The sequence below is a fragment of the Desulfitobacterium elongatum genome (assembly GCF_055378975.1).
Window position 1 is genome coordinate 2,190,951 of record NZ_AP038772.1, and the last position, 57,671, is coordinate 2,248,621.

A 57,671-nucleotide genomic window follows, 5' to 3' on the forward strand; every position below is an offset into this window, starting at 1 on the left:
ACGGCAACCATGGTCTTTATGATTGGAACAGCCTTAATGGGGCCGACGAGTTCGAGTTTAGTCACGCAGCAAAATACACATGGGCAGGGGGCATCGCTTGGATTCTTTCAATCCTTTGGTAGCCTAGGGCGTATGTTTGGTCCTATCGCTGGAGGTGTACTGTATGGATTGAATGTCGGATTGCCCTATATTACAGGGGCTGTATTTTTAATTGTTATGGTTCTAATTACTGGTCGGAAAATCAGTGGATATGGGCAAGCGGTTCCCGCTACTCAGGAGTAGAAATAAAAACCCCTTACTCATATTTGGACAGTGACTCTGTTCAAATAACGAGAAGGGGCTTTTGTGCAAATATATATTATATGTTTTCGTTGGCGTAGAGCTCAACAATCTTCAGAATAACCTCAACTGATTTCTCCATCGCGAAAGTAGGAATGAATTCGTACCTACCATGGAAATTATGTCCGCCTGTAAAGAGGTTTGGGGTCGGGAGTCCCATATAGGAGAGACGAGCTCCGTCTGTACCACCGCGAATTGGACGAATCTGGGGAGTGACACCAACGGCTTCCATTGCAGCACAGGCCTTATCGACAATGTGAAGGACGGGTTCGATTTTTTCTTTCATGTTTTGATATTGATCTGTGATTTCGATACTAAAGCTGTCATTGCCAAATTCTTTGTTGAGTTCCTCGGCTAATATGAGCATGTTCTCTTTACGTTTCTCAAAGGAAGCTAGATCAAAGTCCCGGATAATATAATAAAGAGTTGTTAGTTCAACATCCCCACGGATATCATTAAGATGATAAAATCCTTCATATCCTTCTGTGTGGGTCGGAGTTTCATGAGGCGGAAGATGTGAGATGTATTCATTTGCTAATAGAATGGAGTTAACCATTTTATTTTTGGCATTACCGGGGTGGATATTGCGACCACGGACTTTGATAATGGCTTTTGCAGCGTTGAAGTTTTCATATTCTAGTTCACCAATGGCTCCACCATCTACCGTATAAGCGAAATCTGCCCCAAATCCTGAAACGTCAAAGTGATCGGCACCTCGACCGACTTCTTCGTCAGGAGTAAAACCAACACAAATCTTTCCATGCTCGATTTCTGGGTGCGTGGTAAGATATTCAAGTGCTGTCATGATTTCTGCAATGCCCGCTTTGTCATCCGCTCCGAGCAAAGTTGTTCCATCCGTTGTGATTAAAGTTTTTCCTATGTAATCTTTGACTTCGGGGAAGTCATTAGGAGAAAGAGTAATGTTTTGCTGCTCATTGAGTAAGATATCTCCACCGTCATAGTTCTCTACTAATTTCGGTTTTACATTCTCTCCCGAGAGGTCTGGACTCGTGTCCATATGAGCAATAAAGCCGATAGCAGGGGCGCTTTTAGCAGTATTCGATGGAAGTGTAGCATAAACATATCCATGCTCGGAAAGCCTAACGTCGCGTAGACCAAAGTTTTTGAGTTCCTCGGACAGTGCAGTGGCTAATTTGATTTGCTTTTTAGTACTGGGAACGGATGTGGAATCCTCATTCGATTGAGTATCAACTTGGACATACTTAAGAAAGCGTTCGATAACATTAGACAATGTAGTGTGCCTCCTATCATTCCTGAGAAATCGGAATCCTTTAGAATTCTAATACTCAAATATATTTCCAATTTATAATATAGTTTATTTTTGCCCATCCGGCAAATCTTCTTTAAACATAGGGGCTTGCATGGGGTTGATATAATAGTGTTTAGAGTTAAATTAATTATGATTAGAAGTGTCAGCACTGAGTCATCTGTGATGCTTAGATCAAAGGGGAAATATTTATGAATATACTTACTGCTGAAGGCCTTACAAAAAGTTATGGCGTTAAGGTGCTGTTTAAGGATATCACGTTTGGAATTGATGAGGGAGAGAAAATCGGGATCATCGGGGTAAATGGAACAGGGAAGTCGACTTTGTTGAAAATCCTAGCGGGAGCGGAACCAGCAGAGGCGGGTCAGGTCATCACAAACAATAACATACATTTGGAATATCTCCCCCAAGATCCATACTTCGAAGACATGGCCACTGTTTTACAGCAAGTCTTCAAAGGAACTTCACCAATCATGCAGCTCTTAAGAGAGTATGAAACGGCACTCGATAAGCTGAATCGAGATCCTAACAATGCAGTTTATCAGAATTCCCTCATGTCACTCGGACAGAAGATGGATTCTTTAAATGCCTGGCAACTTGAAAGCGAAGCCAAAACAATTCTTACGAAACTTGGAATAACACAGTTCGATACTTTAGTCGGTACCCTATCGGGCGGACAAAGAAAACGTGTTGCACTTGCTAGTGCACTTATTAACCCTGCAGACTTACTTATTCTTGATGAGCCAACAAACCATATTGATAATGAGACTGTAGATTGGCTAGAGCAGTATTTGAATAAGCGAAAAGGTGCTCTTTTAATGATCACACATGATCGGTATTTCCTTGATCGAGTTGTGAACCGAATCATTGAATTAGATCAAGGAAAACTATATCCCTATCCAGGTAATTATAGTAGGTACTTAGAACTTAAAGCCGAGCGTGAAGAACAAGAAGAGTCCTCGGAGCGTAAAAGACAAAACCTCCTACGTAATGAATTGGCCTGGATAAGACGGGGCGCACAGGCTCGCTCAACAAAGCAAAAGGCACGGATTGATCGTTTTGAACAACTACAGGGAGATAAACCGTCAGAAAAGATAGGTAAAGTAGAAATTACAGCCGGTGCTACACGACTGGGTAAGAAAGTGGTTGAGTGTTCTCATCTCCATAAGGAATACCCTGGGCGAGGTGTAGTGGTTGAAGATTTTAGTGTGATTCTTTCCCGACATGATCGAATGGGGATTATCGGTCCCAATGGAAGTGGCAAATCCACACTATTGAATTTATTGGCCGGGCGAATTGAACCGGATCAAGGAAAATTGGAATGGGGCCCCACGGTTAAGATCGGGTACTTCACCCAAGAAAATGTAGAGTTAAATCCAAACATCAGGGTCATTGATACGATAAAAGAGGTCGCTGAAGTCATTCCCACTCCTGATGGAGGAACAATTACAGCGTCCCAAATGCTTGAGCGTTTTCTCTTTACGCCAGCTCAACAATGGACTCAAGTTGATAAGCTTTCCGGAGGAGAGAAGCGCCGTCTTTTCCTATTACAAGTGCTTATGAGTGCTCCTAATGTATTGTTTTTAGACGAGCCAACGAATGATTTGGATGTCCAGACATTAAGTATTTTAGAAGAGTACTTAGAAGATTTCCCAGGTGTAGTTATCGTTGTATCCCATGATCGGTACTTCTTAGATCGAGTAACTGAAAGGATACTCTCCTTTGAGGGGAATGGAATAATTCGCTCAACCGTCGGAAATTATTCTGAGTACAGGGAACAGATGCAACGAATTTCACTGGAATCGCAAAACCTAGTAAAGGTTAATGATCATAAACCAAATGCCATCATCGTTCCGGAAAATCCCGGAAAAACGAAAGATCGTCCACTGAAAATGAGCTACAAAGAGCAACGTGAATACGAACAAATCGAAGAGCTTATTACACAGTGCGAGAGCGAGCTGCAAAAAGTTGCTCAAGAAATGAATGAAGTAGGTAGTGAGTATGGCAAGCTAAATGAACTACTGAAGACTCAAGAAGCCCTCGAAAGAAAACTCGAGGAACACTTTGAACGTTGGACCTATCTTAATGAACTTGCAGAAAGAATCGCTCAAAATAAATAGATTAACTAATGGGGGAAATTAGTATGGACAAGAATATAGAGTTAATGAAAAAAATCATTGAAGAGAAAAAGAAGAAGAGTGCACAACAAGGCGGTCCGATCAAAGCCTCTCAAAAAATCGGAGAAGCAAGGGGCGGGATAAAGAAATACAAAAAAGGTGGGATGTTTGATAAGTAGGGAATTGCTCTGAAAGGATATTTGGGGGTATAATGTTTTGATAGATTTTTTCAGGGAGTGTTCTGAATGCTTATCGTTCTAGCTTATTTAGCCGCTAATATTTTAGCCAATTTATCGGTGGCTTATTTCGGACCCGTTTCTACTCCGATCAATGCTTTTCTGTTAATTGCCTTTGATTTAGTGGCTCGAGATAAACTCCATGAGCAGTGGAATAATAAGAACTTATGGCCAAAAATGCTTTTACTCGTGGGTACAGGCGCGATTTTCTCTTGGCTCCTTAACCGTGGAGCAGGCCAGATTGCTACAGCATCTTTTATCGCTTTCTTACTCACTGGAATTACCGATACAATCGTTTATCAGGTTTTAAAAAATCATACACGCTTCTTAAAAGTCAATGGCTCGAACATTGCATCTGCTGCGGTTGATTCCATCGCCTTTCCTACGATTGCTTTTGGAAGCTTCATTCCCTGGGTTGTTCTTGGGCAGTTCTGCGCGAAAGTTCTTGGAGGATACATTTGGTCTTTGATTCTTTATCGTGGAGACAAAACGAATTTTAAGGACACGCTGAAGACTACTTAAAACGATACAGACTTTTCTATACAAGGAGAAATAGAACTCATGAAAAAAGCTGTTATTTTATTATCCGGGGGACTTGACAGTACCACCTGTATGAGTATAGCAGATAAGGAAGGGTACGAACTCTATCCTATCTCATTTGACTATGGACAGAGGCATACCCGGGAATTAGAAGCTGCTAAATCCGTAGCAAAGTTCTATCAGGTCAATGAGCATCGAATCTTTCACATTGATAATGTCGGCGGGAGTGCTCTAACCGATCCTTCGATCCAAGTCCCAGAGTTTAAAGAAGACGGGGAGATTCCAGTTACCTATGTACCTGCAAGGAATATCCTGTTTTTGAGTTATGCCTTAGGGTATGCCGAAGTGGTTGGCGCCGAAGCGATTTACATTGGGATAAGTTCTGTTGATTACAGCGGATATCCTGATTGCCGACCAGAATTCTTAGAAGCCTTCCAGAAGGTTGCCATGGTCGGGACCAAAATGGGGGTTCAAGGGCAACCAATTCAAATTAAAGCACCCCTCATACAACTCTCCAAAGCAGATACGATTAGACTCGCTATCCAAAATGGCGCTCCTTTGCATTTATCAACGAGCTGCTATAGAGGGGGAGAAAAGGCATGCGGAACCTGTGATAGCTGCACTTTGAGACTCAGAGGATTTGCTGAAGCGGGTATCAATGATTTAATTGATTATTACTAATAATAAATCAACCTCCAGTCGGAGGTTTTTTCATATCTAAATAAATTCTTAGGTAAGGAGAGGTCTCAAAATGATTAGCGAAAGAATGCAAAAACAGATTGATTTCATAGTTGCGATTGACAAGCTTAAGCACATTACTCGGCAAAATGTCGTCATTGGCACTACTCGGAATGAAAATGATGCCGAACACTCTTGGCATCTTGCGGTGATGGCAATGCTTTTATCTGAATATGCCGCTGAGAAGAATATAGATATTTTACGCGTTATTAAAATGGTGCTTATCCATGACCTTGTTGAAATTCATGCTGGGGATACCTTCTGCTATGATGAAAAGGGATATGAAGATAAAGCTGAACGCGAGCAAAATGCGGCCGATCGGTTATTCAATATCCTCCCCCATGATCAGGCTCAAGAAATCATGGAGCTCTGGCGGGAGTTTGAAGACATGAGAACTCCTGAGGCCACTTTCGCCTCGAGTCTTGATCGCTTTCAGCCTTTGCTTCTAAATTACAATACGGATGGACATACTTGGAAAAGGCCAGGTATCACAAGTGACAAAGTATTAAGGCGGAATGATGTTACGGAGAAAAATGCCCCCATCATCTATGATTACGTGAAAGAGCTGATTGAAAGTTCGATCGAAAAGGGAATCCTTAAGAGGTAGTATACCGTGTGAATTACGTGAGTGTACGAGGGCTGTAGAACATGTGAGTTGAGAGGGTTAAGAATTTGAAGATATTAATTGATGCGGATGCCTGTCCAAAAAACGCTTTACAGATTTGCATAAAGTTAGGAAAAAAGTTTGCTATACCTGTTTGGACTGTAGCGAGCTTTAATCATGAAATCATTTCTGATCATCATGTCGTCGTAGGTAACAGTTCCCAAGAAGCGGATCTAAAGGTTATGAATCTCACTGAAACTGGGGACATTATCATTACACAGGACTTCGGTTTAGCAGCAATGGTCTTAGGGAAAAACGCAAAATCATTGGGTCCTTCTGGTAAGGAATATAGACCGGAAACGATAGATGTCTTGCTAGAGGAAAGGGAACTGAAAGCAAAGTTTCGTCGCTCCGGTGGAAGAACCAAGGGTCCGAGCAAACGAACCAATGAAGATGATGAGCAGTTCGAAAAGACATTAGTACGACTTTTAGAGGAGTCACTGAAATAGTACGTAAGCCTTGAAGAGTTCCCAATAATTATTCTCTTGTTGCCCTAATTGTCGTTGGCTACAGGGAACAGGAGTCACCAAATCCGATTCCCCGACGTGAGTACCCGGTTTTTGAATGGATAAATATTGTATAATAAGAGGCCCCGAAAGATAAAAACCTTTTGTCTTTCGGGGCCTTTTTTCGTCTTCTGGGACTTTTTCTGTCTTGTAGTCTAGAACTCTCCTTTGGTTAAATACTTGCATTATTGATTTCTTATCTTTCTATATATCGAATCACTATCTATGCTTCTTGTCTCTTTTCAGGTTGGGGAATTAAACGATCTCTGAGTTCAAGCTCAATAGCGTAGAGTTTTTCAGTAAGCTCTTGGTTCTTAGTCAGGAGACGGTCATTTTTGTCTAGGAGTACGTCTAACTTTTGACCGTATTCGACTTTGACGGTTTGCTCCTTTTCTAAGACCTTTCGATCAGACTCAAGTCGTACCTTATCCAACTCTAACTTTTGAATTTCTTTCAGTTGTTTGAGTTCCTTTTCATAGGAATCTTTAAGCCTCTGAAGTTCTTTCTCTGATTCCGCACTTATCGAGTTAACACTGAGCTGCGCACTTTCTTCTAAATCTGTAAGTTGAAGTTCTAGATTTGAAATGATTTGATGAGTAGTCCCAAGTTCCGCCTGTAAGTTGCCGATTTCATGCTTTGATGTGAGGTTGTCTTCTTGAAGTAGAGAGACGGTTTCTTGAAGGCTGGAAGCTTCAAGAAGTTTAACTTCTATATCATTTACCTTATGGCCCAATAGATCGATTGTCATCCGGTTTGCACGGTTTGATTCTTCGAGCTCTTGATTACGCTGATGTATTTCTTTATACCTACTTTCCACATCGCCTTTTTCTTTAGCTAACTTATCGAGCTCTTTTGCAAGATTGCTTCTTTGCTTCTGGAGTTCTTCCAGTGCTTCTTTATGTTCTGTGTTTTGGACATCCAGACGACCCATATAATCCTTCTTCAGATCCTGAACTTTCTGTAAGGAACCAAGGAAGATGTTTTCGACCCGATTGAGGTGATAGCGGATATGTTGCATATCATCGCTTTGGTCGATTTCACTTCCTTGTTCTAATTCCGTATAAAATCGAGTGACCATAGCCGAAAACAAATCCTTATGACTCAATCCTGTCTTCTTGGTTAACTCCTGTATACGCTCAGTGATATCTGAGGTCGTCTTTACGGAATAAGAATCAGGTTTATTCGGTGTTTCTTCGCTCATAAATAATTTCTCCCTCTTGCTAGAATACACAAGGTATGTAGGTATACTAAAGTAATCTAATTATACTATACCTTCGATTAGTATACTAGTATACATTAAGTATACCGAATGAAAGACAATCTAAACTTTGAACGATTTGTGGTTCTTTTATCCTAAAATGAACCTATCGCGTTGCAAAATAGCGAATGTAACACAAGAGGAGTGTGTAACATTCGCTAAAATGTCTGTAGACCTTGCCAATAAAGGGTTTGCGGCGATTTTAATACGAATAAAAAATTTATCCAGTAGACCCAATGTTACAAAAAAATATGATACAATATTTGAGTCACATTGGATCTGAAGAGGAAAAGTGAACTTGTGTAAATGCCTATCAAAAGAGCAGAGAGCTCTATAGGATGGTATAAGGAAAGTAAAGTGGTTGGGGAAAATCGCAGAAAGGGGATAAGGGGAAATTTCATGGAATTTGTTGAACCAATCAGAGATCGAAGGAAAATAGAAGCGATAAAAAAACTTCTTCGGGGAAGTAATCTTCGAGACTACGTGCTTTTCACCTTTGGTATCAACTCAGGACTACGGGTCAGTGACTTACTCAAACTCCAAGTGGTTGATGTAAGGGATGAAAAGGGGAGAATAAAGGACCGTGTTACTCTCAGAGAAAAGAAAACGGGGAAGTCGAAGACCTTCCCGTTTAGTGAGACTGTAGTTAAGGCGTTAAAGGAGTATTTAGTTGACAAGGATTTAACAAATAGTTCTGCACTTTTCCCCTCCAGAAAGGGGGGGAGGCCAATCACACGACAGCAAGCCTATAGAATCCTCAATGATGCAGCAAAGGCAGTGGGTCTAAAAGATAAGATTGGTACTCACACTCTAAGGAAAACGTTTGGATATCATGCTTATTTAACTGGCGTTGATATTACTCGCATTCAGGCCCTTATGAATCATTCTTCTCCACGTGAGACTTTGAGGTACATTGGGATAACACAGGATGAACTTGATGATGTCTATTTGAATTTGAATCTGTGACACCACGCAAAGTACTTTGGTTATCATTACATTTATTTACAAAAGGAACTGCGGCTTGTCTATCGAAATATGTATTGGGCTTTTTTTAATTAAGGTTTCACTTTAATACTAATATTTTTGAAAGGTGATTGAATGACTGCAGTTCAATATCGGCTTAGAGAAATTACTCTTAGCCTCATACGTGTTAGAGATTATTTACCGGATCCTTTTTGGGTTGGCTCTTTTATTCTTGGACTCCTTAAAGTTCTATCCTTCATGGGTTTAACAACCTCCTGGAACAATAACTGGGCATTCTTTTTCTCTAAGTCTTTTAGTACTACAAACCTTATAGCAATATCCTTTACCTTAATGTATTATTCATTTGCTTTGCTCTTTAAAGGGCGAAGTCGTCTTTGGATTACTCTCGTCTTGAACGCAATTCTCACAACGTTCTTAATCATGGACTTAATGTACTTCCGCGGCTACGCGAACTTCCTTTCGGTATATCTGCTCAAGCAAGCGACTAATCTCGATAACTTGGGAAATACAGTAGTTTCCATGCTACGCCTCTACGATGTAATTTTTGTCTTCGACCTCCTGGTGAGCTTTATTGTGCTATTTAAAATTAAATCCTTAGGCAAAAGAATCACGCGACAAATCCCTCTGTTTGTGATTTTTGCTGCTCTCGCGACGGGATATATTTCCTATGCCCACTATCAATATGATGTCGTCGAAAAAGGGCAGAATCATATTGTGTTTCGAATTTGCTGGACTCCAACCGATACGATGCGAAATTTATCTCCGATAGGGTACCACATTTATGATAGCTATGTATATTTCAAAGAAAATCAATCGATCCAACTCACAGATAATCAGCAAAAGGAAATAAAGAACTGGTATGCAGAGAATCAGGAAAAATCCAGTGATAATGAACTCAAAGGGCTTCTGGCAGGAAAGAACCTGATCCTTCTCCAAGTTGAGTCCTTAGAAAATTTTGTTCTTAATCAATCCTATGAAAATCAGGAAATTACACCGACGCTGAATCGCATGCTACAGAGCAGTATCTACTTTCCTAACTTCTATGAACAAGTATGGAATGGTACAACTTCAGATGCGGAGCTGCTAGCGAACACCTCTGTCTACCCAGTAAGGCGAGGGAGCACCTTCTTCCGATTCCCACAAAACGAATATAACTCTTTACCTGTATTGCTGGAGCAAAAGGGGTATACTACTCAAGCAATCCATCCTGATAAGGGGTCATATTGGAACTGGAAGCAAGCATTAACATCGATTGGATTTGATCATACTATAGATGCATCAGCCTTCAACCAAGAAGAACAAATTGGGCTCGGCTTAAGTGATGGGAGCTTTCTTCGTCAGGTTGCCCCTATCCTGAAAGAGACCAAGCAACCGTTCTATAACTTTATGATTACTTTAACGAGCCATGGCCCGTTTGACCTACCAAAGGAGTACCGCGAATTAATGCTGGATTCTAATTTGGATCAAACAAAACTCGGAGGGTATTTCCAAAGCCTTCATTACACCGATAAGCAAATTGGTCTATTTCTAGAGAATCTAGAAAAGGAAGGACTCTTAGATAACACGACCGTTGTAATTTATGGAGATCATGGTGGGATTCATAAATATTACAATGACGAACTCCCTGGAATCCAACCCCAAGAAGAATGGTGGACAAATTATGACAAAAAGGTTCCATTCATTGTATATCAAAAGGGGATGAACCCCAGGGTTATTGAATCGACTGGGGGGCAGGTCGATATTCTTCCGACAATCGCCTATCTCATGGGAATTGATCAAGAAAAATATTCGCAAACTACCCTAGGTCGTAACCTCTTGACAACAAGCCGAGATTACGCCGTGCTAGCGGATGGAACCTTTGTTGGGGCGAATGCGGATATGCAGGAGCATGTAAGCAAGGGGATTGATATAGCGGACCTTTTGATTCAGAGCAATTACTTCGAGAATAGATCTTCGGTAAAACCTTAAACCTAAAATTCTGAGCAGTAAAGTAAGAAACAACACGTTCACAGTGGCTGAACGTGTTGTTTCTTTTTGTGCTCTAACCCAAAAGCTCGCTATTTTGATAAACATTTCCCCGAAGCTCTTTGGCTGAAACCTCTATAATCTCTCGGGTCAAGGAGTTTTTTGCATTCTGAAGTTTAAAACCTGCGGTTTCTCCATCCCAGATAACTCTGTATAGGCTAGATTCTATTTCGAACAAATCACCTTGAAAGACTTCTGCTCCATTCTTGTCTGTTAAACCTGTGTACTGAAGTATTTCATATTTGTGGATGGGTTCCCAGGACCGCCCAGGTACACTTACTGCGAAGGGAGCTGAACTCTGTGTATCAAAAGTTATGGCAAGGGGTCTAAACATCTGCTTCTTTACTTTATCCCAGGCTTTAAACTTTAGTATAAGCATAATTTTTATGTCCTCCAAGAAGTTAATAATTAGTGTCCACCATAGAACTTATGGTCTCAATTAATTATACGAAACGTTTTAGTAGCTTAAGTGCGGTACACTTCGATTAATAGGTTTATCCCTATTCCAATTTTTAGCTAATATGAGAGAGTGTGTGATTTATGCTTACTATCCACAACACAATAAAAAAGAAATAGCGCTACTGTGATGTAGAGCTATTTCTGTTATTGTTTCAGCTTGTGAGTTGTTCTGAATCAAAAATCACTTCATTCAACATTTCAACGGCCTTTTCTAACTCAATTCCTTTGACTTGCATTATCTCGCTCGTCAAAATCTGCCGAGCATTATTAAGCATATTATTGTCTTCTGTTCCCAGTTTATGTCGTTTACTTTTCCGCATCAAGTCACGGATGATCTCACTTGCCTTGTATATATCGCCGCTTTTTATCTTTTTACGATTGATATCTCTATAATAACGGGTGTTGCTTTCAAACATGATTGGATCAGTATCGCCCTGGTAGAGTGCATGTAAAACATCTTCAATAACCTCATTATCGACCACTTGGCGTATACCTAAGTCCTCTGTTTTTCCAAGAGGAATCATGATTTCCATATTTACATGAGGTATATTCAAGAGGTAATACTGCCTTTTTACTCCAAGGACTTCTTTTTCCTCGATGGAATCGATAACCCCTGCGCCATACATTGGATATAGAATCTTATCACCTACTTGAAACATCGAGCCACCTCCTGTTGCTTACTTAGATATTATAACACAAAAAAGTCAAATAAGGAAATTCTACATTTTAACACAGAGTTTTTACGGATGTCAAACCTTTTTTTATTTATAAAAGGAGTAACTTTTCGGAGAATTAGCTCACCGATTAGAAGCTGAAAAATCACGACCTCGCATCCTTTGGGGTGCGAGGTCATTTCTAGAAAAAGCTAAATTTCAACTTGCGTTTGTATATCTGGCTTTTTCCCTTTCCTTATATTGCTTGTTTTGAACTTTGGCTTTGTAATCGTACGACTTTTTGACTGCGTTTAGTTAAGGAGAGTATCACACCGAATATAACCAGGGTAAAGCCAATCCAATGGTAAGAGGCTAAGGACTCCTTTAGAATGATAATGCTTAAAGTTATGCTAAAGACATGTTGAAGATTATTAAAAATTGAAGCTTGCCCACTACCTATTTTATTAATCCCGTAAAGATTTAGGAGAAAAGCAATACCAGCGGAAAGAAAGCCCATATAGAAGACGATGAGCCATGCTGATATAGATAAGGGTCTCCAACCTACTGAAATAAGTTGCCACGTACCCATTGGAATTAATACAATGATTGCAAAAATTAGTGAATATACACTTGTAACGAGGGAAGAGAACTTCTCCATGACACTTTGGCCGATTAAGTTAAAAAGACCAATGGATAGAACATTAATAAAGAGAATCATCTCACCGTAACCAAGCTTAAACGACAAGATATGAGTCGGTGAACCCTGTGTAAATACAATGAGAAGACCAAGAAATGAGATAGACATACCTATGGTCTGAAATTTAGAAGGTAAAACTTTATGAAGTACAAATAGGAGTATATTAGTTACGACGGGCATCGTAGCAAAAACAATGGAAGCATTTGTACCAGTTGCATGCTTTAAGCCAATTAACAATGTAATATAGGGGATAGTGATGCCAAACATCCCCACAATCATGAGTTGCAATAACTCACGCTTATTGGGTTTTGGTGCACTTTTCATCTGTGACCAAGATAATGGCAGAAGAATAACCAACGCTAAAACTGCTCGTATCGCCGATAAGGTAAGTGGCGGAAGTTCAGCAGCAATCAGGCGCCCCGCGATAACATTCGCGCCATAAATGAGTGAGGAAATGAGTATGAAAAAATAAGCTTTGAGTATGGTACTTTTACCACTTGATGTTGTTTGGTGCATATTAGTTCCCTCAAATTCTAAATATAATCTTAGGAGCATTTAAACATTATACACCTTCAAAGCATGTACTGGAATATTGAGATCAAAGAAAATGCTTAAGCTACTGCAGGTGAATTTCAATTTTTGAAGAATATAATTTTATGCCCAAGATTAGCTGGAATTAGTTGAACTAGAAGGAGAGACTATGAATGGCACATCTACTTAGTCCTATGAAAGCAGGCCCATTGACTTTATCAAATCGCTTAATTATGCCACCGATGGCAACTTCAAAGGCTGAATCGGATGGAAAAGTAAGTAAAGCAATCTTGGATTATTATGCGGAAAAATCCCAAGGGGGTTATATTTCCTTAATCATTATCGAACATAGTTTCATTGCTCTTGAAGGAAAGGCTAGTCCTCAGCAGCTTTCTATTGCGGAGGATAGTGTCATCGCAAATCTACAAAAACTTGCTCAAGTGATACAAGGGAATGGATCTAAATGTATGATGCAATTAAACCATGCGGGAAGTGCAGCAAGTGAGGAATGGACGGGTCTGACTCCAGTTGGCCCTTCGGCCGTCGCAAACCCTCGCAGAGGTGGAATTCCTCACGAGCTTACCCACGATGAAATTAAAGAGGTAATCAAGGCTTTTAAAGCTGCTGCACGCCGCACGAAAGAAGCCGGTTTTGACGGAGTGGAAATCCATTCTGCGCACGGCTATCTTCTGAATCAGTTTTTCTCACCGCTCACAAACAAGCGAACTGATGAATACGGGGGTGATGTCCAACATCGTATTCGTATTCATCTTCAAGTTATAGAAGAGGTACGTTCAGTAGTGGGGGAGGATTTTCCCATACTTTTACGTTTGGGAGCTTCAGATTTTGCGGAGGGAGGTATCACGATCGAAGATAGCCTCATTGCTGCGAAAGAGTTCGAAAAAGCTGGAGTGAATATCCTGGATATTTCTGGAGGCTTTTCAGGCTATAGTGTTCCTGGCCTTACCGGTCAAGGGTATTTTGCCCCACTCACGGAAGCCATCAAACAGGTTGTGTCTATTCCAGTTATCCTCACAGGGGGAATTACGGACGCCCAGGCTGCTGAGAAATTGTTAGCAGAAGGTAAAGCCGACCTTATAGGAGTGGGACGTGCACTACTTAAGAACTCCCAATGGGCTGAACAGGCGACTAATAGCCTGAAGTAAAAGGGCACGCCACTTAATTTCAAGGGTTTATCGTTGGATAATGTTTAATGACCCATACGGTTAAACTATATGGAAGAAAACTTCCGAGAGTAAATAAAGCAATACTAATTGCTTTAGTACGAATTAGAAGGGGCATTTCCTGCTCATCGATGGACAAGAGAAACGGTCCTACCTCAAAAAGACCAATATAGTAGCCGAAGAATAAGAGTAAACCCCATCTATAGGGGAGGTCGAAGAGATACAAGGCGAAGGGTATTGTAACAAGTATACTTACTGGGTTAATGAGTATCCCGAGTAGATTGGATAAGAAGCCAAGAGTTATAAAAGCGATAAAGAGAATAATCCTCAAGCGAATCCCTCCCTCATTAGAGCCTATTCGAAATTACCTAATGCATGCAATAGCATAATTAAAGAAAGGTATTTTTTAGAGAGCACCAGTAAAGGTCATGGGCAATTCTGTCCATGACCTTTACTGTGGTATACTTAATTAATCAAGGTTAAAGTCAGAATGAAGGAAAATAGAAATGGGAGAGAATCGATGGGAAAAAGCTTAGTACTTACAGAAAAACCCTCCGTGGGTCGCGATATTGCGAAGCTATTAGGCTGCAATCAAAAAGGGAATGGCTGTCTAATTGGATCTAAATACATTGTAACCTGGGCTCTCGGCCACCTTGTAACGCTAGCCGATCCTGAAGCTTATGATGATCGCTATAAAACCTGGAGACTCGAAGATCTTCCTATGCTTCCTAAGCAAATGGAATTAGTCGTAATCAAAGAAACCTCGAAGCAATACGCCGCTGTGAAACAACTCTTAAGGCAGTCTGATGTAGAGGAACTCATCATTGCGACTGATGCAGGTCGTGAAGGAGAACTTGTGGCACGGTGGATTATCCAGAAAGCAGGATGGAGAAAACCCATCAAACGTTTATGGATTTCTTCTCAAACGGATAAAGCGATCAAAGAAGGCTTTAATAATTTGAAACCGGGGAAGGCTTATGAGACGCTATACGCTGCGGCAGAAAGCCGTGCACAAGCCGATTGGTATGTAGGATTGAATGTGACACGAGCGTTAACGTGTAAATATAATGCTCAGCTTTCCGCAGGAAGAGTCCAAACTCCGACACTTGCTTTGGTAGTAGACAGAGAAGATGAGATTAAGAAGTTTATTCCAAAAGATTACTGGACCATAAATGCTCTGACAAAGGGTTTTTCAATGCGCTGGCAGGATAGAATCAGTGGGCAAACCCGTATTTTCGACATTAAGAGAGTAGATCAGATACTTGCCAAGTTCAACGGTCAAGCAGGGCAGATCATTGACATTAAAAAAGAAGCGAAGAAAGAATTGCCTCCACTAGCCTATGATTTAACAGAACTTCAACGGGATGCAAATAGGAAATATGGCTATTCCGCAAAAAAGACCTCCTCTATCATGCAGCAACTCTATGAGCACCATAAAATTGTTACCTACCCGAGAACAGATTCTCGTTATCTCACCGAGGATATTGTTCCAACACTCCTTGAACGCTTAAAGACGATTGCAATAGGTCCTTTTGTGGACTTGGCCCGAAGTGTTATGCGAAATAAGATAAATCCTACGAAACGGCTCGTGGACAATTCTAAAGTGAGCGACCATCACGCTATCATTCCCACCGAACAACCTGTATTTTTGGCTAAACTCAGTCAGGAAGAGTACAGAATTTATGACCTCATTGTGAGGCGCTTTATCGCTGTCCTTTCGCCAGCCTTCGAGTATAGCAGACTACCGTTAAAATGGACCTTCAGGGAGAAACCTTCACTGCTAAAGGTAAAATCGTGAAGCAAAAGGGATGGCAAATCGTCTACGATGGAAGTGATTCTACGGACGAAGAACGAGACTACGAGGAACAAGAACAAACCTTACCTGACCTTAAGCTAAAAGAGCCAATGGAACTGCTCTCGGTCAAATCCATTCCAGGAAAAACAAAACCACCGAAGCGTTATACGGAAGCTACCCTACTCTCGGCCATGGAACACCCAGGTCAACGAATTGAAAATGAGAATCTGAGGGAGGCCTTAGAAAAAACGAGTGGACTCGGAACACCAGCAACCCGTGCCGATATCATCGAAAAACTATTTAACTCTTTTTATATGGAGCGAAATGGGAAAGAGATTATTCCCACTTCCAAAGGGATCCAACTTATCGGACTCGTTCCACCAGAGTTAAGATCTCCTGAATTAACGGCGAAGTGGGAACAACAACTGAGCGAAATCAGTAAAGGTCGGGTAAATCAAAATCATTTTATTCGTGGCATAACAGACTATGCGACTCAACTTGTCTCAGAGGTCATTGGTAGCAGCCAAACCTTTAGACATGATAATATGACAAGGGCAAAGTGCCCAGAATGTGGTAAGTTTCTCTTGCAAGTCAAGGGCAAGCGAGGGGAAATGCTCGTTTGCCAGGATAGGGAATGTGGATACCGACAAGGGCTTTCAGTGCATTCTAATGCTAGGTGCCCACAATGTCACAAGAAAATGGAACTACGGGGCGAGGGAGAAAATAAAATCTTTACCTGTGCCTGTGGGTACCGAGAGAAGTTATCCGCATTCACTAAGCAAAGAGATCAAGAGAGTAAAGGTTCATATAATAAGAAGGAAGTTCATCAATATCTTCAAAAGCAAGAGAATGAAAGCCCCATCAATACGGCTTTAGCGGATGCGCTGGCAAAGTTGAACCTGCCTAAATGAACTAATAAAGATTAAAGGAAAACCTCTCATTGTAGAAGCTGCAGTCTTCAATGAGAGGTTTGTTTGTTTATTCATAAGATAAGTAATATTAGAGACTAAACACGAATAGAGATATTAATACGTCAGTTTTATCCGAGGGCAGATAAGTGGCGCTAAACCCGTGGATACTCAGCTATACTTCAAATGGAGTTATAACTTCATTTGAAGTATAGCTGAGTTTAAGAGAGGAGGCAGGGGATGTTTTCCGATAAAAATGGTTTCAAAGATGCTTATCTTGAAAAATTTGCCGAGGTCAAAGGGAAGTCCATCGAAGAAGGAACTCTATGGGATAAGTACTACACCCTTGTCGTTCTCCTAAAAGAAGAGATTAGCTTGTGCCGAGCATTTGCTAACTACACAACCTCGAATAAAGAACGAGTAAAACAGGTGTATTACTTTTCGATGGAGTTTCTCATCGGCAGGCTCCTTAACTTCTATCTCGTCAATATTGGGGTTCAAGATATCGTGAGAGAAGGACTAGCTGAGCTTGATATCGATCTAGAAGAGCTCTTAACCCAAGAAAGTGACGCGGGTTTGGGCAATGGAGGATTGGGAAGACTCGCAGCCTGCTTCTTAGATTCCATGGCCTTTATGGGTATAGCCGGGCATGGGAATGGAATTCGCTATAAGTATGGGCTTTTTGAACAAAAAATTATTGACGGGTATCAAACTGAAATCGCTGATCATTGGTTAAAAAACGGCTACCCTTGGGAAATGCGCAAACCTGAAAAATCTATCGTTGTAAAGTTTAATGGAGAAGTCCGAGTTGAAGGTGTGAATGGGAAACTCATTTTTCACCATGAGAATTATGAACCTGTTCTTGCAGTCCCCTACGATATACCCATCTTTAGTTATGAGAATCCCTTTCTCGTTAATAACCTCAGACTTTGGAGTGCTGAACCCTTATCCTCTGAACTTGATTTAGCCTTATTTAACCAAGGAGAGTTTACTCAGGCGATTAGTTATAAGTCTGAGGTAGAAGCGATATCCTATATTCTTTATCCAGAAGATAGTAATCACTCGGGGAGGGAGCTCAGGCTTAAACAGGAGTATTTTTTTGTCGCAGCTGGGCTCGGAGCAATCGTGCGAAGCTACAAAAAGAGAAATGGAACTTTAAAAGATTTCTCTAGGTATGTATCCATTCATATTAACGATACTCATCCAGCTCTTTGCATCCCTGAACTGATGAGGATTTTGATTGATGAAGAAGGAATGAACTGGGAGGAAACCTGGAATATCACAGTCGACACGGTGTCATATACTAACCATACGATTATGCCGGAAGCGTTAGAAAAATGGCCAATTACACTTTTTAAAAAATTACTACCCAGAATCTATATGATTATAGAGGAGATTGACCGACGTTTTAAAGAAAAAATTCTAAGGCGATTTTTCAATAATGAATATTTGTTACAAACGACCCCTATCGTTAAGGACGGACAGGTATGGATGGCGAATCTTGCTGTTATTGGCAGTCATTCCATCAACGGGGTAGCGAAGCTCCATTCGGAAATCCTAAAAAAACAAGTCTTCAAGGATTTTCATCAGATATATGGGTATAAGTTCACAAATCAGACGAATGGGGTAAATCATAGGAGATTTCTATTAACTGCTAATCCCTTGTTATCTCAGCTAATCACTGAGGCGATTGGTCCAGGGTGGAAGACAAATGCGCTAGAACTCAAGAAACTTCAAGACTTCAAAGAGGATTCAAGCTTCCTCGAACAACTTGCTAAGGTCAAGTATCTGAATAAGTGCCGCTTAACTGAGATTGTGAGAGAAAAACAAGGAATCCTTCTCGATCCTGCTTCTCTCTTTGACGTTCATGTGAAGAGAATCCATGCCTATAAAAGACAGCTACTCAATGTCATTAAAATTATGGATGTTTATAACCGATTAAAGGAGGATCCAACCTCAGTCAAAGGGTCCAATACCTTTATTTTTGGCGGAAAAGCCGCACCAGGATACCACTATGCAAAATTGGTAATAAAACTGATCAATACTGTTGCTCAGAAAATCAATACTGATCAAGAAGTTAATGACAAACTTAAGGTGGTCTTTTTAGAAAACTTTAATGTTTCCTTAGCCGAGAGGATATATCCTGCAGCGGATATCAGTGAACAGATTTCCACTGCAAGCAAAGAAGCTTCTGGAACAGGGAATATGAAATTCATGATGAACGGGGCCATTACTCTCGGAACAATGGATGGTGCCAATATTGAAATCAAGGAAGCGGTAGGGGAGGATAACATCTTCATCTTCGGATTAACCGCAAGAGAAGTATTAGAGTACAATCAGAATCGAAAATATAAATCTTGGGATGAATATCATACGAATTTACATCTTAAAAAGATCCTTGACCAGCTTATTTCCGGATTTTTTAGCGAAAAGAGTAATGAATTTCGATCAATATATGATTCTCTCCTCCTCTATAATGACGAGTTCTTTGTTCTCAAGGACTTTTCTTCTTATCTTAGTGCATTTCAGAAAATGTCCATACTCTACCAAGAAAAAGATAAGTGGGCTCAGACGTCCCTACACAATATCTCGGAATCTGGGGTATTCTCGAGTGATCGGACAATTAGTGAGTATGCCCACCAGATTTGGAAGATTAGATGTCGGAGAATTTAATAGACTTTTGAGAGGGAGATGGAAGCAATGCGCAAGAAGGAATGCATCGCAATGCTACTTGCGGGTGGACAGGGGAGTAGGCTAGGATGCTTAACTCGTAATATTGCTAAGCCTGCGGTATCCTTCGGGGGAAAATACCGTATCATCGATTTTAGTCTCAGCAATTGTGCACATTCTAACATTGATACCGTGGGTGTCCTCACTCAGTATAAGCCCTTTATCCTTAATTCTTATATTGGTATGGGCTCCGCTTGGGATCTTGACAATCTATATGGAGGAGTACATATTCTTCCTCCTTATGTAGGAGAAAATCAGGGAAGCTGGTATAAGGGGACAGCAAATGCCATCTATCAGAATATCGATTTTATTTACTTTTATGATCCAGATTATGTATTGGTAATCTCCGGTGACCATATCTACAAAATGGATTACTATGCAATGCTTAATTTCCATAAGGAACATAACTCAGAAGTAACGATCTCGACGATTGAAGTTTCTTTCGAAGAGGCCTCCAGATTCGGAATTATGACGGCGGATACTAAGGGACGAATTGTTAAATTTGCCGAAAAACCTGCGGAACCAGAGAGCAACTTAGCATCTATGGGGGTCTATATTTTCAATTGGTCTGTACTCAAGAAAGCTCTGATAGAAGATGAGGCAGACTCGGACTCTGAAAAGGATTTTGGGAAGAATATAATCCCTCGACTCCTTAAACAGGGAAGCAAGCTATATTCCTACGCCTTCCAAGGGTACTGGCGTGATGTTGGGACTATCGAAAGTTATTATAATGCGAATATGGAAATTCTCCATGGTGGAGAGTTGTTTAATCTTTTTGAACAAAAACAACGAATTTTTTCAAATGAGGAAATTTTAGCGCCACAATATGTTGGGCCTAAGGCTAAAATCAAAAAAAGTTTAATTGGGAACGGCTGTACAGTATTAGGACAAGTAAGTAATTCAATCCTGGCAGCGGGAGTGTATGTTGGGGAGGATACAATCATTGAAGATTCTATTTTACTCCCCAACTCAAAAGTTCATGATCATGTATGTGTTCGGAAAACCATCCTTGGGGAGAATGCTGTGATTCTAGGACATAGTTTAATTGGAGAAAAGACGAATGTAAAACCTTTGCAAGAAGGAATTACTGTAATCGAAGATCACCACGTTGTCTCAAGAGGCTCTAGGATAGAAGAGGGAAGGAATGTCGCCAAAGAAAGCTAAGTAAAAGAGGGGAGGTAGAAACCTTGCAAAGTGCCATCGGAATTATTTTTGGCAATACAAGTTCAAGTATCCTGCAGGGGTTAGCTCAGGACAGACCGATCGCAGCAGTTCCCTTTGGGGGGAGGTATCGTCTCTTAGACTTTGCACTCTCTAGTATGGTTAATTCTGGAATTAGGACGGTAGGTTTAGTGACTCCACAGCACTATCGTCCTATGCTCGATCATCTAGGAGCTGGGAAGGATTGGTCGCTTGACCGTAAGTCTGGGGGACTATTCATACTACCTGGAGCCATCCACGGTTTAATTGATTATAATAGCCGGTTTCGCCTTAAAGATATCCAACTAAATATTGAATTCCTTGAAAAGGACTCCGCTGAGAACGTCGTGATTAGTAGCTCCGATCAAGTGTTTAATATGGATTATCGTAATGCCCTTGAACATCATACACAAAAGGAGGCTGATGTCACGCTCATCTTTAAGAAAACAGAAAACCCATTGGATTATGTGGGAAGGGTAAATCTGAGGTTGACAGAGTCTCAGCGTGTTTATCAGATGCATAGTGAAGAGAAAGTAAACGAGGGCGAATTGCCTTGGCAATACTTTGTCGATATTTTAATTATACGTCGACAACTCCTTTTAAAAATTATTGAAGGTTATAAAGGCATGGAAAGCATTGAACTGGCAGATGTAATAGCAGACAATTTAGAACGCCTACGTGTACAGGGTTATCCCTTTAATGGATTTGTCGGCAGAATTCGTTCCGTTCAAGATTATTTTAAGCGGAACATGGAGCTTTTAAATACTGAAATCCGAGAAACCTTGTTCACTAGTACCCAGCCCATTCATACTAAAATCAGAGATAACCCCCCTACGAAATTTGGTGATAAAGCTAGTGTTAAAAATTCGCTGATTTCAAGTGGGTGTACGATCGAGGGAGATGTAGAGAATTCTATTTTTTCCCGTGGAGTTGTTATTGAAGCAGGGTGCAAGATAAAAAACTGCATTATTATGTCAAAATGCACAATTTCCCGAAATTCAATCCTTGAAAATGCTATTCTCGATAAGTTTGTTGAAGTCAACGAGGGAAATATCCTCAAAGGAAATGAAAAGAACCCGCTAGTCGTTTACAAAAAGGCGATAGTCTAGCTAATGAATACTTCAGAAACAATTGAAGGAAATCGGCATAGGCGTGTGGAAAATTAGAGTTTGTATCGTAGAGAGTGACTGTTTGCAAACCTTGGCGATAGAGTATACTCGAGAGAATATCTTCTAAATATATAGGTGTAATCATTAAGTTCAATAAAAGGGAGCTGACCGAATTGACTTCATGGGAGCGGTACCGAAAATATCTCTACTTTGATCAAGAACTTGATTTGATGATCGATATAAGTAGGATGAAATTTTCGGAAGGTTTTTTTGAGAAGATGGCTGAGCCTATGGTAAGCGTCTATCAAGAACTTGACAAACTGGAACAAGGTTCCATTGCTAACCCGGACGAAAACCGTAGGGTTGGTCATTACTGGCTACGTAATCCAGATTTGGCTCCAACACAAGAAATTGTTCAAGGGATTAAACAAACTCTTGAAAACATCCGGGAATTTGTCCAGAAGATCCACAGTGGGGAGATTACGCCTGAAAAGAGTGGAATTTTTCGCAATATCCTTCTCATTGGAATTGGAGGATCAAGCCTTGGTCCACGTTTCGTAGCCGATGCACTCTCTACTCCACATGATAAGATGAGGATGCTCTTTATCGATAATACGGATCCAGATGGAGTCGATCGTATATTTAGAACGCTTGGAGATGAGCTTGACTCTACCCTCTGCATCGTCATTTCGAAAAGCGGGGGAACGATAGAGACTCGGAACGGGATGCTCGAAGTGCAAAACCGTTATAAGCAAGTGGGTTTGAATTTTGCAAAGCATGCGGTAGGGGTAACCCAGTATGGTAGTCAACTTGATAAGGTGTGCAAAGGCGAAGGCTGGCTCCAAGTTTTCCCAATGTGGGATTGGGTCGGGGGGCGGACTTCTGTTCTATCTGCTGTTGGACTACTTCCTCTCGCACTACAAGGCATCGATATTGAGCAGCTTTTGGTGGGAGCGAAAAGCTGCGACGAAAGAACGAGACACCATGAAACCTTGAAAAATCCAGCAGCCCTTCTCGCACTCATGTGGTACTACTTTACCGAAGGGCAAGGTGGGAAGCAAATGGTGATGCTACCCTATAAGGATCGTCTCGAACTTCTTACCAAATACTTGCAACAACTAATAATGGAATCTCTAGGAAAAGAAAAAAATTTAAAGGGTGAAATTGTCCATCAAGGAATTGCAGTTTACGGAAATAAGGGTTCAACAGATCAGCATTCCTATATTCAGCAGCTTCTCGATGGTCCGAATAACTTTTTCGTTACCTTCATTGAGGTTCTCAAGGATCGCAATGAAAAATCCCCAATCCTTACTGAAAGCAGTACAAGTGGGGATTATCTTCAAGCGTTTCTCCTAGGCACTCGGGAGGCCTTGACAGGAAAGGGACGAGAGTCCATTACAATCACGATTAAAGAGATTAACGCTTATCGGATTGGTGTATTGATCGCACTTTATGAAAGGGCAGTTAGTATATATGCTATATTAGTAGGTATCAACGCCTATCACCAACCCGCCGTAGAGATGGGGAAAAAAGCTGCAGGCGAAACGATTAAGTTGAAAAACGCACTCCTTGATTTCTTACGCGCTCGGCCAGGCCAAAAGTTTACCGTTGAAGCGCTGGCACAAAGCCTAGAGGCTCAAGGCACGCAAGAAACACTCTTTAAGGTCTTACTCCACCTGAACGAGAATCCTATACATGGGGTAAAGGTGGAAAAAGGAAGTAGCGCCTTTGAGAATAGTTATTATATCTAAGTGTCCAGACCACTTCATTCATTAGCTTAGAGGCAGTTCTTTTGTAAGGCAAATCTTTGGGTATTCTTTAGTAGGTTCCTAGAGTAGCTATTCTTGCTGCACCATAGAGCGCTGTTCGTTCATTAAGAATTACGTAAATAGGGATACTCCGGAGGAGTTCGCTAAAGCGTCCTTTTGCTTGAAAGGCTTCAAGAAACGAGCCTTGTTGCAACTTCGGGAGGATCTTAGGAGGAATTCCTCCTGCTAAGTAAACTCCTCCTAAGGCTAAGCTCTTCAGGGCCAGATTGCCTGCCTCAGCACCGAGTAGCTGGATGAAAAGTTCCAGTGTTTCCGAACTGAGACGGCAGGTACCTTCAAGAGCTTTTTTTGTTATCTCAGCTGGAGAAGGAAGACGAAGCTCAGTGGCTGAAAGAAGATTATGGTTAGCAGTTAAATGAGTAGAGGAAATCTCTACATCATAATTGAGGTCCTCTCTCAGGAAACGATAGATATTCACAAGTCCTGGTCCAGAGAGAACCCGTTCATAACTGACATGCCCATATTCTCTGGCGAGAAAACGCCATAGTCTCACTTCCTGTTCAGAGCGGGGAGCAAAATCCACATGAGCACCTTCAGTAGGGCTGACAACGTTACCACCCATAATTATAGATTCTCCTAAGCCGGTCCCAGGAGCTATTACGGCACGATTAAGCTCAGTGAAGGGAGTATAACTAGAATAGGTGCTTAAGACAGATGGATTTAGACAAAGCAAATCCTTCGGCTCCAAAGTGAATATTCCATGTCCCATTGCAGTGAGATCATTACAGAATAGCAGAGGAGATTGAAGACGAATGGAAGCCCGTAGAAGGTCAAAATCTAGGGTCCGATTCAAGTTCGTAAGATGACAGGTGTTTTCATGAATCGGACCTGCAAGACTAAGACAGCCTGCAGCAATCTCTTTAGGTTCGACCCCAGCCCACCTAAGAAAAGAGTGAAGCTCTTCAGCTAAATTATTCCATTGGGTGCTCGCGATTTTTCGTTCCGTAAGAAGGTTCAATTGAGTAGAGGTCTTTTCAAAAAGCGCCAATAAGGTTTTTGTTCCTCCAATATCACCAGCTAGGTACATTTCAATCACACCCCTTTAATAATAAATATTCTAGCACATTTAGCTCTGTAATTAATCTGTAAAACAGATTTAAGCTTTTACTCCTCAGGATTGATGCCAAAATGGAAACACATCGAGTACACACGACGTGTTTCCATTTAATATTTGAACTACATTTGAAACTACACTCACGTAATAATTCATTCTATTGTAAGTTGTTAGGGTAAGTACGATCTTCTGCATGCTTTTCTTGTAATTCTCTAAAGAGTGTAGCAGGATCAACGTTTTTAGTCTGAGTCTGCGGATTAATGTATTTGGAAAGAAGCTGTTCGAGTTCTCCAATGGTTACGGGTTTTGCATGTCTCATGAGTTCATAACCTAGCTCTCCATTGGGTTCAATCGTAGCTATCTTAACATCCTGAAAGCTTCCAATAGCGTGTTGCCTTAATCGCATTTCCAGCTGATCCACTGTCATACGAAGCTTTCGTAGGACATCAGGCTTAAGTTCACCGTTTTCTATAACAATGACGGATTTTCCGGAAATGAAGGATTCTATAAAATTAAACTTTACTTGAAGATACTCCATAAGAACAAGCGCCCCAACAAAGACTCCTACAGCAAGAATGGTTCTCCCGATTGAGCTTGCATTAATCGGTTCGATAATAATAGCACCAATAGAAAGCATGACTATTAACTGGGGACTCGTCATTTGACTAATAGATTGTCGCCCCGAGATTCTTAATAATAAGGTGCCAGCAAAAACGAGTATCAATGCACGAATAACGGTGTCGACCAAAAGAATACCTCCTAAAACAAAGACTAGGTTTAAGGATAAGTTGACCAACATATTGGATATTATGCAAACCTTTTATTGTGAATATTAGTTTGTTGGCAGGAACGTATATATAGGTTATAGTAAATTAACCTTATTCAGAGATCTGTTCTAGAGGAGGAAGGAATACATGGATGATGAAAAAATTGTTCTTCTCTCAAAGATTCCCTTCTTCTCGGAATTAAGTCCGCAGGATAGAATAGAGCTAGCGAGCGAATTTGATTGGGTAACCTACCCTGAGGGTTCACTTATCATTGAGCAAGATCAGATACCGTCATCCTTGTATATACTCAGCGAAGGTAATATTGAAGTTTTCAGTAATAGTGAGGAATACACCTCGTCCCAAATGCTAGATCCGGGAACTGTGTTCGGGGAACTCTCCATAGTAACAGGTAAGCCTTCAGTAAATAACGTACTCTGCAAGGAAACATCCCGACTGTTAAGTATAAAAGCTGAGGACTTTGCGCGGATTCTTCTACGTTGGCCTCAAATCTATCAAACCTTTATTGGACAATTAAGCGAAAACCTGAATGAAGCGAATCAAATGCTTTCAGAAAGTAAGTACAAAGAAGTCTTGAGTTCTGCAATTAAGCTGTCACAATATAGAGATAAGTTTTATGGAATTTGGGGAAGTGTCAGAACGACAAAAGAAGTAGAAAGAAAGTTTATTGAACTTGAGCAACGTAATGGAAACTTGCTGATTATGGGTGAACGAGGAACGGGACGCCAGATGGTCGCTTGGTACGCTCATCAACGGCTCTTCGGCGAAACAGCTCCTTTTGTGGTCCTAGATGGTCAACGCTTTGAACAACAATGGGGAAACTTCCTTATAGATTCCCGAAAGAAAGAGGAAGCTTCATCCACAGCCTTACCGTATTATAGTTTTTTCGATATAGCAAATGGTGGGACACTGTTTATCCAAGAAATAGACCTCATTTCTCCTAAGTCGCAAATGAAACTCTCTGAGGCTCTAAAATCACAGGGGAGAACATGTCTTGTAATTGGAAGTATCCAAACTCAGCAAAAGGGAAACAATCAAAAAATCCTTCCAGAACTTCAGGAATGTTTTATTCATTCGTATTCTATTACACCTCTTCGCGAGCGTAAAAGAGACATTCCGATTATCGCGCAGGGAATTGTTGAAAAGCTAGCTCATAAGAACCATCGAGAAATCCCAAGTCTAAGCCCAGAAGCGACCCAGCTCTTACTTTCTCACAATTATAGGCAAGGTAACGTTACAGAATTGATTCAGGTTATGGAACGTGCTTTTTTTCTCGCAGACCAGGGTGTTATTGGGTTAGAACAGATTTTCTTCGGTCCAACCTCTGAAAAATTTGGCCGTAAGATTAATCTTTTACGATGGGGACCTATCGAAAGGCTTCTTAAACGAGGGAAAATTATTCTTTGGCTACAGCAGATTTCGGCAGTGATGTTTATTGCGCTCCTCATTGGGCTGCTCTTTTCCCCGAATTTGACACTAACGATGAAAGCCTTCACTTTGGTTTGGGGCCTATGGTGGCCGGCCCTTGCCCTTGTTTCCCCTTTTTTGGGTAGACTATGGTGTACTATATGCCCGTTTTCTAAAATTATGGAACTAGTGCAAGATAAAATTCATCCGAAACGCCCGATTCCGGCCTGGTTCATTAAATATGATTATTTGATAGTCAGCGTTCTATTTGCCTTTATTTTCTGGATTGAAGTTTTTACTGGGATGCGTTCGAATCCGCTTTATACTGGCATATTGTTAGTTTCCATTCAATTGGCTGCTATATTGATTAGTATTCTTTATCCTCGTCATGCTTGGTGTCGCCATTTTTGTCCTTTAGGAGGTTTTATTGGGACTGCTTCAATAGGCTCTATTCTGGAGGTTAGGGCTGATGCTACAGTTTGCCTCAACAAATGCACAACGTTTGAGTGTTATGTAGGGAAAAATGATGTTAAAGGCTGCCCGATGACCCAGCATCTCCCGTATCTAGATAATAACCTAGACTGCAAATTATGCTTTAACTGCGTGCGAAATTGTCAGCACGGGTCCGTCCAGGTTAATTTACGCGTTCCTGCTCGGGAAGTCTGGCATCTCACTCGTGTGAATCAAGGTTACTCAGTATTTATCGGAGTATTGTTAGCCATCTTGGGTCCCATTATGTATTACGAGCCACTTCAGAAGATTTGGCCAGCCAATGAGTGGAATTTTTGGTTTTCACTTGCATACTTTACTTCAGCCTTGTTAGGGGGAGCGATTGGCTGGTGGATGGGTAAGCCTTTCAAGACAAAGGCAGCTTCCATGCGGATTAAGTTAGTCTTTGCCTTCACTCCATTGGTCATCGCTGGGCATATCATGTATCAAGTAGATTTTCTTCCTGGAATTCACTCCCTGTTACTTGGAGCTGGATATCAAACGGCTTCTGGATTACAATCTGTTTTTATTCCAGCTGCTATGGTAGCGCGATGGGGAGCCACTCTGATTGGGGTGGCCTTGACTGGATTAACGGTTACAATCATACTACTTCGCAATAAATCAAAGGCTTTGTAGCCACATAAGAAAGCAGCTCCCAGTACAATTTGTGCTGGGAGCTGCTTACAATGATGACAATCTATATAATTTAAGCTGAAAAATAGCTATTTTTCCTGAGCGTAAAGACCCTGAGATTCAGGCGCCTTTATACTATATTCTTTTCTAGTCAATGTATCACTGGTATAAACTCTTTTCGATAATTTCTCTAATTCTTTCTGGTAATTCCATAGCTTCTTCTTTCGTTAGATCAGCGGTAGGAATGGGGTCATGAATAGTAATCTCTACTTGGGCAGGCTTAATTATAAACCCGTTTTGTTCCATGATTTTATAAGAACCATTTATCGTTATTGGAACGATAGGAGCCTTTGCTTTTAAGGCTAACTTCAAGCTACCGGCTTTGAATTCACCTAGATTCCCACCCTTGCTCCGTGTGCCTTCAGGGAAAATGACCATTGAATAGCCCTCTTTTAGATGGTCTGCTGCCTGATTAATAACTCTGAGTGATTGCCGAACATCAGAACGATCCATAAAAACGCATTTCATATGTGTCATCCATGTTCGAATTAGGGGGAATCTTAATAACTCGATTTTAGCAATAAATGCCTTTGGCTTCTCAACATAACCCAGGAGAAGGGGTATATCGAAATTTCCCTGGTGATTACTCACAAAGAGTACAGGGCCAGAGGGGATCTTTTCCTCCCCGGTGGTCGATACAGTAACCCCCGCAAATTTTACGAGAGAACGAGCCCATTGCTTCGCAGTTTCATTTGTGAGTTGGTCATGTTCGGCAGTTTTTCCACTCTTATCTAATCGCTTAACTTTCAAAAGCGAAGGGTAGATGGCTATAAGATAAATACCAAAGTAAACGAACCAAAAAAATGTTCGAAACATAATAACTCTCCTCATTGTGTTTTTAGGGATATTATAACATAAATACAATCGCCTAAGTCAAAGCTGAGCTGAGTAGATTTCGCCTTGATCTATGGCATTTTCCTTAGTATTCATCTTCGTAAGCCTCCTATCGGCTTACATTCTTTTATCTTAGAAAAACCTATCATAACCTTAACCTTGATTTTATGGACTGGGATATACTTCGTCAATAGGAATAATATTTGAAATGCATTTAGCTCGTAGGTGGATAGAAACAGGGTTTGGTAAAGAAAAGTGCAAAACTTAGTCACTAATAGTATACATGATTAATAATAGTATAAAGAATCAATTAAATTGTAGACACAACTCAGCGAAAAATCGTTATCCAATAAATTGAGAAGGAGGGGTAAAATGCAAACAAACAAATCTTTAGGTCGAGCATCTCTTGTGGTTGATCAGAGGACTGGATACTTGGTTCCGGACTACTTTGGTACAGCCAACTGGGCGTATAGTCCGCCCCTGAGAAAATTCGTTGATGCAATGCCAAGGCTGGGACCTAGCGGCGCAAATGCATTGGGTCAGTATATCCCGGTTGCAGTCGCCGATAAGTCGACCTATCCAGGTTCTGACTACTACGAAATTGCAGTTGTTGAGTTTAAAGAGCAAATGCATTCGGATCTGCCGCCCACAACGCTCCGGGGCTATGTGCAATTATCCACAGCAGTCATTCCTGGTGCGCAAATTGCTTTGACCCATATGGGTACCCCTATTTTAAAAGGTGATGGCACTCAGGCTTACGGTGTGGATGCACCCCATTTTCTAGGACCAGCTATTATAGCCAATCGTGACATACCCGTGCGCATCAAATTCTACAATTTGCTTCCTACTGGAGCAAGTGGTGATCTCTTCATCCCGGTAGATACAACGGTTATGGGGGCGGGACATGGACCTCTAGGGCATGCAGCCATGCCTATGCATTACACGCAAAACCGCGCCAATGTTCATCTCCATGGTAATAACACCGTCTGGATTAGCGATGGGACGCCACATCAGTGGATTACCCCGGCGGGTGAAGACACTCCTTATCCTCAGGGTGTCAGTGTAGTAAATGTCCCTGATATGGAAACAGTAGACGACCCACGCGATGGTATGCAGACCTTGTACTACACAAACGCACAAAGTGCAAGGCTGATGTTTTATCATGATCACTCTTATGGTATCACTCGACTAAATGTCTATGTGGGAGAAGCCTCAGCTTATCTACTGACAGACCAGGTTGAACAGGATCTGATCAATGGTACCAACGAATCGGGTGTCAATCCAGGCATGGAAAAGATTCTCCCTGAGCTTGGGATTCCCCTAGTCATCCAGGACAAGACTTTCGTTGATACCAAAACCATCCTCGATACGGACCCCACTTGGGCTTGGGGAACAACACCAGGCACGCCCAATACCGGCGACCTTTGGTATCCTCACGTTTATAGCCCCGCTCAGAATCCCTGGGATCCCAGTGGAGCAAACCCGTTTGGTCGCTGGATGTACGGACCGTGGTTCTGGCCACCGACAACGAATATAACACATGGGCCAGTTCCGAACCCTTACTTCGATCCAGTAAATGCACCCGAACAACCGCCAATGATGCCAGATATGCCTTTCCCCTCAATGCCTGGAGAGGCGTTTATGGATACCCCCCTTGTCAACGGCACGGCCTATCCCTACCTGGAAGTGGAGCCCATGTCTTACCGTTTCCGAATCTTGAATGCCGCCGATGATCGCTTTTTTAATCTGCAGATGTATGTTGCTGATCCTGCGGGCTACATCTCACCTGTCACGGGATATGCTACTGAAGTCAAGATGGTGTCTGCGACTGGGACACCGGGCCTTCCTGCTGACTGGCCTAGTGGCGTGCCTGATCCTGCTTTAAAAGGACCGGACTGGATTCAGATCGGCACCGAGGGAGGTTTCCTACCGACACCAGTCGTGATACCGAGTCAGCCCATCACCTGGAACCTGACTCCGACAAACTTCAACTTCGGAAATGTCGATCAGCACTCGCTTCTGGTGGGAACCGCAGAACGGGTCGATGTCATCGTTGACTTCTCCCAGTTTGCCGGGCAGACTCTCATTCTCTATAACGATGCTCCTGCAGCTTTCCCAGCAACCGACCCGAGGTACGACTATTATACGGGTAACCCAGACCTGACAGCCGAGGGCGGTGCGCCGAGCACGCAACAGGGCTACGGCCCTAACACTCGTACGATCATGCAGATTAGGGTGGCGAATTCAACTCCCGCCCCTGCGTACGATATACCAGCTTTAGAAGCGGTATTTGCTAAAACCAACGTAAAAAGGGGCGTTTTTGAAGCGTCCCAAGATCCAATCCTTATACCTCAAGCTGCTTACAACTCTGCTTACAACGTGACAAATTTACCTGCGGATGCTGCCAGCGCCTACGTGCAACTGCAGGAGTTTTCTAAAACCTTTCGGCCAGTAGACGTCAGCGGAACTCTTCAGCCACCTGTTACCCTGCCTATCGAACCAAAGGCTTTGCAGGACGAAATGGGTGAAGTCTATGACACCGAGTATGGACGGATGAGTGGCATGCTTGGACTCGAATTCCCGGTTACCAGTTCCAACTTCAGTCAATTTGTTGTCTACGGCTATGCAAGCCCGCCCGTTGAGATTGTCAAAGGTACAGCAAGTCTTAATGCAACTTCCATCGGATCATCTTCTGATGGAACTCAGATTTGGAAGATCACTCACAATGGTGTGGATACCCACACCATTCATACCCACCTGTTTTCTGCACAGCTCATCAACCGGGTTGCTTGGGACGGAGCTATGCTACCGCCTGATCCAAATGAACTAGGCTGGAAAGAAACCTTCAGGGTGAATCCGCTCGAGCATACAATCATTGCTCTGAGACCGAAAATTCCTACCCATACTCAGGTACCGTTCGAAGTACCAAACAGCGTACGCCTGATCGATCCGACTATGCCTGAGGGCGCTGTACTAACACCGCCACCGCCCGTAGGATGGTTCGACCCGTTAGGAAATCCAATTACCCAAGTTACCAACCATTATGTGAATTTTGGTTGGGAGTACGTGTATCACTGCCATATTCTCGCCCACGAAGAGATGGATATGATGCACGCGATGGCATTTGCAGTTCCACCGAAAGCGCCGTCCGCTCTAGTTGGCAATGTGATGGGTTCCAACCTTAACAAGCGAGTAGTTTTAACTTGGATAGACAATTCCACAAACGAGACTAGCTTCACTGTCCAAAGAGCAGTTAATAGTGCTGGTCCATGGACGATTCTAGCAACGTTGCCAGCTGGTTCAAGTTCTTACACCGATCCAATCGGCAACACGAATATCACTTACTTCTACCGGGTGTTTGCCTCCAACACTGTCGGTGATACTGCTACTCCAGGCTTCCCAACGATTACAGTCGACTCCGATTTTTCCAACGTCGTGCAGATTGGTGAAAATCCAGTTCAGCCGCCAGCAGCTCCAACAAACTTGGTTGCAATGCGAACCAGTTCACGTGTTTATCTAAACTGGCGGGACAATGCCAGCACCGAGACCGCTTTTGTGGTCGAACGCTCTGTAAATGGGGGGACCTTCTCCGCGCTCATCACAGTTAGATTGAGATATTCTACGGGTATCGTCTACTACACTGATAGAACCGTCATGTCTGGCAATCACTACAGCTACCGGGTCGCTGCCATGAATGCTGCAGGTTTGTCTGCTTATTCGAATACGGTAAACGTAAAGCTGTAAGAGAAAGGATAATTAGTATTTAGATGGTCTCACTCAACTTTGAGTGGGGCCTTTTAAAATGAAATCATTTTCCTATGCGGGCGTAGCAGCTACTAATAGATTGTGAGGTTTTGTGACAAATCTTTGGGTTGAAGGAGAATCAGGGGAAGTGAAGGAAATATGAGGGATTAGGGATTCTCGCTCCTTGAAATCTATTAGCAAACCTAGTAATATCGAGATACTATTCAAATACAAGTAAACTTGGGAGGACGTTTTAATGGGACCTACAAATGAATGCTTTTTTTGTGGCAAAGGTGGCCAATCGTTGTTTAGCGCTGAGCGAAAGTGTTATGTTCATTCTCACTGTATAGTTGAGAAGTTGACAACGGGAGATCAAACCGCTTCAGCAATTGCCAAAGAGTTTGATATGGTTTCGGATTCTACCGAATGTAATGTAGGCTGCGATGAATGTGTAAATAGATGGTGTGGTCGCTAAATCAATATAGGATTAATGGTATAAAAGCTCTTAGGTTTTCAATGAAACCTAAGAGCTTTATTATCCCGTAACGGGATTTACCGAGTCATTAGTTAGTCAATGACAACGTTCTCTAACTTCTTCGCTAGAAGTTCAATATCATCGAGAACGAGACGAATTCCATGATTATTAGGCCTCATTAAACGAGTTCGCCATTTCATGAAGTAAGTTTTTAAATGGTACTTATCTATTAGCCCTGGACTTTTTTTCTTTACGTATTGTTCTAACTCAGTTATTTCCCATAGAGCATTATCCAAATGACCTTTATTAATAAGGCTGTAAATAATGCGGAGTCCATCAGATATTGTCTCCAAATTAATACCCCTCCACACTAAGTTTTTATGTTAATATAACATAAAAAAGGGTTTGCGTTATGGTTAAGATGTAAACATAATAAAATAAATTCATTAATCGGCACAGTTTCAGCCGATTAGGCTCGTGTATTATTTATAGTCCATTTCATGTTTTATGAGCTCTAAATAATATTCGAGCGGTTAGCTTATTTTGATAGAAGTCCCTTTCTTAGCTCACTTTCTGAGGATGCCTAGCCCTCATAGAGTAAGCTAGGACCACCAAGTAGATATACTGTGGGCGGTTCTAGCTTTGGTTGGCAGTACTCCATGACTGCTTTTCAGTGAAAAACAGGGCAAGTGGATAAAACGATTTGTGTAGAAACATGTAAATATTGGCTAAAAGTAGTTTATACTCTATAATGGGAAGGACTTTTCTTAATGAAAAGGTTTGTAGGAATTACAGCATAGCTTTCTCAAAAAATGACTTTCTAGGATTTTTTAGCAAGCCTAGTATATGGATGCCTAGCAGGCCTCTTAAATTGGTCTAAGGCGCATCAAACGATCGTATTGGTTTGTATAAAGGGAGGAAAAGTTTTGTCAGTTACGCCGCAGTATAACGCTGAATCTATACAAGTATTAGAGGGACTAGAAGCAGTTCGCAAACGGCCGGGCATGTATATCGGATCTACAGGAAGTAGGGGATTGCACCATTGCGCCTGGGAAATAGTAGACAACGCCATCGATGAGGCTGGGGCCGGATTCTGTGATCACATCGAAGTAACACTTAATAAAGAGGGTTCACTCACGGTTCTCGATAATGGGCGAGGGATACCGGTGGATCTTCACCCCATTAAAAAGATTCCCGCAGTTCGTCTGGCCTTTGAACAACTTCATGCAGGTGGGAAGTTCGGAGGAGACACCTATAAAACTTCAGGTGGGCTTCATGGGGTTGGTGCGAGCGTTGTTAATGCGTTATCGAGCTTTCTAACGGTTGAAGTAAGTCGTGGAGGCAAGCTATATCGCCTGGAATATGAACATGGAGGACATTTGAAGTCGGATCTCAAAGTCGTTGGGAAAGCTGTAAAAGGAAATGGGACAACCGTAACCTTTAAACCTGATCCTCTTATCTTCAAAGAGACGACGGTATTCAAGTATGACACCTTACGCAGCCGACTTATGGAATTATCCTTCTTGAATCCTGGACTTACCATAGTTTTGACTGATAATCGGGGGGAATTGAAGACTGAAACCTTCCATTCTCAAAACGGTGTTATCGGCTTTGTAGAACATTTGAATAAAGAATCTGATTATTCCTCAGTGCATAAGAGGCCTATCTATTTCAAGGGAGAGAAGGACGATATTGTTGTTGAATGTGCCATCCAGTATAACGATGGCGATGATGAGCACTTGCGTTCTTATGTGAATAACATCCCTACAGATGAAGGTGGGACTCATGAATCGGGCTTTCGGACGGCTTTAACTAAAGTCTTTAATACATATGGGAAGAAGAACAATATATTTAAGAAAGATGAAAATCTAATTGGAGATGATCTAAAAGACGGATTATCGTGTGTTCTTTCCGTTAAAGTACGAGAACCTCAGTTTGAAGGTCAAACCAAAACCAAACTCTCCAACGCCGAAGTTGAAGGCGTAGTCCAATCCCTGACAAACGAAGGAATAAGTAATTTTTTTGAACAATATCCGACTGTTGCTAAGGATGCGATCAATCGCACTTTAACTACATGCCTCCAACGGTTAGCTGCCAAAAAGGCGAAGGAACTCAAGAAGAAGGCTCGTGATGCTGAAGTTAAAGCCCTAAGTGGTAAACTAGCTGCCTGTAGTGAGAAGGATCGGGCGCGTAATGAACTCTTCCTTGTAGAAGGAGACAGTGCAGGAGGGTCGGCTAAAACTGGGCGTGATCGGCGATTCCAAGCGATTCTGCCCTTGAGAGGTAAGGTCATCAATACCTACCGGGCCAAGATGGATAAAGTCTTAGAGAATGAAGAAATCCGAAGTATGATAACGGCTATAGGTGCGGGAATAGGAAAAGAATTTGAAGTTGAAAAGTCTAACTATGCACGAGTCTGTATTATGACGGATGCAGATATAGATGGAGCGCATATTCGATGCTTATTGTTGACTTTCTTCTATCGATACATGAAACCTCTCATCTCAAGTGGTCGGGTATATATTGCTCAATCCCCTTTGTATAAGGCTGAAAAGGAAAAAGGGAAAGTCATTCATTATGCTTACAACGATCAAGAGTTAAAAATGGCGCTCAAGGAATTAGGAAAAACAGCTAAGGTACAGCGGTATAAAGGGCTGGGAGAAATGAATCCGGAACAACTTTGGGAGACGACGCTCAACCCAGCAAATCGCCGTATGATCCAAGTCACAATCGATGACGCCTTGGAAGCTGAACGCAAGCTCAAGATCCTGATGAGTGAACAGGTTGACCCACGAAAAGAATTTCTAATGGAGAATATTGTGTTTACTGAAGATGATATGTAAGAGAACAATTTGAGGTGAAAAAGTGAGTACACTAGAGGAAAATATTACACAACGCCCGTTGGAAGAGGTACTTCCAGAGAGCTTTTTAGGATATTCAAAATTTGTAATCCTGCAAAGAGCTGTCCCTGACGTTCGAGATGGATTAAAGCCAGTTCATCGGCGTATTATCTATTCCATGGATGAAATCGGGATGCAACCGGACAAAGCCTACAGTAAGTCAGCCCGTCTGGTAGGGGACTGCATGGGGAAATATCACCCTCATGGTGATTCGTCAATTTATGATTCGGCAGTTCGCATGGCCCAACCTTGGGCAACCCGTTATCCTTTGATTGATGGGCAGGGGAATTTCGGTTCCATAGATGGAGATAATGCGGCAGCTATGCGGTACACAGAGATGAGAATGACTCATTTATCGCAACTCATGACACAAGATATAGAGAAAAACGTCGTTTCCTTTAGGGCAAACTACGACCAACGATTAAAGGAGCCTACTGTTCTTCCCTGCCCATTCCCGAATCTCTTAGTCAATGGAGGCTCAGGAATCGCTGTGGGGATGGCAAGTAACATGCCACCCCATAACTTACGTGAAGTCGCAGCAGCCCTGATTCTGCAAATCGATAATCCTGATGTTACCATAGAAGAACTCATGCAAAAGATAACTGGCCCGGATTTTCCCACGGGGGGATTGATTATCGGTTCAAAAGGGTTCACTGATGCGTACAAAACTGGACGTGGAAAAGTGATTATGCGTGGAAAAGCGCTCATTGAGCCTGGAAAGAATGGAAAGAGTCTTATTGTTATTACTGAAATCCCCTACCAAGTCTCAAAGTCAACCCTTGCTGCTAAGATTGAAACCCAAGCGGATATTGGAAAAATTGACGGGATTAGTGAAGTAAGAGACGAATCGGATCGTGAGGGTCTTCGCTTGGTTGTGGAGTGTAAGAAGGACTCTGATCCGAAACATATATTAAGACTTCTCTATAAGTACACTCAGTTGCAAGAAACCTTTGGTATTATCAACCTGGTTATTACAGCTGAAGGTACTCCTAAAATTTTGGGACTTAAAGATATCAATGTAGCTTTTATTAATCACCGCAAAGATGTTGTAACCCGTAGGACAGAATTTGATCTTGTAAAGGCTAAAGCAAGAGCACATATCTTGGAAGGGTTAGTTATAGCAATCAACAACCTCGATGAAGTCCTTGCTATTATTCGGTCCAGTAAAAATCCGTCAATTGCTAAGGCTGGATTGATAACCCGTTTTGAGCTATCCGAGGTTCAGGCTCAAGCCATCTTAGATATGAAACTTCAACACTTAACGAATCTAGAACTGGATGGCATTAAGAAGGAATATGCGGATATTTTAAAGCTTATTGCAGAATTAGAGAGTATCTTAGCTGATGTGAGCAAAGTCTACACTATTATTAAGGAAGAACTTAGAGATATTGCTGAAAAGTACGGAGATGATCGACGTAGTTTGATCTTACCCGAAGATAACGGTGAAGAGATTGACTTTAGCATATTTGAGGAACCAGAAATCCCAATTGAAGTGTTGTTGACGAAAAAAGGCTTCATTAAGCAGATTCCTATTCAATTAAGGAAAAGCAAGGCAAAATCTCTCATATGTACGTTTAAAGATGGAGATATATTAACTGAGAGAATCACTTGTACCGATAAGGACAACTTATATTTCTTTACCCAGAATGGTAAATACTACAATGTGAAAGCAAAGCTTGTTCCGGAGGCTGGAGCAAAGGATAAGGGAAAAACAATCACCAATTTGTTTCCATTACCTGAAGGGGAGCACATCGTTTCAACTGTACCTCTGAAAGAGGCGAGGGAAGGGCTGTTTTTCGTTTTTGTAACAAAAGAGGGCCAGGTTATGAGATGCCCTGTAAGTGATTTTATTAACGCTCGAACTACCGAAGCTATGGGACTAAAGGATAAGGATGAAGTCGTAAGGGTTTTCGTAAGTGAAGGTTTGGGGGATCTGTTTCTCTCTAGCTACAAAGGACAAGCCATTCGTTTCGCAGAATCTGAAGTGAACCCTATGGGTAGGAAATCTCGGGGCGTAAAAGGAATAACCTTAGGAAGTGAGGATTGGCTCGTTAATGCCCTTCTCCTTCAGCCTGATGAAGATACCCGAATGGGCGACTTAGTAACTGTAACGGAGCGAGGCTATGTTAAACGAACATCTTTTGATGAATATAAACCTCAAGGAAGAGCTGGACGAGGTATATCGATTGCCAAGGTTGACGCGAATATAACGGGGTATATTATTTCTACTCTTCAAATGATGAATGAAGATAAGCTCAATATTATTCAACAAAGTGGGGCAGTAACCGCCCTTGAAGTTAAAACTCTTAAGAAGGAGTCTAGGGTGAAAAGTGGTATAGGCTTAATCAGCGTTATTCTTAATGATTACGTTCTCCATGTAATATAAGCTAATAAGTGCATGAAAAGTCAGCAAACCTAATAGCCTGGAATCAAAATTATCTAAGTTTCAAATATGAAAAAATAGTGAGCCACTGACAGGATTGTTTTTAAGAAAACTAATATTTTGACAAATGTACAAAAACAAGATCACTATGCAGCAATTGAAGAGTTGGTTTCACTCCTTAGCCACTCTGAGGAATGGGTAGAGAATGCTGAATTTAGGTTAAGAAAAGATTATGCAAAAGTGAAAAAGGAAAAGCCATCGGTAACTCCGAAAAGGTGAAAGTTTATAATGACCGGGGAGCGGTGATCTGTGCAGCTCAACTGACCGAGCGAATCAGGCCTGGGACGGTTCATTCTTATGAATCATCAGCCACTTATGACCCTTTGGGCGAACCTGGTCATTCGGCTGACCGTGGAGGGTGTATCAACCAATTAACTCCGAGCAGAATGATGATTAAAAGGTCCCATGCCGGTGCCTCCAATTCCTGTCTTGTTCAGCTTCAAAAGTGGGAAGGGGAGGAGAGTATCCTATGAAAAAGTGGCATTTGATTATTGATGTCGAGAAATGTGAAGATTGTAATAACTGTCTGATGGCTTGCAAAGATGAGCATGTTGACAATGAATGGCCAGGATATACCTTATCTCAACCTCGCTTTGGACAACGCTGGATGAATATCATGCGTAGAGAGAGAGGTCAGTATCCCTTAATCGATGCAGCATATCGACCAACACCCTGTATGCATTGTGACGAGCCTCCTTGCTTAAAGGCCGCTGAAGGTGTAATTAGCAAACGTCCTGACGGCATAGTTATCATCAATCCCCAGACAGCGAAAGGGAAGAAGGAGCTGGTAAGCGCCTGCCCGTACCAAGCGATCTGGTGGAATGAGGAAGCGAATCTCCCCCAGAAATGTACACTATGCGCTCATTTGCTGGACCAAGGCTGGAAGCAGCCACGATGTGTGCAGGTCTGTCCTACAGGAGCTTTGAAAGTAGAATATCTGGAAGACTCGGACATGGAGCGATTAATCCAAGTCGAGGAATTAGAAGTTCTACATCCCCAATTGAACACCAAGCCCACGGTATTCTATAAAAACATCTACAGGTTTGATCGCTGTTTTATTGCCAGCAGCGTGGCAATAAAAGAAAGGGAAGAAATAAACTGTGCCGAGGGTGCCAAGGTTAAAATTTATAAGAAAGACCAAATTATTGCGGAAACAGTGACAGATGCCTTCGGCGATTTTAAAGTAGATAAAATATTGCCCAATAGTGGTGAATATATCATTGAAGTTTTAGTAGAGGGTTTTGATAAGAGAACGATCATTGTTGACCTTGTCGAAAGCGTCAATCTTGGAGAAATATTATTTGCTAAGTAGATTTTTATCTTTATTGGGAATTTTAGGATGGGACTGTCTTGGGCAGTTTCATCCTATGCAAAGAGAAAATTGGGCCCGTTGAAGATCTATCTTAGCAATTTATGGTTTATATACTGCTTAATTGCCAGAACATATATTGCGTTCTGGCTGTTTTACTTTACTCACTGTATGAAATAATTTTTAATTCAGGAGGAATACTCATGAAATGTGTTGAATATTTAAAGTATGTTTATCTTTTTCTGGGAAACGTTAATAAAGGAGTAGAGTAATTGGGACTTTCAAAAATATGGTATCGTTATGATCGTGCAATATGGATTAGGGTCATAGGAACAATTCTTACTACGCTAACAAGTTTTGCTATTCGGCCATTCTTAGCCGTTTACCTCTATAATAAGACGGGAAATCTTTACGACATCGGTATTATTTTAGGCTTGGCTCCCTTGATGGGAGTAGTGACTAACATATGGGGCGGCGGACTTGCAGATAAATATGGGCGAAAACCGTTAATGGTATGGAGCTTACTATTCCAAGGGGTATCAATGCTTGGGTATATCTTTGCTGTTGCCCCCCTACACTTTGCCCTCGTTTCAGTGCTCAACGGTATAGCATCTTCTTTCTATTTTCCAGCTGCCAACGCTCAAATTGCTGATATTGTCCCAGAGGGACAGCGTTCCGAAGTATTTGCACTAATGCATACTGCTTTAAATGTGGGAGCAGCCCTAGGTCCTATGCTAGGTTTACTTATGATAAAGATTAACCAAAGCCTCACGTTCTTAGCTTCTGCTATCACACTGTTTATGTATGCATTACTGGTATTGGCTTTAATTCCTGAGACATTACGCGCCACTACTTTTTCAACTGAAAATGGGCAAGTATCCACAGTTGAAGATAATACTAAACTAGAGCGGATTTCTTATAAGGAGCATAAATTCTTGTTCCAGTTCACCCTCCTCGCTATGCCAATTACTTTGCTATATGCTCAAGTGGAATCGATTTTCCCCTTATATCTTCAAGCTAATTTTGACAACTATCTAACGATATTTACGTCTTTAATGACGATGAATGGAATCATAGTCGTGTTATCAGCGGTTTGGCTCGCTAAGAAAACAGAGAAACTTCACACACCGTCTGTCTTGCTCGTCGGATATATCCTTTTTGCTTTCGTGGGAGCTGGTTATGGGTTAGGACCCTGGGTCAGAGTCATTCCGTTATTATTTGCATCTGAGGTTATCTTTACGATCGCCGAGTGTATTACTTTTCCGAATCAAAGCAAACTTTTGTCAATCATCGCACCTGCTCACATGCGAGCACGCTACTTTTCTATATTCAGTATGAATTGGGGTATGTCTAAAAGTCTTGGTCCAATACTCGGAGCAGTAATTTTTGCGCACCAAGGTGGTCTATTGCTGTTTATGACCTTGTCTTGTCTTTTACTGGTTTGTGGAGTATCCACGTATTACCTCACGAGTACGCCTCGTAAGCATTTAATCGCCGAGGGAAAGGTGAACTAGGCTTCCTTCTAAATTTTCTTGTCGAAGAGTAAACGGGCTAATACACTTAGGTTAAGCCAACGTGTCCTAATTTGATTTTAGATAAAGCGGTACGAGCTGATTGAGCTGCATACATGCAAGTTGTACCTTTGGAAGATGTGAAAACAGGAGAGCCATTCAGCCCTCCTGTTTTGATGGAACGGATTAACTTGGGTTAAGTTAATCTTGGGTTCGCTGTTTTTGTTCCTTCTTAGTTTCCCCTAATCGTTCTATTTGAGGCTCATTCATCCCTTGTTTAATATTTTGAAAATGTTGTTCCACCTCGGGATATTTATCTGCTAAAACTTTTCTTCTTGCTTCATTTTTGCTCAAAAAGAACGCCTCCTTATTTTTTCTAACTTATTACCCTAATAGTATTTCCTGATTTACTGTAATGATGTTTGGGATTTTTAAATAAAGAATCTTCCATTTTGTTCCTGAAAAACGTTTGAAAAAGCTGAAGTTGATGGGGGCGGTTTAGTTTTGGTATTACTGAAAATAGCTGAGAAACAGTGGCGATTTGCCTTGTTTCTCAGCTATTAATCTTTGACCTCTGATTGTATAGGTTGGGAGCCGATTTTGAGTCATGATAAACTCAATTGTAGGTTTCCTTATGCGCTAATTTTCTGACCATGAACAGGAGTAGGTGCTGCCTTCTTGATAATATTAAGCGGTTTACCAAGTGGCAAGATATCACGGCCATAGAAATTCTTAAAAAATATAGCCCCTGAAGTATAGAAACCAACTAGTGAGATAATAAATTCGGACCAACCAGCTAGTTTAGCAAACACAGTGACAGGCCCCATGTTAAATGATACTGCAGCAAGAGAGAAAAATAGCACATCAATTAGAACTAACATTACTACAAAAGGAACGTTCACTTCAAAAGAAGCTACAGTAATAAAAAGAGAAAAAATAAGGTACCCAACAAATACTACTCCTAACATCTTAGGGTCAACTGCAGCTTTCATGCCTGCGCCAAACATGCCGTTCATAGTTGCCCATGAAAGAGCCATACCTACCCAAAAAAAACCATAAGCACCGAGAACTGTTCCGCCGAAAACGTTGCCCTTTTTAAAGTCAATGTTTGCAGCCATAATTTGAACAATACCACCTAGTAATGCTGCCCAAACAAAAAGCAAACCGGTTGCTTTAGGATCGGTAAAGCCCAATTTGGCAGATGAAGCTACGAAACATACCATAGATAAACCTAAAACGCCAAACGCTGTTGGATCTGCGCCAGTATAACTGATTTTTACTTCTTGAATATTCATTTGCAAGAACCCCCTATTAATTATTGCGTTAAAATTATTAATGAATAAGTATTTAGCAATTATATGATCTTCGTACACCCCCTTTAAAAAAGTTAAATCCAATTTGATTTAATTCTATTGCAAATGATACCATAGAACCAATTATATTTATATAGAAAATTTAAAATATTTTCAATATTATAAATAGTGATATATATTACAAAATACTAGAACTCAGACTCGGAACATTCCAATTACGGCTCAGTTGCAAAAAAGGGCTCTGTTGCAAAAAAACAACTAAATAATGTAAACAGAATATGGTGAAAATGTTCTTTAAATATAACTTCTATCCAACATTCATGACACAAGGGGCACGTTTAATTAACTCCATTTCTTCTAATGGAGTCATTCGACCTGCTTAGTTTTTTCTAAGCATGTGCATGGTTTCAATCCCGGGAATTGAGGGAGCAGTTTGCTTGAAGAAATCGTAAAGTGTCAGGGTGCCATGCGGGTTAAGTGCTAAGATATTTCGGATTAAATGCGACAACCATCTTGACAGTTACCGATTTATATAAAGGCGAAATTTCTGGGGATACGATGCTTTAAGAATTTGATGAACAGATATTTAATGCGTTGGTTGAGAAGATAGAAATTCTCTCACCAACGCATTTTGTTCTTGAGTTGAAGAGTGGTTCCCTATAATTGCTTAGCAATACTGTTTAACTCTTCTGCCATTGAAGTTATTTCTTCTATGCTCGCTGTTATCTCTTCTGTAGTGGCCGCTTGTTCCTGACTTGAATGTAAGGAACTTTCACTCTTTTCGCTTACTATAGTTACGTTAGCTTTAATACTATCTGTCAGTTTCTTGATTTTTGGAACTGTGCTCTTCGACTGTTCGGATAGTTTCCGGATTTCTTCTGCAACAACCCCAAAACCTCTACCAGCATCTCCAGCCCTAGCGGCTTCAATAGCAGCGTTCAATCCAAGCATTTTCGTCTCATCCGCAATTTCCTTAATAAATACTGACACTTCATTAATTTCGTCTGAAAGACTAATTATTTCTTTGATGTCTTTGTTAAGTTCCTGCTCATTTGTATATATTTGTGTTGCTGAGGCAGCTAATTGCTCTAATGCAGCAGAAATTCCTGAGAGACCGTTATCTAGATTTTCGGTCATATCACGCAACTGAGCTGCTGTCTTTTTTGGTATAACCATCCCAAAAGTATCCACAACTTCATTTTCATTGTCTTCATCAAACAAGGGGTAACTTGCAACTAAAAGCGGTAGTCCATACTTACTGGCATCAACCTCTTCAACAACCATCTGTTTTGTTTGGATAGTTCTGAAGGGAATATCACCTGCTTTTATTTCATTACCAACTTCGTTAACTGGCAAATTAAGTAGTTTAGAAGACTGTTTGTGTATATACTTCTGTAAGTCAGTCATATACAATATAACACCTTCTGGAAACATCTCTACCAAAATTGGGGCAAACTTATCAAATGCAGCAGTAATAGGATGTAATCTAGGGTTTAAAGTAGAAAAAGCTCCTATAGCATTGCCAGCTTCATCAACTATAGGTATGGAATTTATTGATAACCTTATTCCAAAAACAGATCCCGGGACTTTATCATTTAATACCTTATTTTGAGAAGCGGCCAAAACAGCACTGGTGTGACCACTCATAGTATTACCGACACTTAAGACATTTATATCAAAAACATCAGAGGGATTTTTCCAAATTATTTTATCTCCTTCTGTAATTAAATACATGGGTCTATTCTTTACTAAATTTGCTTGTATTTCTGCAAATGTTTTTAAACTATTTAATTCGTTTAATGAAATCATAAAATATAACTCCCTTTCATCATTAACTAAAAAATCTCATTTTTAAATTTCAAAGCATTAAGTAATAGAATTAATCGTTGGTCTATTTTAGCAATACCTTGGACACTATTTCCTCCAATGGTAGCAATTTCTGTACTAAGCTTTTCAATCACTTGTTCGTCAATTTTGACTACCTCAGAAACATCGTCAACAATAATTCCTAAATTGATTCCTTCTAAATCAAGTATTAGCAGCCTATGATCAATACTTTCTCTCGATTGCGAAAAGCCGAATTTTTTCTTAAGGTCAATGACCGGAATTACTTTACCTCGTAAATTAATAACTCCTTCCATAAATGCAGGCGTGTTGGGAATTTTCGTAATTTGTGGTATTCGAATAATTTCCTTTGTATAAGAAATATCAATTCCATATTCTTCTTCCCCTAAAGTGAAAACAATGAGTTGATCAATATCCAATGAAGTGCCTCCTTCTCTTTGTTTAAGGTATCTTTGTTTTTAAAAACGACTCTTTTCCTATAAAAAAGCGACAAAAAAAACGTTCGATAGCTTGGCAACCATCAGCATAACCTGGAAGGCCCATAGCTTTGCGTCCTTGGCTTTAGCCAAGTTTGCTATTGTCACCGTTATAATTAAACATATAAGAATATAAGAATATGTCTTATATTTTAAGAATAATTGCTATAACTCTTTTCTAACAGCATAAAAAATAAACTTAGGGAGGGTGAGGGCAATACGGTCAACTTTGTGAATTCCTACATTTATTAGAGCATTGGCCAATTTATAGGTTGCGATATTAGCCTCCTGGTAAGTTATTATCCGGTCCAAAAAGTATATATAAGGTCGATCAGGATGCCTTTTTACTCTGCAACTCTAGCTACCCTCCCCAATGAGGTAAGATACTCGTGAGAGCCCTTATATTCATACTATTGTCATGAGAAAATCAAAGACCATTGCTTTAGTATCTTTACACATTTCAAACGTTTATATTCCATTGCATTTTCTATGCCAAAGAAAAATAGCCCATTTTTGGCTGATCCCTGAGATGGGTGGGACAGGAATCATCATATGTGAGAACTTTGTGTCCCATTTTAAACCTTAGATAGTTTCGAGATGTTAGCTCTATAAGTTAACTATTTTAATTTAATGCTCAGATAAGAAATACTAGCAATGATAGTATTGGCTCAGTTGCAAAAAAATGTTTAAATAAGTGTCAAACCTTAGCCCGATGAACCCGTGCTAAGGTTTGACCTAAAACATTGAAACATTGAAACTTATTTATCACTTCCAATGGAAATATTTTTACTATTCAATTAACTATTAATCTAGAGGACAAAGAAGCAGCAGAAAATCTTACTTATTGCCATCACTTTAATGGCATAAATTAACGTTTTAGAATTCTGCCTTTTGCAGAAACTAAATTTAGATTTAATGTAAAGGAGATTAAAACATGGCAACCTTAGATAAAAGCAACAATACAAAATTCGTACCACCAGGAAATAATCCTAAACCAGGAATAATAACACCAAAGTCAAAAGTAATAGCGGAAAAAACGGATATCGTAACTAATTGAAAATACAGATCCTTATCATGATTGATTATTTAACATCTCACAGGACGGCTTTGGCTGTCCTGTTTTTTGGCTCTGTTGCAAAAAAAGATAATAATAATATAAACGGCATAAATGGTAAAGACCAGCACTTGTACAATGATATTGAACATGGTAAATTTCAGGTGCTGAATGAAACTGAGTGTCTTGAAGAAACAAAAATGCTGATTGAAAATATCGAGCTTAATAACCTACATTTTACAAGTGACCATGCTTCCAATTATGTGCCTATTGAGGGTACTTTAAAAGCAGATAAGGAAAAACTTATTGGTCTTATTGATGAGGCATTGCAAGGTAGATTACAAACTCGGAGCGAGAGGCATAGAGGACTTTAAAACTAATGCGAATTAGTTAATATCAGTTTATCAAGAGAAAATGAGCATTCGCCCATCTAGTTACACCGACCGCCCTCCCCAAAAGCGAAGCAGGTTTTTGGGGAGGGCGGCCTATTATTATATTATGTTCTATTTGGAGGAAAATGAAAACTAATTATCCACTTCATCTTGTAGTTTATGGAATTATCTGATGCATATTACACAGTGGAGCAAGTGTAAGTGGAACAGATCTTCCTGCTAGAATAAAGGATAAATCAATTATCCCTTTGACAAAAGTTTGCCCCATAAGAACAACTCCCAAGAGACCGTTGCATCAAAATCACCCGTTCGAAACTGGATAAGCATTACTATTAGATGCACTGGTAGATGCACTGGTAGATGCACTGGAAAAGCAGTCAGTATCCACGGAATAAGAGCAATTCTACTTAATGGGTCAACTTTGCCAAACATTAAAAAAATGCTTGAGTAAATATTAATAAGCCTATTATCATGTTTCCCAATGCAGGATCTGCCCATTTATATTCCATAGTTTCAACCTCCATTTAAACTTTAATCTAATTCAGAGATCCAGATTCACCCTTTATAAATCAACAATGATGTTATATTCTTTCAGCTTTCTATACATAGTAGATCTTCCAATTCCTTATATATCGGCGGCAATTGTTACACGGTTATTTAGCAAAGACAAGGCCTTTTCAATTGCGACCTTTTCCCATCTATGCACGGATTGCTTATTGTGTAGCATATGAAACCATTGAAAAAGCCTTACCTGGATTTAAGGCGTTGATCGAGGAAGTAATGGCTCAGGGATAAGAAAAAGAAGAATCAGATTAAGAAAGCTATAACGACAATTTAATGACAAAGGCTTACTCTAATCATCAAGAATCGAGTAAACCTTGTTTATAATAATTTAAATGTGTTATTTTACCCTGACTTAGTTATTTGTTTTTTTGTTCTTTTGTTTGCTCTGGATTATCTTCAAGAGGGGCTTTGCATTTTACACATTCTTTTTTTATTGCGGGGTTTAAAGTTCCGCAAGCAGGACACTTTTTTGCCTTGCCTGTTGAGGGGGGACGAAAACACATATCAATATCACCTCCTTTCCCGTGAGTCTGCATTTTCATTTTTAAAAGAATACAGGTTATCGTTAACACATCCTGTAAGGATATTTTCAATGTGCAAAAATTCTAAGAGGATTAGTTAGGACGCGCTAAACTAAGCTACATCCGTTTGAGTAAATATTATCCTTATATGTTTATAAAAGGTTTACCCATAGGAAGGACTAATTTTTGAAGAGTAGAGTTCACAGTAGTAGCTATTCCAGAGTAAACTAACCATAACCCGATGATCATTATTCCACAAACGCCAATGAATCCGAGAACTGGAGGAAAACCAAAATTGGCAAGCCCTATACATATGAAACCAATTCCAGCAGCCCAAACCGCTAAAGCAGCCAATTTACTTTGGAAACAAGCAAGAAACCCGACAAAAAGTAATATAACTCCACCAACTATATAGGCCATTCCATCAACGGTATAGCCGCCCATGATCATTCCTTGGGGTACAGATTTTCCCGCTAAGACAAAGGATAAATCAATGAGCCCTTTCACAAAATTCTGACCCATAAGAACAACTCCTAATAAACCGTTGCATGTACCACCAACAAGATCACCCATCCGTAATTGGATAACGACTACTATCAGAAGTACAGGAAAGGCTGTCAGTATCCATGGAACGATAGCAATTCTAGCAAGGGGATCAACTAGACCATACATTAAGAATGTTTGAGAAAATATTAATAATCCTATTACCAAGTTTCCCAATGCTGATGGATCTGCCCAATTTTTTTCCATAAATAAACCTCCTCTAAATATTTTCTAATATTTTGTAGTTTGTGATTGCCAATGTGCACCAAGCAATTGTATGAATCGAGTCATAATAATAAAATAGGAGTCCGGATAGATAACCTGGACATTTTTGTTGGAAAGAGCGTAATCACAGCATCATCTGGCGGGGGAGTGTTGCGCAAACAATTCCTGACGATGCCATCATCTGGAGGAATCTTGGATTTTCCACATGCGTTTGCACACAACATCCCACTACGTAAACATTCTACGACGATGTAAACAGGGTCAGGCAGTTCGCTTCCGCATTTCTTACATTTATTATCCACAGCTTTTGAACGGAAAGTATAAGTTCCGCATTCACTGCAATAGAGTGGCATTACCATTGGTGGTTTACATTTGCCGCAAAAAGGTCTGCAAACACCGCAGTTCATAATGTCCTCCTTAATACAACAATTCTTCAGATTTGATTCAAGGGACTGTGTTAAAAACAAGAGACTATTTTTAACACAGTCTTTCTCAGCAATTACTCACAAAATATCCAGTCATCCGTTTCGATTAACGAAATAACCAAGGCTGGTATCAAATCATTAATTTTCAACAGCGTAGAGTTATTCTTTTTTTGCTGTCAAATCAGCGCCGCATTTTCTGCATATCTTTGTACCCTGAGGATTAAGTTTATTACATTCAGGACATCTTACGGGCACAGTTGTATTTAATGGAACTTCCGGCATAATGATCTCTCCTTTTAATTACCTTTTTAATCTGAGCTGAGAGAAGAAAACTACTAATTTATCTAGGGGTTACACTTTTATTCCAAGGGAAGGCCAAGCCAACTGACCGGGCCTTCAAGTCCATTAGAACCCGTTACTTAACAGTAAACAATACCATTTTAGTCTTAGCGGTAGCTTTTGCTGCAAGTTCCTCAATTGGCCCGTAAGTCATAACATTGGATTGGCAATGTTGTACGCAAGACGGAAGTTTACCGGCTGTTACCCGATCTCCACAAAGGTTACAAAGCTCAGTAGGTGCTGGAATATATCTCCATTCATATTTACCTGTTTCTAATTTACGAGGACCATCTTCAAGGAGTTTAATCCCAAATTGTCCTGTGGGTAAGTTTAGTTCCTTTTTGCATGCTACTTCACAGGTATGACAGCCTGTACAAAATTCATAGTCAATTAAAAGACCGAACTTACTTGACATAACCAAAACCTCCCTTTTTCGTGACCTGTTCTGTAGGCAGTACTTTACTGTTTTCTTCGGTAGCTTTATAAATTTTGCAAATCGTACATTTGTAGGGGGCACCATACCCTGTAGCGCCATACTGACCCATTTTTGTCAGATTGTTAGCATTGGAATCAAATACTCCAAACAAGTTGTTACCCTTTTGTTCAGGGAACCACCAGCCATGCTCAGCACTGACAACCTTCGGATGGATTGTAGATTTCAGTTTTGCCTTTTGTCTCATTCTTCCGCGCATGTTCTCAACCCATACCCAATCGCCATCTGTGATACCCAAACTATAAGCCGTCTCGTTATTAATAGTGACGATAGGATCAGGGTGGAATTCACGCATCGTGGGCAACTGACGGTGTTCCGAATGGAAGAATTCCCAGGAACGACGACCGGAAGTAAAGACAAACGGATACTCTTTTGCCAATACAGGCGTAGAAACTGGGCTTTCAGGTGGCTCATTCCAATAAGGCACAGGATCAACATCGAATGATTCGAGCGCTAAGCTACTGCATTCCATTTTACCCGTTGGGGTATTAAACCCTGGTTCACCATCGGTACGAAGACCGCCAGTCTCATGCTTCTTATAAACCCAATCATCAAAAGAAATGTGTTCGTCATGCAATTCCTGCCAGGTTCCGTTCCATTTTTCCGGCCAATTCCACTCAGGATTATGAACGTTAATGACCCAGTCTAATAATTTAATATCTGTATCCCAACCCATTTTCTTAAACAATTCAGGGTTAAGACGCTTACCAAGATCAACAATAAGCTGTTCGTCAGATCGGCATTCTTCATATTGGGTAAGTTTGTTAATGGCACGGACTGGGAACCACCAAGGTCTTAAACTGTTTCGCTCATTGCCCATTGCGCAGGGTAGAAATAAATCAGCACATGCCGCAGCCGTTGGCGTAATGAAGTAGTCAACGACCACATTAAAGTCTACTTTCTTAATTGCATCATAAATCCTTGGTGCTTCAGCTCCCATATTTGCGATTGGATTTGTGCTTTGGAACCAGAGCATGCGAACGGGATATGGTTTGTCGGTTTCAATCGCTTCTAATATCGCATCGCCTTGGGCAGTACCCATAACCCCTTGACTATGCATTGGCGTATTAGGATCAACCAAATGTTTTGCCCAAACGTCTTCAGGTACAAATTCACAGCCAGTCATATAACCAATAGCCACGTTGCGACCTTGGCGTGCAACAATGTTTCCACCCGGTACATCGAAGTTGCCGCAGATTCCTATCATAAGTGAGATAGCCTGAGCACAACTAATACCGTCTGGATGCATATCAATAGGGAGACCCCATTGGAGTGCTGCCGGATTGGCCTTGGCATAGAAGCGGGCAGCTTCCTTAATAGTCTCGGCAGGTACCCATGCGATTTCTGCTGCTCTCTCTGCCGGCCATTCCTGTACGCGTTCTTTAAGGTCTTCAAAACCGTGGGTCCAATTTTCCACGAAATCCTTATCATAGAGTTCTTCGTTAATTATAACATTGAGCATAGCTAAAGCTACCGCTCCATCTGTTCCCGGTCTTACCTGGAGGAAATAATCTGCTTTAGAAGCAAGCCAAGTCATTTCTGGATCGATAACGATTAACTTTGCACCCATCTTCATGACATCGATAATCCAGTGACCAAGGAAACCGTCTCCATTACTGACGATCGGGTTGTTTCCCCAGATTAATACTACTTCTGGGCACTTCCAGGTGGGATCGTCATAGCGTTTCTCAAATTGTTGAGACATATCCGCTATAGTTGCTTCGCCTTGCATGGCGTACATTCCTGCACAGCGCGGCAGGTAGCAGGCATCTCCGCTTAAGAAACCCAGCCCGAAGTTCGAAGTGCCAAATACTGTGTAGGCCATCATTGGCACTTGCCAATTGACATTGCGTCCGGTTCCTTCCAGACAGACGATTGATTCTGGACCATAATCTTTTTTAATAGCATTTGTTTTATCTTCAATAATATCAAAGGCTTCGTCCCAAGTGATTCTTTCCCAGTTATTTTCACCGCGCTCACCCACACGCTTGAGGGGCCATTTAACCCTGTCTTTGTGGTAATAGGCCTCGAGCATGTTCAGGCAACGCATACAAAGTCTTCCTTGATTATAGGGACTTTCTGGGTCACCCTCAACTTTGGCAACCTTTCCATCCTTAACATAGACAAGAACACCGCAGGCATTATGGCAACCTGGGCCAGACCAGTGATGATTCCGGTGGACAGTATATTCGCCTTCTTGCCATTCCAACGGAAGATGATATTTCTTGTGTTCAGACATTCAATTTCCCTCCTAGCAAATATTTTTCAAAATTATCTTGTTATTAACAACATCGATGAACTAAAGATTTTCCTCCTTCCTATAAAGTAATTCGGCTCGAATATAAATTTTGCCGTTGTTTACGGTTACACTTTTTATAATTGCAAGATATATGCCAATAATAATAAAGAAGGAAAGGCAAATAAAATAGTGATTTTAACAGTGTTTTTCCATTCAGTTTCCTTACCAATAAAGTGTTCTTTCTATTTTTGGGATTCAAAACAAGACATTAGACATTTACCCAAACGCAAAAGACCGGTCTATTTGACCGGTCTTAAGATGAATATTTGATTAAACAAGCTACTTATCACCTTCAAAATCAACAATGATTTTGTATTCTTTGAGCTTTCTATACATTGTAGATCTTCCAATTCCTAATATGTCTGCGGCAATTGTTGCACGGTTATTTACCAAAGACAAGGCCTTTTCAATTGCGACCTTTTCCCAATCCCGCAGAGATACCAATTCCTGATTGTTTATACCAAAATCAAGCGATACGGAATAATTCTCTCTTTCAAGTTCAGGCAAATCTCGTGCTTCGATAACATCTCTTTCTGTAATATTTATCGCATAGATTATAGCGTTCTTGAGCTGTCGAATATTGCCAGGCCAATCATATTTTCTAATCAGTTCTAGGGCTTCAGCGCTTATCTTAATGTTCTCTTTACCGACTTTACGGGAATATCTATCACAAAAATATTGGCTTAACACTATGCTATCATTACCTCGTGTACGCAGAGGGGGAATTTGGATAGGGAGAATACAGAGACGATAAAATAGATCCTCGCGAAATTTGTTCTCCTTGATCATTCTTCTGAGATCTTTGTTTGTCGCAGAAATGACTCTAAAATCAACGTTCTTGTAATGCTGACCACCTATTCTTATCACTTTCTTGTCCTCCAGGGTTCTAAGTAAAATGGCCTGAAGGTCAAGTGGCATATCGCCGATCTCATCAAGAAAAAGCGTTCCCTCGTTAGCTAACTCAATCTTCCCTTGTCTTCCAATACGATCAGCTCCAGTAAAACTGCCGCCCTCATATCCAAAGAGTTCACTCGCAACTAGTTCCCTAGGCATTGCCGCGCAGTTCACAGCAACAAAAGGCCCCTTTGGACGATATGCATTGTGAATTGCTTGGGCAAAAAGCTCCTTACCTGTGCCACTCTCTCCCGTTAATAATACATTCTCTTCAGAATTAGTAAACTTCTTAGCTAAGTTAATAGTTTGTTTAATTTCCTTGCTATCACCAATAATGTCTTTAAAATCTATTTCCGTAGTGTTATCGAGTTTTACGTTTGATATGCTATCCTGTTTATTGTTTAGCATCGTTGTTTTGTTACTGTGTTTAGACTTAAATTTGTCTTCAATGGCTGCCGCTAATTCTGTTACTATAGACAGGGTATACATTAAACTTTCTTGGAAACTAATTTCATCCAATTGTTTTTCAAACACGGATTTTATCAAAACTAATTCTGCTAGAATATTTCCTTTTCCATCTAAAATCGGGGCCGCTGAGGCAACTATATTATGGAAGATTTGCAAGTAATGCTCCGGTCCTATGATCTGGATCGGTTGCTTCAAGTGCATACATAAAACATGTGAAGTGGTCCCCATGTCACTCTCACCGTAGCACACTCCTCGCTCAGTAAACGGCCCAGATTTAATCCATTCATCGTTCTCCAGTGAATACATCATTATTCCATTCGTATCAAATAGATATATACCACAATTTGAGCGCATTATAATAGGCTTAAGCATTTGAATTTGTGTTTCGGCAATCTCAATTAATGAGTCATTTTGATCGAGAACCTGATTTAGCCTTTGTTGACTTAACTTCTTCCCCATAATAATTTGAGAAGGGCTGATTCCCGCTCTACGGGATTTAATCCATGATTCTTTTATTTCTTTACTTAAGGTGTGAAATTCCATGAGCGTTTGATTTTTTTCAAAAAAAATCCGACGAGTTTGCGCAATTTCGTTCCAATGGTTAAGTGAAATGATATCATTACCAGTTAAATTAGGACTATCAGATGCGTTATAAATATACAACTGTTATCCTCCTCTGCTGATGTCATTTTTGTGAATATTTACGCGTTTAGAATTAGCAAATTATACATGTAAACAATCAGAAATGTTATTAACTGAATATAATAAACGTAATTAAAGCGCTTACCTAAATATAATACCCCATAATATTCCACAAATCCAGTACTTTAGCCTCAACCACATTCAAACTATTGATTTCACTGGTATAATTTAAAGTGTATCAAATTCGGAGTTTTTTAGAGTTTTAGTGAGCCCTCTCTTTCTTCTAAAATCAGAGGGGAGAGAGGATGAAATGAGAAAAAACTACTTCGCAAAATTTAATACGATTTATGAAGAATGTTTACCAAATTGAACGTGGTTTGGATAAACTGTCTGACGGAAGAGTCAACCTAACTTATGGCACAGGTCAAGTTATACTACCTGTGCTTTTGGTTTCTTGCTATAGGATAAAAAGCTGAAGCAGGTTGAAGCCATTAGAGATACACTTAAACTTATAGATATAAACGGACTAAAACAAATCAATCAACACATCGTAAAAAAGGCAGTTGCGAATAAGGTTTTTGAAAATGGAACCATTGACGGATATACTGTGGTCGCTATAGATGGAACAAAATTCTTCGGGAGCAACAAGAAAAGCTGTTCAGAATGATTGAAAAGTACCAAAGGAGAAAAGACTTATTGTTTCCATAGTGGTGTAGTCATGTCAACCGTAGGGATGGGCCCCAAGTTGGTGACTGACTTTGAGATGTTCAAGCCCGGACAAGATGCTCTTTCAAAGGATGAAGGTGAGTTAAACGTAGGGAAGAGTCATAAGAAATTAATTGATATTGTCGTTTATGATGCTCTTGCCTGTAATTCCGTTTGGATTAACCACTGCAGGAATTTAGGTATTGATGCAATTGTCCGAGCAAAAAACAATAACAATAATAGTTTGCGATTAGCAAGAAAGATGGTAAATAAGACGGAGGCAGTAGAAGTTTAGGAGTGCGAAAAGGGATTTGAGAGAGTTGAGGTTTACGAGTCAACATTCACTATGGACAACGTGGATCAACCGTTGCGTTTTGTAAAATTTGCAATGAAACATAATAGCAAGCAGCGCACACAATTATGATAGTGACGACTTGAATGGACATGGCGATTAAGAGATTGTTTAAAGTAATCAGAGCACGTTGGGATATTGAGAACTCGATTTTTAATAACTTGAAACGTGAATGTGGCTTAGAGCATTGCTTTGTGCATGGAGGGAGAGCAGTAGAGGCTGTGCTATATTTGATATTTATCGCATCGAATATCATGCAATTGTTTCTATATGACGACTGAAAAAACATTTTGCAACTCAACGAGAAATGGTAAGGCTTTTATTAAAAGGACTATATCTGCTGAAGTATAAGGCCGAGTTGGTTTTTAGTAGCCCATAGAGATTAGAGAACTTAATAACATTTACAATCTTGGGGTAGGGGAAGGTGTAGCCATTTTTAATGAGATGTAGATAAATGGGAGTATCAATTCGCAAGATAATTGAGATTTGCAATAAAAGGCTTTAAAGCTGATACAGAGGCTAAATTGCTGTAACCAATGGTCTTCTTGCGCAAGGCCAGTAATATCCACGCTGGCCTTTTTTAATTGTATTTCTTCCGAACATAGTAGATTTTGTAAGGAAATTGTGCTAGATTAACGGAATAATCTACAGATGAGTTTAAGTAACTCTATGTTGTGATTTGTGAAGAAATATGAGAAGAATTCCAGTATTGCAGATAGGGGATACCATATGAGTGAAAAACTTATTATTTATGACCAAAATGAATATATGAAAGCAAATATTTTACTGATAAAACGAACGCCACTTCATTATCACCCTAATTCGGTACAAATAATCCTTACGTTAAAAGGAACACTTTTTGTGAAACGAGCATTTGAAGTAAATAAAGTCAATGAAGGCAAGTTTATATTCATCAATCAAAATGAAATTCACGCTATGTGGAGTAATGATGAATCTTGTATTGTTGAAATTCTTTCTCTTAATATTGATAAATTAAAGAGTTACTTCAAAGTATTAGAGAACATAAGTTTCAGAAACATTCCTTTTAAAGGGAAAGAATTTAAAGTTAAAGAAATAAATATGATAAGAGAAGAAAGCTTCAAGAGATACTTAATTGAATCTTTCTTTCAATTGAACAAGAATGACAAGGTCAAAGAGAAAGGATTAAGTGAAGTTGCGATTCGTCTTATCTCCCTGGCCATTTATGAATATAATTACTTGTACTATGTATGGCCTGATGTAAGCTATATCAGCAGTGAGAAACTAGATCGATTTCATAGGACTGTTGGTTACGTGAAAGACAACTTGGGTGAAAATATATGTTTAGACACCATAGCTAAGTTCGAGCAAGTTGGCAAAACATATTTCACACATATGTGGAAAGAATTGATTGATCTAGCTTTTGGAGAGTATGTTAATTTTGAGCGTGCTTTGTATTCGGAAAGGTTACTAGTGTTTACTGATAAAACATTAATGGGTATCTCAGAGGATTGCGGATTTTCAGATGTAAAATATTATTATAAAAATTTCAAGCACTGGTATGGTAAAAAACCGATCGAATGGAAAAAAGATTGGCTTAAGTACCAGAATAGTGAGATGGGTATTGAAGTCTTGGAGCTTGAACAAGCAGAACATTTCGCACATAAATTTTATGAAGATTATTTAGCAGATACAAAAATGAATACTAGAATCTATGAACAGTATTTAATGTTGAAAGAAATGACTTTTTTAGATGATACGTTTAAAAATTGTTCTGTCGCCTTTGATTTATTTTCCACAGCAAACCTTTCGGATCAAAAAAATGGAGAGGATAAGCTTCCTGAGTGGAGCGCAATTGATTTGTTCATTATGCAGGTTCACGAAATGGGATTGGATTTGCAGATCCAGGTGAGAATGGAAGCTCTTAAAGTTCAAGCTTACAGGGAAGGATTTGAATTTATCCTTGAGAAGTCCGAGCGGTATTATGGATTAAAACAAATGAAGAACTGGGAGTTTCAATTTATCTGCAAAAATCCTGGAGAATTAAATGAAGCAAAATGTTGTGCGTATAATCTAAGCGAAAAATTAAATGGAGCCAAAATAAAGCACATTCTTATTTAACCACACTAATTCAACAGATATTGACGATATTACAGAAGAAGTTCTTGCGTAGGCTGTAATATCGTCATTTTTTTTTGCAGACGATTGTTACATAATTTACATGAACTTGTTATTGATGGTTCAAGTACAAAGTCTTGTTCCATCTAACTTGGCAAATGCTGAGAGCCTAATAAATTAATTAGGAGGAAAGATATGGAGAAGAAAGGGTTCAGTCGCCGTGATTTCCTAAAAGGGGCAGTAGCTGGTACTGTTGGTGTATCAACGGTTGGTCTTTTAAGTGCTTGTTCGACTCAAGAGACAAGTGGTAAGGTTGATCAAACGGCCAATGAAGTAACAAAGCAAGTTTCATGGAGAACACCTCCTAAACCAATCACGGAGTTTGCAAGTACCATTAATACAGAGGTTCTTATCGTCGGTGCTGGGAATGCTGGTCTTTTTGCAGCCTGTGCCGCAGCGGAAAAGGGTGCTAAAGTAACTGTTATTGAGAGAAATGCAATGGTGGGCATGGGCCGTGAGTGGATCGGTGCTATTGGTACACGGTTGCAAAAAGAAGCTGGAGTGAATCTCAACAAATTTGAAGTTATTGA

Annotated in this window: 49 protein-coding genes, 1 pseudogene and 1 riboswitch (2 of these 51 cut by a window edge); of the genes and pseudogenes, 29 read left to right on the forward strand and 21 right to left on the reverse strand. The window is 40.5% G+C overall.

Annotated elements, in window-relative coordinates; all coding sequences use genetic code 11:
- Window positions 1-282 carry the 3' portion of an MFS transporter gene (locus ACZ42W_RS10360; protein WP_464170536.1) on the forward strand. 900 nt of this gene lie to the left of the window's left edge, so the window shows 282 of its 1,182 coding nt (coding positions 901-1,182); the start codon falls outside the window, past its left edge; its stop codon occupies window positions 280-282.
- Window positions 283-358: 76 nt separating this feature from the next.
- Here ACZ42W_RS10360 and pepT read toward each other — a convergent pair whose 3' ends face one another.
- The gene (gene pepT / locus ACZ42W_RS10365) at window positions 359-1,591 is read right to left on the reverse strand and encodes a peptidase T (protein WP_464170537.1); all 1,233 of its coding nucleotides are present in this window, start codon (window positions 1,589-1,591) and stop codon (window positions 359-361) included.
- A 227-nt stretch (window positions 1,592-1,818) separates the two neighbouring features.
- Here pepT and ACZ42W_RS10370 point away from each other — a divergent pair, with 227 nt between their 5' ends.
- The 6 genes from ACZ42W_RS10370 (at window position 1,819) to ACZ42W_RS10395 (ending at window position 6,371) form a co-directional block, all read left to right on the forward strand.
- Window positions 1,819-3,747 (forward strand): ABC-F family ATP-binding cassette domain-containing protein, encoded by a 1,929-nt coding sequence (locus tag ACZ42W_RS10370; RefSeq protein ID WP_464170538.1) that lies wholly within the window; start codon window positions 1,819-1,821, stop codon window positions 3,745-3,747.
- 23 nt (window positions 3,748-3,770) lie between these two features.
- On the forward strand, window positions 3,771-3,923 hold the full coding sequence (locus ACZ42W_RS10375; RefSeq protein WP_464170540.1) for a hypothetical protein: 153 nt from the start codon (window positions 3,771-3,773) through the stop codon (window positions 3,921-3,923).
- A gap of 66 nt (window positions 3,924-3,989) precedes the next feature.
- Window positions 3,990-4,502 carry a VUT family protein gene (locus tag ACZ42W_RS10380; protein WP_464170542.1) on the forward strand — a complete coding sequence of 171 codons (513 nt, stop codon included), beginning with the start codon at window positions 3,990-3,992 and terminating at the stop codon, window positions 4,500-4,502.
- 39 nt (window positions 4,503-4,541) lie between these two features.
- Window positions 4,542-5,201, forward strand: a complete 660-nt coding sequence (gene queC, locus ACZ42W_RS10385; RefSeq protein WP_464170544.1) for a 7-cyano-7-deazaguanine synthase QueC — start codon at window positions 4,542-4,544, stop codon at window positions 5,199-5,201.
- A 70-nt stretch (window positions 5,202-5,271) separates the two neighbouring features.
- On the forward strand, window positions 5,272-5,865 hold the full coding sequence (locus ACZ42W_RS10390) for an HD domain-containing protein (RefSeq protein WP_464170546.1): 594 nt from the start codon (window positions 5,272-5,274) through the stop codon (window positions 5,863-5,865).
- A 65-nt stretch (window positions 5,866-5,930) separates the two neighbouring features.
- Entirely contained in the window at window positions 5,931-6,371 is a 441-nt protein-coding gene (locus tag ACZ42W_RS10395; RefSeq protein ID WP_464170547.1) for a YaiI/YqxD family protein, read from the forward strand.
- 280 nt (window positions 6,372-6,651) lie between these two features.
- On the opposite strand, the gene ACZ42W_RS10400 is transcribed toward ACZ42W_RS10395, so the two are convergent.
- Complete coding sequence (locus ACZ42W_RS10400; RefSeq protein WP_464170549.1) at window positions 6,652-7,629, reverse strand: hypothetical protein; 978 nt, start codon at window positions 7,627-7,629, stop codon at window positions 6,652-6,654.
- A gap of 456 nt (window positions 7,630-8,085) precedes the next feature.
- On the opposite strand from ACZ42W_RS10400, the gene ACZ42W_RS10405 reads away from it, so the two are divergent.
- Both ACZ42W_RS10405 and ACZ42W_RS10410 read left to right on the forward strand, forming a co-directional pair.
- Window positions 8,086-8,652, forward strand: coding sequence for a site-specific integrase (locus ACZ42W_RS10405; RefSeq protein ID WP_464170551.1), 567 nt, complete (start codon window positions 8,086-8,088; stop codon window positions 8,650-8,652).
- A 132-nt stretch (window positions 8,653-8,784) separates the two neighbouring features.
- The gene (locus tag ACZ42W_RS10410) at window positions 8,785-10,638 is read left to right on the forward strand and encodes an LTA synthase family protein (protein ID WP_464170553.1); all 1,854 of its coding nucleotides are present in this window, start codon (window positions 8,785-8,787) and stop codon (window positions 10,636-10,638) included.
- Window positions 10,639-10,711: 73 nt separating this feature from the next.
- On the opposite strand, the gene ACZ42W_RS10415 is transcribed toward ACZ42W_RS10410, so the two are convergent.
- The 3 genes from ACZ42W_RS10415 to ACZ42W_RS10425 all read right to left on the reverse strand — a co-directional run bounded on the left by ACZ42W_RS10415 (window position 10,712) and on the right by ACZ42W_RS10425 (window position 13,020).
- Complete coding sequence (locus ACZ42W_RS10415) at window positions 10,712-11,074, reverse strand: YopX family protein (protein WP_464170555.1); 363 nt, start codon at window positions 11,072-11,074, stop codon at window positions 10,712-10,714.
- Window positions 11,075-11,306: 232 nt separating this feature from the next.
- Window positions 11,307-11,813: a CarD family transcriptional regulator gene (locus ACZ42W_RS10420; RefSeq protein ID WP_464170557.1), complete on the reverse strand. Its 507-nt coding sequence runs from the start codon at window positions 11,811-11,813 to the stop codon at window positions 11,307-11,309.
- A 250-nt stretch (window positions 11,814-12,063) separates the two neighbouring features.
- Window positions 12,064-13,020 carry a DMT family transporter gene (locus tag ACZ42W_RS10425; RefSeq protein ID WP_464170559.1) on the reverse strand — a complete coding sequence of 319 codons (957 nt, stop codon included), beginning with the start codon at window positions 13,018-13,020 and terminating at the stop codon, window positions 12,064-12,066.
- 188 nt (window positions 13,021-13,208) lie between these two features.
- Between ACZ42W_RS10425 and ACZ42W_RS10430 the strand changes: the two genes are divergently transcribed.
- A complete protein-coding gene (locus ACZ42W_RS10430; protein WP_464170561.1) occupies window positions 13,209-14,201 on the forward strand; it encodes an oxidoreductase in 993 nt (330 codons plus the stop codon).
- A 19-nt stretch (window positions 14,202-14,220) separates the two neighbouring features.
- On the opposite strand, the gene ACZ42W_RS10435 is transcribed toward ACZ42W_RS10430, so the two are convergent.
- Window positions 14,221-14,550: a hypothetical protein gene (locus ACZ42W_RS10435; protein ID WP_464170563.1), complete on the reverse strand. Its 330-nt coding sequence runs from the start codon at window positions 14,548-14,550 to the stop codon at window positions 14,221-14,223.
- Window positions 14,551-14,739: 189 nt separating this feature from the next.
- Between ACZ42W_RS10435 and ACZ42W_RS10440 the strand changes: the two are divergent.
- The 5 genes and pseudogenes from ACZ42W_RS10440 to ACZ42W_RS10460 all read left to right on the forward strand — a co-directional run bounded on the left by ACZ42W_RS10440 (window position 14,740) and on the right by ACZ42W_RS10460 (window position 23,712).
- Window positions 14,740-16,925: pseudogene (locus ACZ42W_RS10440) on the forward strand (DNA topoisomerase III).
- A gap of 237 nt (window positions 16,926-17,162) precedes the next feature.
- On the forward strand, window positions 17,163-19,595 hold the full coding sequence (locus ACZ42W_RS10445) for a glycogen/starch/alpha-glucan phosphorylase (protein ID WP_464170565.1): 2,433 nt from the start codon (window positions 17,163-17,165) through the stop codon (window positions 19,593-19,595).
- Between the two features lie 27 nt (window positions 19,596-19,622).
- Window positions 19,623-20,816, forward strand: a complete 1,194-nt coding sequence (locus ACZ42W_RS10450) for a glucose-1-phosphate adenylyltransferase (RefSeq protein WP_464170567.1) — start codon at window positions 19,623-19,625, stop codon at window positions 20,814-20,816.
- A 23-nt stretch (window positions 20,817-20,839) separates the two neighbouring features.
- A complete protein-coding gene (gene glgD, locus ACZ42W_RS10455) occupies window positions 20,840-21,961 on the forward strand; it encodes a glucose-1-phosphate adenylyltransferase subunit GlgD (RefSeq protein ID WP_464170569.1) in 1,122 nt (373 codons plus the stop codon).
- Window positions 21,962-22,125: 164 nt separating this feature from the next.
- Window positions 22,126-23,712 (forward strand): glucose-6-phosphate isomerase, encoded by a 1,587-nt coding sequence (locus ACZ42W_RS10460; protein ID WP_464170953.1) that lies wholly within the window; start codon window positions 22,126-22,128, stop codon window positions 23,710-23,712.
- 67 nt (window positions 23,713-23,779) lie between these two features.
- Here ACZ42W_RS10460 and glk read toward each other — a convergent pair whose 3' ends face one another.
- On the reverse strand, window positions 23,780-24,817 hold the full coding sequence (glk, locus tag ACZ42W_RS10465) for a glucokinase (RefSeq protein ID WP_464170571.1): 1,038 nt from the start codon (window positions 24,815-24,817) through the stop codon (window positions 23,780-23,782).
- 184 nt (window positions 24,818-25,001) lie between these two features.
- The gene (locus ACZ42W_RS10470; RefSeq protein ID WP_464170573.1) at window positions 25,002-25,592 is read right to left on the reverse strand and encodes a DUF421 domain-containing protein; all 591 of its coding nucleotides are present in this window, start codon (window positions 25,590-25,592) and stop codon (window positions 25,002-25,004) included.
- A 166-nt stretch (window positions 25,593-25,758) separates the two neighbouring features.
- On the opposite strand from ACZ42W_RS10470, the gene ACZ42W_RS10475 reads away from it, so the two are divergent.
- Complete coding sequence (locus ACZ42W_RS10475; RefSeq protein ID WP_464170575.1) at window positions 25,759-28,161, forward strand: cyclic nucleotide-binding domain-containing protein; 2,403 nt, start codon at window positions 25,759-25,761, stop codon at window positions 28,159-28,161.
- Between the two features lie 156 nt (window positions 28,162-28,317).
- Here ACZ42W_RS10475 and ACZ42W_RS10480 read toward each other — a convergent pair whose 3' ends face one another.
- Window positions 28,318-29,034 carry a lysophospholipid acyltransferase family protein gene (locus ACZ42W_RS10480; protein ID WP_464170577.1) on the reverse strand — a complete coding sequence of 239 codons (717 nt, stop codon included), beginning with the start codon at window positions 29,032-29,034 and terminating at the stop codon, window positions 28,318-28,320.
- Between the two features lie 390 nt (window positions 29,035-29,424).
- Here ACZ42W_RS10480 and ACZ42W_RS10485 point away from each other — a divergent pair, with 390 nt between their 5' ends.
- Together ACZ42W_RS10485 and ACZ42W_RS10490 are read left to right on the forward strand one after the other, a co-directional pair.
- A complete protein-coding gene (locus tag ACZ42W_RS10485) occupies window positions 29,425-32,796 on the forward strand; it encodes a hypothetical protein (RefSeq protein WP_464170578.1) in 3,372 nt (1,123 codons plus the stop codon).
- A gap of 256 nt (window positions 32,797-33,052) precedes the next feature.
- Window positions 33,053-33,271, forward strand: a complete 219-nt coding sequence (locus tag ACZ42W_RS10490; RefSeq protein WP_464170580.1) for a hypothetical protein — start codon at window positions 33,053-33,055, stop codon at window positions 33,269-33,271.
- Between the two features lie 92 nt (window positions 33,272-33,363).
- Here ACZ42W_RS10490 and ACZ42W_RS10495 read toward each other — a convergent pair whose 3' ends face one another.
- Window positions 33,364-33,624: a hypothetical protein gene (locus ACZ42W_RS10495; protein WP_464170582.1), complete on the reverse strand. Its 261-nt coding sequence runs from the start codon at window positions 33,622-33,624 to the stop codon at window positions 33,364-33,366.
- 573 nt (window positions 33,625-34,197) lie between these two features.
- Here ACZ42W_RS10495 and ACZ42W_RS10500 point away from each other — a divergent pair.
- The 5 genes from ACZ42W_RS10500 to ACZ42W_RS10520 all read left to right on the forward strand — a co-directional run bounded on the left by ACZ42W_RS10500 (window position 34,198) and on the right by ACZ42W_RS10520 (window position 41,437).
- Window positions 34,198-36,114, forward strand: coding sequence for a DNA gyrase/topoisomerase IV subunit B (locus ACZ42W_RS10500; RefSeq protein ID WP_464170584.1), 1,917 nt, complete (start codon window positions 34,198-34,200; stop codon window positions 36,112-36,114).
- A gap of 22 nt (window positions 36,115-36,136) precedes the next feature.
- Window positions 36,137-38,557 (forward strand): DNA gyrase subunit A, encoded by a 2,421-nt coding sequence (gyrA, locus tag ACZ42W_RS10505; RefSeq protein WP_464170586.1) that lies wholly within the window; start codon window positions 36,137-36,139, stop codon window positions 38,555-38,557.
- Between the two features lie 299 nt (window positions 38,558-38,856).
- Window positions 38,857-39,087, forward strand: coding sequence for a hypothetical protein (locus tag ACZ42W_RS10510; RefSeq protein ID WP_464170955.1), 231 nt, complete (start codon window positions 38,857-38,859; stop codon window positions 39,085-39,087).
- Window positions 39,084-39,926, forward strand: a complete 843-nt coding sequence (locus tag ACZ42W_RS10515) for a 4Fe-4S dicluster domain-containing protein (protein WP_464170588.1) — start codon at window positions 39,084-39,086, stop codon at window positions 39,924-39,926. Before ACZ42W_RS10510 ends, ACZ42W_RS10515 begins: the two co-directional genes overlap by 4 nt.
- Before the next feature lie 269 nt (window positions 39,927-40,195).
- Entirely contained in the window at window positions 40,196-41,437 is a 1,242-nt protein-coding gene (locus tag ACZ42W_RS10520) for an MDR family MFS transporter (protein ID WP_464170590.1), read from the forward strand.
- Window positions 41,438-41,635: 198 nt separating this feature from the next.
- Here ACZ42W_RS10520 and ACZ42W_RS10525 read toward each other — a convergent pair whose 3' ends face one another.
- The 5 genes from ACZ42W_RS10525 to ACZ42W_RS10545 all read right to left on the reverse strand — a co-directional run bounded on the left by ACZ42W_RS10525 (window position 41,636) and on the right by ACZ42W_RS10545 (window position 45,380).
- The gene (locus ACZ42W_RS10525; RefSeq protein ID WP_464170592.1) at window positions 41,636-41,788 is read right to left on the reverse strand and encodes a hypothetical protein; all 153 of its coding nucleotides are present in this window, start codon (window positions 41,786-41,788) and stop codon (window positions 41,636-41,638) included.
- A gap of 278 nt (window positions 41,789-42,066) precedes the next feature.
- Window positions 42,067-42,729, reverse strand: a complete 663-nt coding sequence (locus tag ACZ42W_RS10530) for an acetate uptake transporter (RefSeq protein WP_464170594.1) — start codon at window positions 42,727-42,729, stop codon at window positions 42,067-42,069.
- A 675-nt stretch (window positions 42,730-43,404) separates the two neighbouring features.
- Window positions 43,405-44,556, reverse strand: coding sequence for a methyl-accepting chemotaxis protein (locus tag ACZ42W_RS10535; protein WP_464170596.1), 1,152 nt, complete (start codon window positions 44,554-44,556; stop codon window positions 43,405-43,407).
- A gap of 26 nt (window positions 44,557-44,582) precedes the next feature.
- Complete coding sequence (locus tag ACZ42W_RS10540) at window positions 44,583-45,011, reverse strand: chemotaxis protein CheW (RefSeq protein WP_464170598.1); 429 nt, start codon at window positions 45,009-45,011, stop codon at window positions 44,583-44,585.
- 82 nt (window positions 45,012-45,093) lie between these two features.
- A riboswitch (cyclic di-GMP riboswitch) is annotated at window positions 45,094-45,178 on the reverse strand.
- Window positions 45,179-45,233: 55 nt separating this feature from the next.
- Window positions 45,234-45,380, reverse strand: coding sequence for a hypothetical protein (locus ACZ42W_RS10545; protein ID WP_464170600.1), 147 nt, complete (start codon window positions 45,378-45,380; stop codon window positions 45,234-45,236).
- Between the two features lie 622 nt (window positions 45,381-46,002).
- Between ACZ42W_RS10545 and ACZ42W_RS10550 the strand changes: the two genes are divergently transcribed.
- The gene (locus ACZ42W_RS10550; RefSeq protein WP_464170601.1) at window positions 46,003-46,125 is read left to right on the forward strand and encodes a hypothetical protein; all 123 of its coding nucleotides are present in this window, start codon (window positions 46,003-46,005) and stop codon (window positions 46,123-46,125) included.
- A 17-nt stretch (window positions 46,126-46,142) separates the two neighbouring features.
- The gene (locus tag ACZ42W_RS10555; RefSeq protein WP_464170603.1) at window positions 46,143-46,496 is read left to right on the forward strand and encodes a hypothetical protein; all 354 of its coding nucleotides are present in this window, start codon (window positions 46,143-46,145) and stop codon (window positions 46,494-46,496) included.
- 1,247 nt (window positions 46,497-47,743) lie between these two features.
- On the opposite strand, the gene ACZ42W_RS10560 is transcribed toward ACZ42W_RS10555, so the two are convergent.
- The 6 genes from ACZ42W_RS10560 to ACZ42W_RS10585 all read right to left on the reverse strand — a co-directional run bounded on the left by ACZ42W_RS10560 (window position 47,744) and on the right by ACZ42W_RS10585 (window position 53,948).
- Window positions 47,744-48,349 carry a hypothetical protein gene (locus ACZ42W_RS10560; protein WP_464170604.1) on the reverse strand — a complete coding sequence of 202 codons (606 nt, stop codon included), beginning with the start codon at window positions 48,347-48,349 and terminating at the stop codon, window positions 47,744-47,746.
- A gap of 80 nt (window positions 48,350-48,429) precedes the next feature.
- On the reverse strand, window positions 48,430-48,774 hold the full coding sequence (locus tag ACZ42W_RS10565; protein ID WP_464170606.1) for a hypothetical protein: 345 nt from the start codon (window positions 48,772-48,774) through the stop codon (window positions 48,430-48,432).
- Window positions 48,775-48,951: 177 nt separating this feature from the next.
- Window positions 48,952-49,074, reverse strand: coding sequence for a zinc-ribbon domain-containing protein (locus tag ACZ42W_RS10570; RefSeq protein ID WP_464170608.1), 123 nt, complete (start codon window positions 49,072-49,074; stop codon window positions 48,952-48,954).
- 133 nt (window positions 49,075-49,207) lie between these two features.
- The gene (locus ACZ42W_RS10575) at window positions 49,208-49,546 is read right to left on the reverse strand and encodes a 4Fe-4S dicluster domain-containing protein (protein ID WP_464170610.1); all 339 of its coding nucleotides are present in this window, start codon (window positions 49,544-49,546) and stop codon (window positions 49,208-49,210) included.
- Window positions 49,536-51,863, reverse strand: a complete 2,328-nt coding sequence (locus tag ACZ42W_RS10580; protein WP_464170612.1) for a molybdopterin-dependent oxidoreductase — start codon at window positions 51,861-51,863, stop codon at window positions 49,536-49,538. Before ACZ42W_RS10580 ends, ACZ42W_RS10575 begins: the two co-directional genes overlap by 11 nt.
- Window positions 51,864-52,202: 339 nt before the next feature.
- On the reverse strand, window positions 52,203-53,948 hold the full coding sequence (locus ACZ42W_RS10585) for a sigma-54 interaction domain-containing protein (protein ID WP_464170613.1): 1,746 nt from the start codon (window positions 53,946-53,948) through the stop codon (window positions 52,203-52,205).
- 697 nt (window positions 53,949-54,645) lie between these two features.
- Between ACZ42W_RS10585 and ACZ42W_RS10590 the strand changes: the two genes are divergently transcribed.
- The 4 genes from ACZ42W_RS10590 to ACZ42W_RS10605 all read left to right on the forward strand — a co-directional run.
- Window positions 54,646-54,927 (forward strand): hypothetical protein, encoded by a 282-nt coding sequence (locus tag ACZ42W_RS10590; RefSeq protein ID WP_464170615.1) that lies wholly within the window; start codon window positions 54,646-54,648, stop codon window positions 54,925-54,927.
- 149 nt (window positions 54,928-55,076) lie between these two features.
- Window positions 55,077-55,265 (forward strand): transposase, encoded by a 189-nt coding sequence (locus ACZ42W_RS10595; protein ID WP_464170957.1) that lies wholly within the window; start codon window positions 55,077-55,079, stop codon window positions 55,263-55,265.
- 448 nt (window positions 55,266-55,713) lie between these two features.
- A complete protein-coding gene (locus ACZ42W_RS10600) occupies window positions 55,714-57,084 on the forward strand; it encodes a helix-turn-helix domain-containing protein (protein ID WP_464170617.1) in 1,371 nt (456 codons plus the stop codon).
- Between the two features lie 192 nt (window positions 57,085-57,276).
- Window positions 57,277-57,671, forward strand: the 5' portion of a protein-coding gene (locus ACZ42W_RS10605) for an FAD-dependent oxidoreductase (RefSeq protein WP_464170618.1). Its footprint extends 1,285 nt past the window's final position; only the first 395 of its 1,680 coding nucleotides appear in the window; it begins with the start codon at window positions 57,277-57,279; the stop codon falls past the right edge of the window.

Bases quoted from the DNA above. Each gene is read 5' to 3' on its own strand.
- ACZ42W_RS10370 (WP_464170538.1), top strand. From the start codon at position 1,819: ATGAATATACTTACTGCTGAAGGCCTTACAAAAAGTTATGGCGTTAAG.
- ACZ42W_RS10375 (WP_464170540.1), top strand. From the start codon at position 3,771: ATGGACAAGAATATAGAGTTAATGAAAAAAATCATTGAAGAGAAAAAG.
- ACZ42W_RS10380 (WP_464170542.1), top strand. From the start codon at position 3,990: ATGCTTATCGTTCTAGCTTATTTAGCCGCTAATATTTTAGCCAATTTA.
- queC (WP_464170544.1), top strand. From the start codon at position 4,542: ATGAAAAAAGCTGTTATTTTATTATCCGGGGGACTTGACAGTACCACC.
- ACZ42W_RS10390 (WP_464170546.1), top strand. From the start codon at position 5,272: ATGATTAGCGAAAGAATGCAAAAACAGATTGATTTCATAGTTGCGATT.
- ACZ42W_RS10400 (WP_464170549.1), bottom strand. From the start codon at position 7,629: ATGAGCGAAGAAACACCGAATAAACCTGATTCTTATTCCGTAAAGACG.
- ACZ42W_RS10405 (WP_464170551.1), top strand. From the start codon at position 8,086: ATGGAATTTGTTGAACCAATCAGAGATCGAAGGAAAATAGAAGCGATA.
- ACZ42W_RS10410 (WP_464170553.1), top strand. From the start codon at position 8,785: ATGACTGCAGTTCAATATCGGCTTAGAGAAATTACTCTTAGCCTCATA.
- ACZ42W_RS10415 (WP_464170555.1), bottom strand. From the start codon at position 11,074: ATGCTTATACTAAAGTTTAAAGCCTGGGATAAAGTAAAGAAGCAGATG.
- ACZ42W_RS10420 (WP_464170557.1), bottom strand. From the start codon at position 11,813: ATGTTTCAAGTAGGTGATAAGATTCTATATCCAATGTATGGCGCAGGG.
- ACZ42W_RS10425 (WP_464170559.1), bottom strand. From the start codon at position 13,020: ATGCACCAAACAACATCAAGTGGTAAAAGTACCATACTCAAAGCTTAT.
- ACZ42W_RS10430 (WP_464170561.1), top strand. From the start codon at position 13,209: ATGGCACATCTACTTAGTCCTATGAAAGCAGGCCCATTGACTTTATCA.
- ACZ42W_RS10445 (WP_464170565.1), top strand. From the start codon at position 17,163: ATGTTTTCCGATAAAAATGGTTTCAAAGATGCTTATCTTGAAAAATTT.
- ACZ42W_RS10450 (WP_464170567.1), top strand. From the start codon at position 19,623: ATGCGCAAGAAGGAATGCATCGCAATGCTACTTGCGGGTGGACAGGGG.
- glk (WP_464170571.1), bottom strand. From the start codon at position 24,817: ATGTACCTAGCTGGTGATATTGGAGGAACAAAAACCTTATTGGCGCTT.
- ACZ42W_RS10475 (WP_464170575.1), top strand. From the start codon at position 25,759: ATGGATGATGAAAAAATTGTTCTTCTCTCAAAGATTCCCTTCTTCTCG.
- ACZ42W_RS10480 (WP_464170577.1), bottom strand. From the start codon at position 29,034: ATGTTTCGAACATTTTTTTGGTTCGTTTACTTTGGTATTTATCTTATA.
- ACZ42W_RS10485 (WP_464170578.1), top strand. From the start codon at position 29,425: ATGCAAACAAACAAATCTTTAGGTCGAGCATCTCTTGTGGTTGATCAG.
- ACZ42W_RS10490 (WP_464170580.1), top strand. From the start codon at position 33,053: ATGGGACCTACAAATGAATGCTTTTTTTGTGGCAAAGGTGGCCAATCG.
- ACZ42W_RS10515 (WP_464170588.1), top strand. From the start codon at position 39,084: ATGAAAAAGTGGCATTTGATTATTGATGTCGAGAAATGTGAAGATTGT.
- ACZ42W_RS10530 (WP_464170594.1), bottom strand. From the start codon at position 42,729: ATGAATATTCAAGAAGTAAAAATCAGTTATACTGGCGCAGATCCAACA.
- ACZ42W_RS10535 (WP_464170596.1), bottom strand. From the start codon at position 44,556: ATGATTTCATTAAACGAATTAAATAGTTTAAAAACATTTGCAGAAATA.
- ACZ42W_RS10550 (WP_464170601.1), top strand. From the start codon at position 46,003: ATGGCAACCTTAGATAAAAGCAACAATACAAAATTCGTACCACCAGGA.
- ACZ42W_RS10555 (WP_464170603.1), top strand. From the start codon at position 46,143: ATGATTGATTATTTAACATCTCACAGGACGGCTTTGGCTGTCCTGTTT.
- ACZ42W_RS10560 (WP_464170604.1), bottom strand. From the start codon at position 48,349: ATGGAAAAAAATTGGGCAGATCCATCAGCATTGGGAAACTTGGTAATA.
- ACZ42W_RS10565 (WP_464170606.1), bottom strand. From the start codon at position 48,774: ATGAACTGCGGTGTTTGCAGACCTTTTTGCGGCAAATGTAAACCACCA.
- ACZ42W_RS10570 (WP_464170608.1), bottom strand. From the start codon at position 49,074: ATGCCGGAAGTTCCATTAAATACAACTGTGCCCGTAAGATGTCCTGAA.
- ACZ42W_RS10575 (WP_464170610.1), bottom strand. From the start codon at position 49,546: ATGTCAAGTAAGTTCGGTCTTTTAATTGACTATGAATTTTGTACAGGC.
- ACZ42W_RS10580 (WP_464170612.1), bottom strand. From the start codon at position 51,863: ATGTCTGAACACAAGAAATATCATCTTCCGTTGGAATGGCAAGAAGGC.
- ACZ42W_RS10590 (WP_464170615.1), top strand. From the start codon at position 54,646: ATGTCAACCGTAGGGATGGGCCCCAAGTTGGTGACTGACTTTGAGATG.
- ACZ42W_RS10595 (WP_464170957.1), top strand. From the start codon at position 55,077: ATGGCGATTAAGAGATTGTTTAAAGTAATCAGAGCACGTTGGGATATT.
- ACZ42W_RS10600 (WP_464170617.1), top strand. From the start codon at position 55,714: ATGAGTGAAAAACTTATTATTTATGACCAAAATGAATATATGAAAGCA.